General features: G+C 39.5%; 54 protein-coding genes (1 of these 54 running past the window's edge). 52 read left to right on the forward strand and 2 right to left on the reverse strand.

Going from position 1 to position 57,671, the window contains the following annotated elements; all coding sequences use genetic code 11:
* The 3 genes from DL92_RS0112415 to DL92_RS0112425 form a co-directional block, all read left to right on the forward strand.
* The coding region (locus DL92_RS0112415) for an RHS repeat-associated core domain-containing protein (RefSeq protein WP_026667894.1) at positions 1-2,674 on the forward strand (2,674 nt) is incomplete at its 5' end.
* Positions 2,675-2,676: 2 nt separating this feature from the next.
* Complete coding sequence (locus DL92_RS0112420) at positions 2,677-3,408, forward strand: hypothetical protein (RefSeq protein ID WP_026667895.1); 732 nt, start codon at positions 2,677-2,679, stop codon at positions 3,406-3,408.
* Positions 3,409-3,415: 7 nt separating this feature from the next.
* Positions 3,416-3,598: a hypothetical protein gene (locus DL92_RS0112425; protein ID WP_026667896.1), complete on the forward strand. Its 183-nt coding sequence runs from the start codon at positions 3,416-3,418 to the stop codon at positions 3,596-3,598.
* A gap of 789 nt (positions 3,599-4,387) precedes the next feature.
* Here the strand turns inward: DL92_RS0112425 and DL92_RS0112430 are convergent.
* Positions 4,388-4,864, reverse strand: a complete 477-nt coding sequence (locus DL92_RS0112430; RefSeq protein ID WP_026655443.1) for a methylglyoxal synthase — start codon at positions 4,862-4,864, stop codon at positions 4,388-4,390.
* 132 nt (positions 4,865-4,996) lie between these two features.
* On the opposite strand from DL92_RS0112430, the gene DL92_RS0112435 reads away from it, so the two are divergent.
* The 33 genes from DL92_RS0112435 to DL92_RS19275 all read left to right on the forward strand — a co-directional run bounded on the left by DL92_RS0112435 (position 4,997) and on the right by DL92_RS19275 (position 36,500).
* Complete coding sequence (locus DL92_RS0112435) at positions 4,997-5,731, forward strand: hypothetical protein (protein ID WP_026655442.1); 735 nt, start codon at positions 4,997-4,999, stop codon at positions 5,729-5,731.
* A 5-nt stretch (positions 5,732-5,736) separates the two neighbouring features.
* Positions 5,737-8,184 carry an amidohydrolase family protein gene (locus DL92_RS19205; RefSeq protein ID WP_051625333.1) on the forward strand — a complete coding sequence of 816 codons (2,448 nt, stop codon included), beginning with the start codon at positions 5,737-5,739 and terminating at the stop codon, positions 8,182-8,184.
* Positions 8,185-8,347: 163 nt separating this feature from the next.
* A complete protein-coding gene (locus DL92_RS20350; protein ID WP_051625334.1) occupies positions 8,348-9,367 on the forward strand; it encodes a helix-turn-helix domain-containing protein in 1,020 nt (339 codons plus the stop codon).
* Between the two features lie 75 nt (positions 9,368-9,442).
* Positions 9,443-10,477, forward strand: coding sequence for a helix-turn-helix domain-containing protein (locus DL92_RS20355; protein ID WP_051625335.1), 1,035 nt, complete (start codon positions 9,443-9,445; stop codon positions 10,475-10,477).
* Positions 10,478-10,832: 355 nt separating this feature from the next.
* On the forward strand, positions 10,833-10,985 hold the full coding sequence (locus DL92_RS21085) for a hypothetical protein (protein ID WP_155841147.1): 153 nt from the start codon (positions 10,833-10,835) through the stop codon (positions 10,983-10,985).
* A gap of 149 nt (positions 10,986-11,134) precedes the next feature.
* Positions 11,135-12,154: a helix-turn-helix domain-containing protein gene (locus tag DL92_RS20360; RefSeq protein WP_155841149.1), complete on the forward strand. Its 1,020-nt coding sequence runs from the start codon at positions 11,135-11,137 to the stop codon at positions 12,152-12,154.
* Positions 12,155-12,376: 222 nt separating this feature from the next.
* Positions 12,377-14,617 (forward strand): type 2 periplasmic-binding domain-containing protein, encoded by a 2,241-nt coding sequence (locus tag DL92_RS0112470; RefSeq protein ID WP_026667897.1) that lies wholly within the window; start codon positions 12,377-12,379, stop codon positions 14,615-14,617.
* A 29-nt stretch (positions 14,618-14,646) separates the two neighbouring features.
* Complete coding sequence (locus tag DL92_RS20365; protein ID WP_051625337.1) at positions 14,647-15,606, forward strand: helix-turn-helix domain-containing protein; 960 nt, start codon at positions 14,647-14,649, stop codon at positions 15,604-15,606.
* A gap of 130 nt (positions 15,607-15,736) precedes the next feature.
* Entirely contained in the window at positions 15,737-17,119 is a 1,383-nt protein-coding gene (locus tag DL92_RS19230) for an MATE family efflux transporter (RefSeq protein ID WP_034469122.1), read from the forward strand.
* Between the two features lie 27 nt (positions 17,120-17,146).
* Positions 17,147-18,073, forward strand: coding sequence for a DUF2156 domain-containing protein (locus DL92_RS0112485; RefSeq protein WP_034469125.1), 927 nt, complete (start codon positions 17,147-17,149; stop codon positions 18,071-18,073).
* A gap of 23 nt (positions 18,074-18,096) precedes the next feature.
* The gene (locus DL92_RS20795; protein ID WP_026667899.1) at positions 18,097-18,744 is read left to right on the forward strand and encodes a GNAT family N-acetyltransferase; all 648 of its coding nucleotides are present in this window, start codon (positions 18,097-18,099) and stop codon (positions 18,742-18,744) included.
* A gap of 73 nt (positions 18,745-18,817) precedes the next feature.
* The gene (locus tag DL92_RS0112495) at positions 18,818-19,363 is read left to right on the forward strand and encodes a helix-turn-helix domain-containing protein (protein ID WP_034462029.1); all 546 of its coding nucleotides are present in this window, start codon (positions 18,818-18,820) and stop codon (positions 19,361-19,363) included.
* Between the two features lie 4 nt (positions 19,364-19,367).
* Positions 19,368-20,183, forward strand: a complete 816-nt coding sequence (locus tag DL92_RS0112500) for a HipA domain-containing protein (protein WP_026655434.1) — start codon at positions 19,368-19,370, stop codon at positions 20,181-20,183.
* A 28-nt stretch (positions 20,184-20,211) separates the two neighbouring features.
* Positions 20,212-20,565: an arsenate reductase family protein gene (locus DL92_RS0112505; RefSeq protein ID WP_026667900.1), complete on the forward strand. Its 354-nt coding sequence runs from the start codon at positions 20,212-20,214 to the stop codon at positions 20,563-20,565.
* The gene (locus DL92_RS0112510; RefSeq protein ID WP_034469127.1) at positions 20,544-20,783 is read left to right on the forward strand and encodes a hypothetical protein; all 240 of its coding nucleotides are present in this window, start codon (positions 20,544-20,546) and stop codon (positions 20,781-20,783) included. The genes DL92_RS0112505 and DL92_RS0112510 overlap by 22 nt, the downstream gene beginning before the upstream one ends.
* A gap of 676 nt (positions 20,784-21,459) precedes the next feature.
* Positions 21,460-22,104: an AAA family ATPase gene (locus DL92_RS0112520; protein WP_026655433.1), complete on the forward strand. Its 645-nt coding sequence runs from the start codon at positions 21,460-21,462 to the stop codon at positions 22,102-22,104.
* Between the two features lie 543 nt (positions 22,105-22,647).
* Positions 22,648-23,130 (forward strand): GNAT family N-acetyltransferase, encoded by a 483-nt coding sequence (locus DL92_RS0112525; RefSeq protein ID WP_026655432.1) that lies wholly within the window; start codon positions 22,648-22,650, stop codon positions 23,128-23,130.
* Positions 23,131-23,144: 14 nt separating this feature from the next.
* Positions 23,145-23,276 carry a hypothetical protein gene (locus DL92_RS21660; RefSeq protein ID WP_034462412.1) on the forward strand — a complete coding sequence of 44 codons (132 nt, stop codon included), beginning with the start codon at positions 23,145-23,147 and terminating at the stop codon, positions 23,274-23,276.
* Positions 23,277-23,327: 51 nt separating this feature from the next.
* Entirely contained in the window at positions 23,328-24,098 is a 771-nt protein-coding gene (locus tag DL92_RS0112535; RefSeq protein WP_026655430.1) for a class I SAM-dependent methyltransferase, read from the forward strand.
* A 74-nt stretch (positions 24,099-24,172) separates the two neighbouring features.
* Positions 24,173-24,358 carry a winged helix-turn-helix transcriptional regulator gene (locus tag DL92_RS21875; RefSeq protein ID WP_034462027.1) on the forward strand — a complete coding sequence of 62 codons (186 nt, stop codon included), beginning with the start codon at positions 24,173-24,175 and terminating at the stop codon, positions 24,356-24,358.
* A gap of 345 nt (positions 24,359-24,703) precedes the next feature.
* The gene (locus DL92_RS19250) at positions 24,704-24,949 is read left to right on the forward strand and encodes an NUDIX hydrolase (protein ID WP_185750413.1); all 246 of its coding nucleotides are present in this window, start codon (positions 24,704-24,706) and stop codon (positions 24,947-24,949) included.
* A 6-nt stretch (positions 24,950-24,955) separates the two neighbouring features.
* Complete coding sequence (locus DL92_RS21545) at positions 24,956-25,105, forward strand: hypothetical protein (protein ID WP_242827171.1); 150 nt, start codon at positions 24,956-24,958, stop codon at positions 25,103-25,105.
* Between the two features lie 6 nt (positions 25,106-25,111).
* Positions 25,112-25,498: a GNAT family N-acetyltransferase gene (locus tag DL92_RS21550; RefSeq protein ID WP_330371108.1), complete on the forward strand. Its 387-nt coding sequence runs from the start codon at positions 25,112-25,114 to the stop codon at positions 25,496-25,498.
* A complete protein-coding gene (locus DL92_RS0112560) occupies positions 25,495-25,947 on the forward strand; it encodes a GNAT family N-acetyltransferase (RefSeq protein ID WP_196803706.1) in 453 nt (150 codons plus the stop codon). The genes DL92_RS21550 and DL92_RS0112560 overlap by 4 nt, the downstream gene beginning before the upstream one ends.
* Positions 25,948-26,089: 142 nt before the next feature.
* A complete protein-coding gene (locus DL92_RS19260; protein ID WP_051625338.1) occupies positions 26,090-26,668 on the forward strand; it encodes a class I SAM-dependent methyltransferase in 579 nt (192 codons plus the stop codon).
* A gap of 34 nt (positions 26,669-26,702) precedes the next feature.
* On the forward strand, positions 26,703-26,900 hold the full coding sequence (locus DL92_RS21755; protein WP_026667903.1) for a class I SAM-dependent methyltransferase: 198 nt from the start codon (positions 26,703-26,705) through the stop codon (positions 26,898-26,900).
* Positions 26,893-27,519, forward strand: a complete 627-nt coding sequence (locus tag DL92_RS0112575; RefSeq protein WP_026667904.1) for a GNAT family N-acetyltransferase — start codon at positions 26,893-26,895, stop codon at positions 27,517-27,519. The genes DL92_RS21755 and DL92_RS0112575 overlap by 8 nt, the downstream gene beginning before the upstream one ends.
* Before the next feature lie 25 nt (positions 27,520-27,544).
* Positions 27,545-28,492, forward strand: a complete 948-nt coding sequence (locus DL92_RS0112580) for an L-lactate dehydrogenase (RefSeq protein WP_026667905.1) — start codon at positions 27,545-27,547, stop codon at positions 28,490-28,492.
* Between the two features lie 372 nt (positions 28,493-28,864).
* Entirely contained in the window at positions 28,865-30,166 is a 1,302-nt protein-coding gene (gene eno / locus DL92_RS0112585) for a phosphopyruvate hydratase (protein ID WP_026514103.1), read from the forward strand.
* Between the two features lie 107 nt (positions 30,167-30,273).
* On the forward strand, positions 30,274-30,849 hold the full coding sequence (locus DL92_RS0112590) for an MptD family putative ECF transporter S component (RefSeq protein WP_034469129.1): 576 nt from the start codon (positions 30,274-30,276) through the stop codon (positions 30,847-30,849).
* Between the two features lie 11 nt (positions 30,850-30,860).
* Positions 30,861-31,580, forward strand: coding sequence for an energy-coupling factor transporter transmembrane component T family protein (locus DL92_RS0112595; protein ID WP_026514101.1), 720 nt, complete (start codon positions 30,861-30,863; stop codon positions 31,578-31,580).
* Between the two features lie 13 nt (positions 31,581-31,593).
* Positions 31,594-34,848 carry an energy-coupling factor transporter ATPase gene (locus tag DL92_RS19270; RefSeq protein WP_051625339.1) on the forward strand — a complete coding sequence of 1,085 codons (3,255 nt, stop codon included), beginning with the start codon at positions 31,594-31,596 and terminating at the stop codon, positions 34,846-34,848.
* Complete coding sequence (locus DL92_RS19275) at positions 34,845-36,500, forward strand: ABC transporter ATP-binding protein (RefSeq protein ID WP_034469159.1); 1,656 nt, start codon at positions 34,845-34,847, stop codon at positions 36,498-36,500. Before DL92_RS19270 ends, DL92_RS19275 begins: the two co-directional genes overlap by 4 nt.
* A gap of 330 nt (positions 36,501-36,830) precedes the next feature.
* On the opposite strand, the gene DL92_RS0112610 is transcribed toward DL92_RS19275, so the two are convergent.
* Positions 36,831-37,262, reverse strand: a complete 432-nt coding sequence (locus tag DL92_RS0112610) for a flavodoxin (RefSeq protein WP_026667907.1) — start codon at positions 37,260-37,262, stop codon at positions 36,831-36,833.
* 232 nt (positions 37,263-37,494) lie between these two features.
* On the opposite strand from DL92_RS0112610, the gene DL92_RS0112615 reads away from it, so the two are divergent.
* From DL92_RS0112615 to DL92_RS19285, 16 genes are all read left to right on the forward strand, one after another.
* Positions 37,495-38,046, forward strand: coding sequence for a DUF3793 family protein (locus tag DL92_RS0112615; protein WP_026667908.1), 552 nt, complete (start codon positions 37,495-37,497; stop codon positions 38,044-38,046).
* 168 nt (positions 38,047-38,214) lie between these two features.
* Positions 38,215-39,981 (forward strand): ABC transporter ATP-binding protein, encoded by a 1,767-nt coding sequence (locus tag DL92_RS0112620; protein ID WP_026667909.1) that lies wholly within the window; start codon positions 38,215-38,217, stop codon positions 39,979-39,981.
* The gene (locus DL92_RS0112625; RefSeq protein WP_026667910.1) at positions 39,978-41,732 is read left to right on the forward strand and encodes an ABC transporter ATP-binding protein; all 1,755 of its coding nucleotides are present in this window, start codon (positions 39,978-39,980) and stop codon (positions 41,730-41,732) included. Before DL92_RS0112620 ends, DL92_RS0112625 begins: the two co-directional genes overlap by 4 nt.
* Positions 41,733-41,734: 2 nt before the next feature.
* A complete protein-coding gene (locus DL92_RS0112630) occupies positions 41,735-42,352 on the forward strand; it encodes a TetR/AcrR family transcriptional regulator (RefSeq protein ID WP_026667911.1) in 618 nt (205 codons plus the stop codon).
* A gap of 78 nt (positions 42,353-42,430) precedes the next feature.
* Positions 42,431-43,198, forward strand: a complete 768-nt coding sequence (locus DL92_RS0112635; protein WP_026667912.1) for a ZIP family metal transporter — start codon at positions 42,431-42,433, stop codon at positions 43,196-43,198.
* A 19-nt stretch (positions 43,199-43,217) separates the two neighbouring features.
* Positions 43,218-44,186 carry a helix-turn-helix domain-containing protein gene (locus DL92_RS0112640; RefSeq protein ID WP_026667913.1) on the forward strand — a complete coding sequence of 323 codons (969 nt, stop codon included), beginning with the start codon at positions 43,218-43,220 and terminating at the stop codon, positions 44,184-44,186.
* 101 nt (positions 44,187-44,287) lie between these two features.
* Complete coding sequence (locus tag DL92_RS0112645; RefSeq protein WP_026667914.1) at positions 44,288-44,893, forward strand: MptD family putative ECF transporter S component; 606 nt, start codon at positions 44,288-44,290, stop codon at positions 44,891-44,893.
* A 117-nt stretch (positions 44,894-45,010) separates the two neighbouring features.
* Positions 45,011-45,784: an energy-coupling factor transporter transmembrane component T family protein gene (locus DL92_RS0112650; RefSeq protein WP_026667915.1), complete on the forward strand. Its 774-nt coding sequence runs from the start codon at positions 45,011-45,013 to the stop codon at positions 45,782-45,784.
* The gene (locus DL92_RS0112655) at positions 45,781-47,247 is read left to right on the forward strand and encodes an ABC transporter ATP-binding protein (RefSeq protein ID WP_026667916.1); all 1,467 of its coding nucleotides are present in this window, start codon (positions 45,781-45,783) and stop codon (positions 47,245-47,247) included. Before DL92_RS0112650 ends, DL92_RS0112655 begins: the two co-directional genes overlap by 4 nt.
* A 25-nt stretch (positions 47,248-47,272) precedes the next feature.
* Positions 47,273-47,896 (forward strand): DUF6796 family protein, encoded by a 624-nt coding sequence (locus DL92_RS0112660; protein ID WP_026667917.1) that lies wholly within the window; start codon positions 47,273-47,275, stop codon positions 47,894-47,896.
* Positions 47,897-48,042: 146 nt separating this feature from the next.
* A complete protein-coding gene (locus DL92_RS0112665) occupies positions 48,043-48,627 on the forward strand; it encodes an MptD family putative ECF transporter S component (protein ID WP_026667918.1) in 585 nt (194 codons plus the stop codon).
* On the forward strand, positions 48,627-49,346 hold the full coding sequence (locus DL92_RS0112670; RefSeq protein WP_026667919.1) for an energy-coupling factor transporter transmembrane component T: 720 nt from the start codon (positions 48,627-48,629) through the stop codon (positions 49,344-49,346). Before DL92_RS0112665 ends, DL92_RS0112670 begins: the two co-directional genes overlap by 1 nt.
* Before the next feature lie 8 nt (positions 49,347-49,354).
* Complete coding sequence (locus DL92_RS0112675; RefSeq protein WP_026667920.1) at positions 49,355-50,860, forward strand: ABC transporter ATP-binding protein; 1,506 nt, start codon at positions 49,355-49,357, stop codon at positions 50,858-50,860.
* Positions 50,861-50,975: 115 nt separating this feature from the next.
* Positions 50,976-52,070, forward strand: coding sequence for a saccharopine dehydrogenase NADP-binding domain-containing protein (locus DL92_RS0112680; RefSeq protein WP_026667921.1), 1,095 nt, complete (start codon positions 50,976-50,978; stop codon positions 52,068-52,070).
* Between the two features lie 2 nt (positions 52,071-52,072).
* Positions 52,073-53,179, forward strand: a complete 1,107-nt coding sequence (locus DL92_RS19280) for a Gfo/Idh/MocA family oxidoreductase (RefSeq protein WP_074462764.1) — start codon at positions 52,073-52,075, stop codon at positions 53,177-53,179.
* 1 nt (position 53,180) lies between these two features.
* Positions 53,181-57,671: the 5' portion of a non-ribosomal peptide synthetase gene (locus tag DL92_RS19285; RefSeq protein ID WP_051625340.1), read on the forward strand. 960 nt of this gene lie beyond the right edge of the window; the window shows 4,491 of its 5,451 coding nt (coding positions 1-4,491); it begins with the start codon at positions 53,181-53,183; its stop codon lies beyond the right edge, outside the window.

The raw sequence follows: 57,671 nt of genomic DNA on the forward strand, positions 1-57,671 counted from the left end.
AGCAGGAAGAGTTAAGACAAGAAAATTTGCTGACGGTTATGAGATTGATTACGGCTATGATGTTCTTAGCCGAGTAAATAAAGTAACAGGCTCGGATGGAAGATGTGTTGAATATGAATATGACGCACTTGGAAGAGTAAAGAAAGTAATTGACGGAAGCAACACAACTCTTTATACATACACACCTACAGGCCGCCTTAAGAGTGTAGTAGATGCTCTTGGAAATGAGACAGCCTATACTTATGATGCGCTTGATAATCTTAAGAGTGTTCACAGAGCAGAAGGGCTTGTAAGTGAAGAAGAAAAATCAGGTGACATCTTCCCTACAGTAGGAAAAGACGGTCATGTGACTATCTATGGCTATGACCTTTCAGGCCGGCTTACGGAAGTTACAGATGCTCTTGGTCAGAAGGAAACTTATGAATATGACCAGTATGGAAGACTTAAGAAAAAGACTGACAGGGATAACTATGCAACAACATATGAGTATAACAATGCCGGCGGAGTAACAAAGGTAGGATATGCTGACGGAAGAAGTGTTGCATTCTCATATAACGAGCTTAATCAGTTAAATCAGATAAATGACTGGTATGGAAAGACAATCCTTGAAAATGATATCTTAGGACGCCTGACAAAAGTAACAGACTTTAAGAACAGGACTGTAGCTTATGAGTACGGTGCTACAGGTGAAAGAACAAAGCTCACATATCCTGATGGCAGAGAAGTCATCTACAATTATGATGATAGACTTCAGTTGAGCAGCGTAATCGGAAACGGAGAAGAAACAACCTATGCTTATGACGAGATTGGCCGACTTGTAAGCAAGAACTTTGCTAACGGCGTAAGCCAGGCTTATAAATACATGCCCGGTGGAAATCTTGAGAGTATGACAAGTACCGATAAGCAAGGGGTGCTTGATAAATACTTCTATTCATACAATAACTCTGGACTCATCAGTGGTATCGATAGAAACAGACGCGGTCTTGATAAGGTATCCGGAAGATATGAATACAGCTATGATGCTATAGGACGTCTTACAAAGACAACGCATGATGGAATAACGAAAGCTTCCTACGAATACGATGCATTCGGCAACAGAACAAGTATGTCGGAAACAGAGACAAAGACATCTTACACATATGATGTCCTTGATAGACTCGTAGAAGCTAAGGAACTTAATAACTCTCAGGCAATTCTTAAGACTTATGATTATGATAAGCGTGGTAACCAGACAAGGGAGTTCATAGACGGCCTCTTACAGAAGACCTTTACTTTTGATGCTACAAACATGCTTTCAAAGGTAGTTGATAAAGACAAGGGAGAACTTGAGAACCATTATAACGGACTTGGATTTAGAGTAGCATCTACAAGACCAGAAGAGAGGATTGAGTACCTTTGCGATCTGTCAAAGGATTACTATAACCTTCTTGAAAGAACAGTAAATGGAGAGACAGAGAGTTTTGTTTATGATAATAACGTGATCTCAATGTCAAAGAGCGGAAACAATTTCTATTACCTTCAGGATGAGCTTGGTTCGCCTATGTACATGACAGGTACAGATGGAGCGGCCGTAAGCGCATATGCTTTTGATGACTACGGTAGAAATATCGATCCGTTTACAGGAAAAGTGCGTAACAACAGAAATCAGAATGCATCAAAGCATGCGTATACAACAAACGGTAATATCATCCAGCCGTTTGCTTTTACAGGCTATCAGGAAGATGAGGTATCAGGACTTAAGTTTGCACAGGCAAGATTTTATAGTGCGGATATTGGCAGATTTATAGGAGAGGACCAATTTGCGGGATTGCAAAATTCTTCCAGTACACTAAATAAATATCTGTATTGTGAGAATAGTCCCATAGATTTTGTTGATAATAATGGAAAGTGGCTTAAATTTAAAGATTTTAACATAAATGATGGGTTAGGAGTTGCTGCTGTAACGGTAGGTGCAGTAGCTGCTACTGTAGGAACAATCGGTGTGGCGGCAGCTTTAACAGCAACAGCTCCGATATCGTTGCCATTATTAGTAGGATGTGGTGCTGCATTAGGTGCGGGAGTAGCATGTGATGCTTCTATCATTTCGGATTGGAAAAAGGGTGAACATGCTAATTTACGAAAAGCGGCTGTTAATACAGGTAGTGGTGCAGCAATAGGTGCTACGATTGCTACAGGTATTGGAACAGTGATGATGGAAGGCGCGTCTATTGGAACGGCAGTTGCTACCATTTTTAAGCACAGACACGTTATTAATGCGACTATTGGAGGAACAGTCAGTGCAGTAAAAGGAGATTCTTTTGGAGCGGGATTTGTTTCTACATATGTTAATAGTCGTGTTTCTGGAAAATATGGTAATTTTGCTGGAGGTTCTATCGGGACTTTTGCATATGATTCAGTTAGTGGATATGTAAAACATGAGGAAATTACCACAGAAAAATTGGTAATTACTGGGGCAAAGTCAATACTTGTTGGAATGACTCAAGCAACGGTAGGATATTTTAGAAAAGATTTCAGTGATGTATTTACAGGTCCGAATGTTAGTGATTTTGAGAAATTACTTTGGTATGGAATTAATGATATGAATAATGAATCTTTATTGGGAGAAGCGTTATCAATGGTCACTGATTATATTGTTGATAAAAAGTGTGTTTTAAAAAATGGATGCGAGGGATAAAAATGACAATTTTTTTTAGAACTATTTTGAGTTTTTGCCTTGTTTTTACGGGGCCGTTCATGGCGCTTTTCTATCTTGTACAAAATTGCTCAAAAAATGTAAGTTCATCGAAAGATAGTAGTGATAAGAAATTTTTTTATAAAGTTTTTGCGTGTGCAATACTGTTTTACATATTTGCTTTAATTCCGCAGGGATATGTTGAGGCATGGAATTATCTTGTGGCAATACCCAATATGATTGTTGAACAAAAATGTTTAGGGATAGTTATTCTTGTGTTTATGATAATCATAGTATATCCGTACTTATTAATGGTTTATGAAAAATCTGGAGTTAGCACTTATTATAGGTACAAGGCTATTAGGGAAATTTTTATTGGTATCCAGTTTTTTTGCGATTTCGGCGTAATCCTTTATTTAAGCCTGATTAATGCGCAAATAATAAAGAACTATGATTTGTGGAAGTATTTGTTGTTTGTTGATTTGGTTTTTATTATTTGTGTTATGTTTGTTAGCTCAATAAGAATTGCTTATGAAGCTACAGGACTATTTTTTGAATATAATACAATTTTTTCGCAAAAAAAGATTTATAGATATGGTGAAAACAAATTCAAGGTAACTGAGAATAACGAAAATTTTGTGGTGAGTAACGGTGAGGAAGAAATCAATATAAATAAACTTACGCAACATCAAAAGGAAGGTGTGTTAAAATTTTGGAATCTGATTGAGGAGGCGTAATATAACTATGGGTAAAAATAATATGAAGGCAATTGTAGGTTTAGTAATCAAATTGCTAGCTACAGTAATTTTAGCCATTGTCTTTTTTACTATTGGGTATGGTAGTATTGGAGTGATTTTTGGTGGAATATCACTGCTTCAACTTATTTTCATTATGTGGACAATTAAGAAAATGCAAAATCATTTTTGAATGGTATTTTGAAATGATTGAAGGTTGAAGTGACAAGTATATATGCGGTATTATCCGGATCTATTACAGGAGGGAGTTTGTGGCCTGTAGTAATAGTTCTACCTGATTCAGGATATCATTTATGAGATTAAGTAAAAGGTATGAGTATATAAGGTGCATTTTCACAGTGTTTTTGTGAGTTGCAACATTCAAGAGCATAGAAAGACGGAGTAATTTATTCTGTTTTTCAATCCACTGTCTGAGCCCATTTGGATAATCAAACTTTTTGAGGGTTTGCCAAGCGTTTTGAGGGTCTGAGTGTTACGGGGCTGTTGTTATGGTTATAGTGGGTGGCCAATAGGATAGCATATCATTATCTGTCGCCCTGGTGCGACGGCCCGACGCCCCATGGGACCCGCCGCTCGCACCGGACAGGGCTCGGTATTAAAGCAAACAAGGAAACGAAGGGAGTGCAAGGATCATCACTACATTAAAAGAACCAGAATTAGTCAGTTTCAATAACTGATTAACTCTGGTTTTGTTTATTATCACGGTAGACCCTCAAACCAAATCCTCAAACCAGACCCTCAAAGTAGCCCCTCACGATAGACCCTCAAACTGGACCCTCAAAATGATTGACCCTCAAAAACTTTGAATACCCGCCCATTTATGGGCGAGTTTGGATTGAAAGAATAAATTACTCCGTCTTTATATGCCTTGAATATCAACGAACAAAACTTAATGCGAAAATGCACCTTATATACCGGTACCTTGACCTTCTCGCATAACCTATCGGTTTAAGAATAGATCTTATTCATTCGGAAGTGTCTCAGCACGCTGTGCGATATTCTGCTTGAAATTTATAACATCATGGTCGTATTCCTCATCCATGAAACTTGAGTGAAGGAGGAAGTCTGCGGTTGCCTTGTTGTTTGCAAAAGGAATGTCGTAAACCTGTGCGATTCGCATGAGCGCTTTGACGTCAGGATCGTGAGGTGCTGCTGTGAGAGGATCTGAGAAGAATACTACGAAATTGATCTTTCCTTCTACGATCTTTGCACCGATCTGCTGATCGCCGCCAAGAGGGCCTGAATTATATCCGCGTACAGGAAGATTTGTGGCATCTGTGATCATTCTTGCCGTTGTACCTGTGCCGCAGAGAAAATGCTTTTTTAATGTCTCGGCATTATCTTTGCACCATTTGATAAGCTCAGGCTTTTTGCCGTCATGAGCGATAAGTGCAATTGATTTCTGCTTCGGAATTGTAAGTGTAATTGTATCTGACATGAAAACTCCTCCTTAATTTGAGCGTTATTTCTTTATCTCTTTTTTCCAAAATACACCATAAACATAATAGTGTCAAAGATGTAGTTTGTTAACTTTTTTGACCTTTTTGACCTGAACCCTTATAATTACGGTATGGGTAGAAAAAATTATAATTACAAAATAATAATCCTGGCACTTGTGCTTGTTATGGTGATGTGCTTTGTAGGATGCGGAGATTTTCTTTCGCAGTTTGAGGAGACGGAAGATATCTCTTCGGGACTAGCAACCGTTTCTGACGTTATGACCGGATTTGTTTCCGATGCAAGCTCTTATCTTGAGTCTGAATTTGGTATCGGAATAGAGATAGAAGGCTTTAACGATGCTGACTCTGAGGCAAAAAAGAAGATTAAAAAAGGCGTAGAGAAGGCTAAGGAAGTAAAAGAAAATCTGGAAGAAGACGGAATCTTAAGCGACCCTTCCGATATCGAGCTTCACGATGTTGACGGAAAAGGCAAAAATTACGCTTTTACCTATGGAAATGAGGAATTTTCCGCGGTATATACCAAGGACAACTGGAAGATAATTGACTCCTACAAGATTTCTAATAATGAGGATATGAAGATCATCTGCTCGGCTCTGATAGAAGAGCATCAGGTGCACGGAAGAGACATGGAGTCATACAGAACTCCCGATGACATGGCTTACGAGTGGGAACAGCATAATATTGCTTATGCATTTCTTCCTGATGACAACAGATGGAAAGCCAAAACCAAAGACGTTGACCTTAACCCTGCGGACCAGGGACTTTCTTTCACCGAAATCTATGAGCAGCAGACGGGAAAAGAGCTTACGATTGATGAGCTTATGAAGCACATGAAGGAAGGATAACGTTTATGACTTATTTTACATGTTTTTTTCTTGATGATGAAAAAGATATTATAGTAAGTCTTTACAAAGACCTTGATAGGATGTGGTATGTGCTTTCAACGCCAAACCATCACACCGGAAACCTTATAAGGAACCTCGCCGCAATATGCAAACTGACTCTTTCTGAGGATGAGAATGGGATGCTTGTTGCAAAGGGCGAGGTTCCCTGTTTTATTGACGGAAACAATGAAGAGAGCTATATATTCAGCTTGCGTGATGTAGAGATAGCCAAGATCTTTCCGGATAAAAGAGTTGAAGTCATGGCTTCGGTTCCGGCGATCGCCAAGACACTGATGAGCCAGACCAAGAACTATCAGCTTGACCTTAACAAGACTGTTTTCAAGACTTATATAAACAAGAATCTTAAGTTCAGGACCGATCTTCATACGCATATGAACGGCAACCTTCCTGCGGATATTCTTATCGCGCTCGGAATCTATCATCAGATTAGATATCCTTTGTATTATGTAAAAAAACTGAATCTCGAGCTCACTGAGAAGCAGTGGATCAAGGTTCTCAAGAACAGGGAGAAAGTCGCAAGACAGTTCTCTTCATCAGAACTTCAGGGTAAATATCTTGACAGAAAAATAGATGACAACACCTTTATCAACTTTGCGGATCTTATCCTTAATAACTTAAATGACGCGGAGCTGAACATTGTTAAGATCAGAGGCTCTCTTGCCGTTATCAAGGACGGACAGGCCGTTTTTACCAATCTTGAGAAGGTTTACATTTACAGATATATCTTTACCAAGGGAAAAGAATGTGATGAAAAGATAGATATTCACAGCGTTTCCCAGATTCCCGACGAAGATGTAAAAAGAGCTTTGGAAAAGATGTTGATGGACAAAGAAACGGAAGAATACTGTCACAATACTCTTTTTCAGGATAAGCTCCTGTGGATTGCAAGAAACTACAAAAGGCAGGGCATCTACTACGCAGAAATAAGCGATACGACACTTGTAAAAAAATATGAGTCGATCGATATGCTAAGGCAGGTGCACGAGGTTATGCCGAGCATACACAGAGAGACGGGAGTCATGATCAGATTTCTTGCCGCTATGAGAAGAATACCGCTTACGATCATCAAAGATGCGGTAACTCCGGCAAATTATCTTGAGCAGAATCTCGAAGTTCTGAAAGCAACGGCACTTGATCCGTATGTGGCGGGATGCGACTTTGTTGGAGAAGAGATAAATGACATTATAACTTTGAAGCCCGCTTTTAAAGAGATAGTGAAGATCGCGGCCAAAGATCCTTCGTTTGTTATAAGAGTTCATGCGGGAGAGAACGACAGCCAGAAAGATAACATCTCGCACAGCATACAGTGTGTAAGAGAATCACTTGCTCCCGGACAGCAGATGCCGCGTATGAGACTTGGACACGGTCTATATACCTACAGCCCGAGGTCTCAGAAGGGAAAAGAAGTCCTTAAACAGCTTAAGGAAAACGGCGTGGTTCTTGAGTTTCAGCTTACGAGTAATGTACGACTTAATAACCTTAATTCACTTGATAAGCACCCTTTGAAGCAATATCTGAAACAGGGGCTTAAGTGTGTTCAGGGAACCGACGGAGCGGCTCTTTACGGAACAAATTCGGTGGACGAGCAGCTTTCGCTTGTTAAGATGCTGGGACTTTCTGATAACGACATTAGCCTAATGAAACAGGCGGAGACAGAGATAATAGAGATAAGCAGAGCATCTTACGCGGCCAAGAAAGAAGCGTTCAATGCTCTTATAAAAGACAGGGATATGGAAGAAGTGCTTCTTGAGAAGATGAAAGCCGTTAAGATATCGAAAAAGAGACCTTCTTCAAAAAATCTTTTACTCGATGCCAATAAAGAACTCAAGGATCGCATAAGAGAAATTTCCTGGTCACATTTCCCGGTCGTGCTTCTTGGAGGCAGCTTTAATACAGAGAACAGAGCTACAAGAGTTACCAAGGAAGGTGCTGCGCAGCTTGATGCCCTTATGGATAAGCTTAGTCCTGAGGAAGTCTGCTTTGTCATAGGACATAAGCTGTCCGGATATGAAAAGTACCTTCTTGATAACAACAAGAAGAATTTCATTGTATATGCGGTTGTTCCCGCCATGATCACCGAGAAGGAAAAAGATATGCTTCTTTCTTATAATGTCAGGATTCGGGTTTCTACGGAGACTCAGGGAATGGGCATTTACAAGAGCTTTAACTATGAGATATTTGAGAGAAGACCATCAATGGTCGTTGCCTTTGACGGAAACAGCGCCGCAGCCAATCTCATTCAGGAAGCCAAGAACGGAAAAGGAAAATCCCACATTTTGGTCTGGGGACATTCCAAGACACTTCGTCAAAAAGCGCTTTCGCTGAAAGGTTATGTAGACATTTTTGATGAAGAAATGACCCTGGGGGACGGGGTTATAGGACCAAAAATCTGATAGTAAACGAAGAACTGTATCTTCTTCAGATGCAGTATTTATGCGGGGTACCATTATGGAGCCCCGCTTTTTGATGTCTTTTTGTTGAAAAAAAATATGAGACACGAGATACTAAAGCAAACACATCTGCAGGTGAAAAAATTTTGAAAGGAACGGTTTTGTTATGGTCGAATTTGGGGGGCAACTTAGAAGTGCGAGAGAGATAAAAGGATTGACGCAAAAAGCTCTTGCCGATCAATTATATGTAACTAGGCAGACAGTTTCCAGGTGGGAGTGCGGTGATCGTTATCCGGATATTATTACATTAAAGAAATTATCTCAGATTCTGAGTGTCAGCCTTGACGACCTTTTATCCGGAAAGGAGATGTCGAAAGTGGCGGAAAAGAATCCTGTGGTGGAAAATAAGGCAATTAATAATTTTACAAGTGTACTATATTCTTTTGTGGTGCTTCCTGTTTTTATACAACTGGCGATATTCGTAGCATTAATATATTTTAAGGCATATGACAGATTTGGAGGTTCCCCTCTTACTTTAAGTAGTATTGTATATAATCTGGAGCAGATAGTTTTAATAATAATCTTTTCCTATGGCATATATAATGCGGTAAAAGATACATTGACACCTAAGAAGATAGGAATAATACTTTTTATATTTTTTATAGCACATTTATTGTTTACCGGCGGATTGAAAATTTTTTATCAGGTTCCAAATTATGTGGAAATGATCAAACATGCAATGGATCCGGATGGTGAGAAGTATGGTGTGGCTGTTAATAATGTAGGATCATATTATAAGACTATAATCATTAGTATATTCAGAATATTGTGGAGATATGTCATACCTTGCATTTTGGGAGCAATAGCTTCATTTTTCTTCTTTATCAGGGAAGGAAAAAGAAAATTATGGGTGAATATGCTGACAATTGCTTCCGGACTACGAATACTTGACACAATAAGCTCATTTATTAAATGTTTTAAGCTGGAAAAATTTTATACCATAAATAATTCTTTAGCTACCCTTGAGGGAGTAGTTGCTGATGCAAATCAGTTAATAGTAGACTTTGTACTTGGAATAGCTCTATCCGTTCTGATCATTTATCAAACGTATACTTTGTATAGAAAAAGAAAAACAGCTATGGATTTAGATGGCGAAGAACAACTTAAAGAAGCACCGGCACAATGAGTCGTGAATCGCAGATATTTACTGGGATGCACCATATAGGTGCATCCTTTTTTCAGGTGGTGCTTGTATAAAATAATGGGAAATGAGATACTGACTTCAACATCTTGCGCAGATGAGAATATAGATTTTTTGGAAGGAATTTTTTTATATATGGTAGAATTTGGCGAGCAACTAAGAATAGCGAGAGAAAGGAAAGGGATGACGCAGCAATCTCTTGCGGATCAATTGTTTGTGAGTAGGCAATCAGTTTCACGTTGGGAACGCGGTGAACGTTATCCTGATCTTATTACGACAAAAAATTTATCTCAGATTCTGGAAGTGAGCCTTGATACTCTGTTATCAGGAAAGGAGATGACAAAAGTGGCGGAAAGAAATCCGGTAGTTGAAAATAAAGTGGTAAATAATATGACAGTAGCTCTTTATGCTATTGTGGCTATATCTTTTTTTATAAAAATTGCAGAGAGAGCAATGATTTTTTGTATCCAGTCATTTAAGTCTTTGACTGAATTAAGACCGATGAATTACATGCATGGTTCAACAGATGAAAGAATCGTGATTTTAAGAAATGCAGTTTACATCATTGTTTTTTCGTTTGCGTTATACCATGCAATAAAAGAGACATTGACACCTAAGAAAATGGGATTGGTTATGGTGGGCTTCTTCACAACACTGTTTTTACTTGATGGAACTACGGTAGCCTATTATTTTACGAGCTTTTATAGTTGCGCGGTTAGTGATGGATTTATAGGTAATGCCAATACTATGGCGTGGTTTCGAAAAACATTGGTTGAATTTATGCAAGCTACCGTCCCGGGAGGGATAGGAGCAGTCGCCTCATATTTCTTTTTTATACGTGGAAAAAATCATAAAATGTGTGTAAATATGATTACAGCTGTATCGATCATAGGGATAATTGGGAATTTATTATTTATACAACATGATATCAGCAAAGCGAGAATGTTTTTTACCGGAGCATCTATGATCACAACAACTGCCAGAGAGACGGCGGCAGACTTTGTGCTTGGAATTGCGGTATTTGTTCTGATTATTTATCAGACGCATACCTTGTATAGAAAGAGAATAACAGCTATGAATCTGAAAGAAAAATAGCCTCGAAAGGAATTGGTTTAAATATGGTCGAATTTGGTGAACAGCTCAGAAAAGCCATAAGAGAGAAAATATGTAGAAAAAGAACCTATTGAAGCATCAGCTCATTGATTTGTGTAACACCACAGAAGATCCGTAGTGATATTCTGTGGTGTTTTCTTTTGAAAAAAAATAACATATAATGTGACGCTAAAACCTTGATTTTACCGAATGTCACCATATTGGAGCGCTTATTCTCCGATGCGTTGCTTGTAATATTCCCGGCTGAAAAAGATACTGAAGATAACTTCTTTGAAAGCGAAAAAGCAGATTTTATGTTGAATATATTTTTTTGAAGAATCATGGGAGGAATATAGGTATGTCAGCATTGATTTCATTGTTTGGAAATATTATAGGTGTTTATCATTTGTTCTTGGGAGTATTTTTGTTTGTCTGGTTATTTGTGTTTTTCGTAATTGGGGATAGTTACGATATGAGCGATGATATTCTTGCAAGCATGAAAGAAAAATAGCATGTGTTATTCATACTTTTTAATAAGTGGGAATAAAATACTCAAACCCAGTATCTATGCGGGTGCAACGGCGTGGAGCTTGTAATTTTTATAGGGGTAAGTGATACTTACGATAACATCATGCGCAGATGAAAAAATAGATTTAAGTTTTGAAAGGAATTGGTTTAAATATGGTCGAATTTGGTGAACAGCTCAGAAAAGCCAGAGAGGAAAAAGGAATGACTCAGCAATCGCTGGCTGAACAATTATATGTTAGTAGACAATCGGTTTCCCATTGGGAATGCGGCGATCGTTATCCCGATCTTGTTACGGCAAAGAAAATATCTCAGGTTCTGGAAGTGAGCCTTGACGACCTTTTATCGGGAAAGGAGATGATAAAAGTGGTGGAAAGAAATCCGGTAGTTGAGAATAAAACAATAAATAATCTTACAATTGCGCTGTTAGCGCTTATTGCACTTTCGTATTTTTGGGAAATAGCATGGAGAGCTATGTTCTGGTATGTTGATAAAGATTCAAGTTTCTTTTCGGAGTGGTCGGCAGCACTGGGGCCGATGATTCTTGTGATTGTTTTTTCATATGGTTTGTATCATGCAGTAAGAGATACATTAACACCAAAGCATATAGGAGTTATCCTGATCACATATTTTGCTATTGAGTTAATTAATCATGGTGGTCTTTATTTGTCCAATATTGGAAGTAGCATTACGAATATAAAAGAATATTCAAGGGGAGCTGACAAACAATCCCTTATAAAAAGCTTTTTAGGGTTCCAATTGAGAGGTGTGTTGACTGTCTTTTTGCCATATATTCTTGGAATAGTTGCTTCGTTTTTCCATTTTATCCGCAAAGGAATGCGTAAATTGTGGGTGAATATGATTATAATCGCAGCCTCAATAAAAATAATTGATTCAATATACTTATTTGTTATAAGGATAACGTATCAGAAATTTGAAGTTGCAAACAGCAGTAATGTCGAGTATTTTATTGTGGACCAAGTAATTAAAGAATCAGTGGCACAGGCTATTCTTGAAATTGCATTATGCATTTTGATTATTTATCAGGCAGTTACTTTGTACAGAAAAAGGCGAAATGCATTTGATCTGAGTGGTGAAAAAGAGATTGCTGAAGCAATGACCCTGGGGGACGGGGTTATTGGACCAAAAATTTGATAGTGAACTAAACTTATGAATGTGCTGCAAATATTTATTTAGATGAATTTTTTGTTTTATCAAGTATATATAACTGAAACGCAGATATTTACTGGGGTGCACCATATTGGTGCACCTTATTTTTATGCGAATTCTTGTAATGTTTTTGGTGTTAAGAGATACTTAAGAAACATCGTACGCGTAATCAGATGGTACAAAAAGAGATTATTAAGGGGAAAGTAGATGAGGAAAACAGAAATATTGAAAAGAGTACTAAGCAGTATGCTGGCGTTTACATTTTGTATAACAACGTCAGGCTGCGGCCAAAAAGACGATATGGTTAAGGCCGGAGGAAAAGAGGCTTTGGCTCAAGCAGAAAAGATTGATAAGGAGCATATTTTTAAACAGGAAGATATAAAAGGTATCCTTGAAGATGGCGAAGAAGTCGCTGTTATCGATAGGAAAGATGATAGAATACAGGTTATTGCTCAGACAGATAATGGAAAGTGTAGATTCGTTTCATTTAATCCGGATGGATCGGATGCCAAGTCTTTTGACATTAAATCAGAGAATAAATGCTTTACATCTTCAGCTGCGTTTGATAATGACGGAAACGTTTATATAAGGTGCTTGGAAAGGATAGAATCTGAAGACTCAGAGGAAGATAAAGATTATCTTATCAAGTATGATGCATCAGGAAAAGAACTGTATAGGTTGGACCTTACCAAAGAAGCTACGAAAGATTCTTCCGAAGAAGGTTCCGATGTTATGGCGATTACATGGCATGAAAAATATGGTCTTATCTGTCATATGACAAAGGGGATTTATACCTATGATGAGAAAAACGGTTTCGAAAAGCTTGTAGATTTAAAAGCAAGTGGAACCATCTCCGATCTTGTTAAGGTGTCAGATAATCAATTGCTGATATATTACATAAATGAATCTGAAGCGGATATGGTTAATCTTGATACAAAGGAAGTCGTGAAAAATCCTGAAGGTTTAGGAAGCGAATCACAATATACTTTCTTTACAGATGGTGGAAGTAATCTATATGTTTCACCACTTGATGGTAGCGGAGTATATAAATATGACATGAAGACATCTAAACTGGATAAGCTGCTTAACTATAGCGATTCCAATGTTGGATTGGGTGGGCAGACGGATATTAGGGCTACAGCATTAAGCGATAATGAGTTTATTGCCGGTTTGTGTTCAGATTCAGGATACTATGATGAGCTTGTGAGACTTACCAAAGTGGATCCAAAAGATGTAGTGGATAAGACAATCATTACTTTGGGAACGGTTTGGGGGATTGATTCCAACTCTAATGGTCAGATTGTGCAATTCAACAGATCAAGCGATAAGTATATGATAAAAATAGTCGACTATTGCGAATTATATCCTGAGGATCCGCAAAAGCAGTTTGAGCTTGATATATTATCAGGAAAAGCTCCTGATATTTTCAGTGTTTCGGAAGATATGCTTAAGAACTATGCCGATAAGGGAATACTGATGGATCTGACGCCTGCTTTTGAAAAAGACGGAGCATTGGGGGATGTAGAGATCCTTCCCAATATAGCTGAGATGGTGAAGATTGACGGCAATACTTATTCATTTATGCCCTCGTTCTATTTTGAAACGAGTATAGTAAGGGCTAAGTTTGCAGGTGGAAAAAAATCTCTTACATATCAGGACTGTGACAATCTTATAAAAAGTATGGGCACTGATTACAGTATTGCTTTCGGAGGATTAAAAAAATCATCTTTTGAATATATTTGGCCATTTTATGGAGATAAGTTTATTGATCGGAAAAACAAAAAGTGCAATTTTAAAGGACCTGAATTTATCGATCTTTTGAATTTTATGAATAAGTTTCCGGATGAACTAAAAGGATCCGATGCAGATTATCTGTTTATTGACGATAAGTATATGGCGGATGAAGCGTTATTTGATATTCATACATTTTATGGAATTGATGATTATGTAAGGCTTAAGCAGATGGTATTTCATGATGATATTGAGTTTGTCGGTTTGCCAAATAACAGCGGCGATAATATAGCGGTGATACGTGGGGATGCTTTTGCTGTAAACAGCAGTACGAGCCACCGGGATGAGATATATGATTTAATTAGAAATATGCTTCTTTCGCAGCGCGGAGATTTTGATAAATTTTCTACTGTAAAACCTATATTTGAAGAGCAATTACAGGAAGCTTTAAAGGAAAGAAGTGATGATGACAGAATGGCTTATGCTTATGACCAATCCAAACAGGATCTCGTAAAAATGAAGCCACTTACTCAGGATGAGATAAAGAAGTTTTATGATTATGTTCTTTCTATCAAGACGCAAGGATGTAATGACAGCAGTATCTGTGATATTGTAAGTGAAGAGACTTCAGCATTTTTTGGCGGACAAAAGACAGCAGAGGAAGTTGCAGACCTTATTCAGAACAGGGTCACAACATATCTTAATGAAAACAGTTGATTAAAAGATGAGGAATAAAAAAGTTTAAAATGGTTGAGTTTGGGGAACAACTGAAAAAAGCCAGAGAGGAAAAGGGGCTGTCACAACAGGCTCTTGCAGAACAATTATATGTAACGAGACAGTCAATCTCGCGTTGGGAGCGTGGCGACCGTTATCCGGATCTTGTGACGACAAAGAGAATAGCCCGGATACTGGGGCTTAGTATCGATAGTTTGTTATCCGACGAGGATATGCCGGAAGTTGTGGAAAAGAGTCCCGTTATTGAAAGTAAGGTAGCTAACAACGTTACGATTGCTCTATATATGAGTATAGTTTTGCTACGGTTTATAGAGCATATGCAGTATCTAATGGAATGGTATGGAATACAGGGACCTAAAAGGTTTGATTATGGAGCTTTCGGTTTTGAAAATGTTTTTGGTTATACGATAGAGGCGTTATATATAGCAATTTTTTCTTATGGCTTATATTGTGCGATAAAAGATATTCAGACTCCAAAGAGAATCGGGATTGTTTTGATTTCGTATTTTTTGGTTTTTTTGATCGATGGCTTCTTTTGGTTTTGCTACAACTTTAGGAATCAGCTTGAGGTTTTTAACAGATCATTTAGAAATCGTATATGGGAATATATTTCGATATGTCTTGAAGGTGATATACCCTTATATTGTCCTGCAATAATGCTGTTAATTGCTGTGTATTTCTTTTTTATACGAGGCTCAAAACGTAAATTATGGGTAAATATCATTATGGTTGCTTCGATATGGGGAATAATAAATGCTGTGAATAATGATATTGACTGGATGCTTAATGAAAGGCGTGGCGTGATGGAAAATTATAAATATACGATTGATGATGTCACAATGTGTTCAATTTATATAGTAAGAGATTTTTTTACAAGGATATCACTGTATTGTCTGATTATTTGCCAGACGCTTACATTGTACAGAAAGCGCAAAACAGCGTCCGACTTGCAAGAAAAAGACAAAAATTGAGATGTTTCATAACAGAAAATAAGAAGCATTGAAAAAAATACGGGCATATAATTTCTATTTGGTTATGTAGGATAAGGCGCGCGAAGAGTTGTATGGCAACTCTTTATTCTGATTACAAGGAAGTTTTGAAATGAAAGCACAAAGATCATCAGTAATTAATATGACCGAAGGAAGCCCCGTTTCTTTGATCATCCGATTTTCGATACCGATGCTTATAGGAAATCTTTTCCAGCAGCTGTACAATCTGGTGGATTCGGTTATCGTGGGACAATTTGTCGGCGCTGATGCACTTGCTGCGATCGGAGCAACCGGCTCTGTAACATTCCTGTTTTTTGCCATGTGCAACGGAATCGGAAGTGGCGGAGGAATAATAACATCCCAGTTTTTTGGAAAAGGCGATACTGATGAGATAAAAAGCTGCATTGTCAACACAGGTTATATTATGCTGGTATTTCCGATTATCGTCGGTATAGTTGCATTTCTTTTATCTGAACCGATTTTAAAGATGCTTGCTACACCTGATGAGATAATGTCAGATGCTGTTGCATATCTTAGGATTATGTGCCTGGGGCTTGTTTTTGTGTCTCTTTATAACTATGCATCTTCGATGCTCAGGGCACTCGGCGATTCAAAGACACCGCTTTATTTCCTTATCTTTTCATGCCTTCTTAATACCGCGCTTGATGTGCTGTTCGTGTGCGGGCTTCATATGAGCGTGGTCGGCGCGGGAGTTGCTACGGTAATTGCGCAACTTGTCTCAGGAATCAGTTGTCTTATCTATGCCATGAAATTTAATGAGTATTTCAAAATCAGGCGTGATGAACTTAAGGTTGATATGAATATTTCTATGAAAGTGTTGAAGCTGGGAATTCCGTTGTCACTGCAGTTTTCGCTTATTGCAATCTCATGCATGGCACTTCAGCGAGTAGTTAATTCATTTGGAAAAGTAGCTGTTGCCGCATTTACCGCAACCAGTAGGATTGAACAGCTGATTCATCAGCCGTATCAGACACTCGGCGCCGCACTTTCAACATTTACGGGACAGAATTATGGCGCAAGTAAGAATGACCGCATTACTGCAGGTTATAAAAAGAGCATGATGCTGATGGCAATTTTTTCAGCGGCTATGCTTCCGATAATGCAGTTTTTTGGCGAGGCTATCATAAGAATCTTTGTTGAAGATGAAGCCGTTATCGCAATGGGAGCGATGGCGCTTAGGATAACAAGCTATTTCTATGTTATGCTTGGAATGATATATGTTGTAAGAGGTGTACTCAACGGATTCGGAGATTCGTTTTTTGCCCTGCTCAACGGAATTGTCGAGGTTATCGGCAGATTTATAGTTCCGGTTCTTCTGACACAGATTTCGTTTATCGGACTCTGGGGAATCTGGTGGTCTGTCGGAATCGTCTGGTCAATGAGTGGATTTACCGCATGGCTTAGATATGTGTGGTACAAAAAGAATCGAATCAAGGAAAGCAATATCGGAGCGGAGCTTGCGGCACATTTATAATACGCATGCGTGGAACGGAAAGGTCATATGGAAAAAAATCTTGATTTTCATAAACCGACATTTGAAGAAGCGGCAAAACTTTCGGAGGTATACGCGTTAAGAGACAACAAGACCTGCGACAGTACGGTTCTTGATACGTATCTCTGGAAAGACTTGTATAATACCCAAATATATCTTGAGGATGAGGCTGCGATCATATTGATGCAGGATGACAAGGGATATTTCGCGGCAATGCCCTATTGCAGGGAAGAGGATATTCACAAGTATTTTGAGCTTCTAAGGGAGTATTTTAATGAGGAACTTAAGCGTCCGCTAAGGATCGATCTTGCTGATGAAGATGCGATGCGGGCTTTGGGACTTCTTTGCAATCCCGACTTCACGATAGAAGAGGAGAGTGATCTTAAGGATTATCTGTATGACGCCGATGAGCTCAGAAATCTATCGGGAAAAAAGTTCCAAAAGAAGAGAAATCTGATAAATAAATTTATGAAGGAATATGAAGGCAGATGGGAATACAGGACCATGTGCTGTGTTGATGAATATTTCCTTGAAGAATTTATGAAAGAATGGGTTGATACAAGGCTTTCCGAGGGTGCGGAGAGTAGAGAAACCCTTATTTCAGAAAAAGACGGACTTATAGATATACTCAGAAACTGTGATAAAGTTACTTTCAGGATTGGTGGTATTTTTATCGATGAAGTTCTTGAGGCGTTTTCCATCGGTTCATATAACAGTCGGGAAAAGATGGCGGTTATCAGTGTAGAAAAAGGAAATCCTGAAATCCCCGGAATATATCAGATGATCAATCAGCAATTTCTTTTAAACGCTTTCGAAGATGCGGAACTTGTAAACAGAGAAGACGACATGGGACTCGAAGGATTGCGGCAGGCCAAGGAGAGTTACAATCCTGTAGGCTTTGCCAGAAAATACAGAGTTTGCGAGAAGATCATCTGACGGAAAAAGTGAGAGAAGAATTTATGATAATAGAATATGCGGAAAAAGAGAGGACAAGAAAACTTTACGAGGAGGCATTTGACGATCCCAAGGAATTTGTTGACTATTATTATTCGGATAAGTGCCTGGATAACAGGATGATAGTGAGCTTTGAAGGCGGGGAAGTCGTGTCCATGCTTCACTTGAATCCTTTTTCTGTGAATCTGTGCGGAACGGTTGTTCCAAGTTATTACGTCGTTGCGGTTGCAACCAAGGAGAGTATGCGCCACAGAGGGCATATGACCCGCGTGTTTGAAAAGACATTTGAACTTCTTAAGGGTGAGAAAATCCCTTTTATATTTCTTTTACCTGTCGATGAGTCCATATATTCTTGGATGGGCTTTGAAAAGATATGCGATTTTTCTAAAGACAGGATTCCAAGTTATTATGAAATTCAGAAAAAATATGATATCTACTGTGTCAGAGACGATGACTACGTCAGAAGAATGAACAAGGAAGACGAACTTCGAAAACTCGATATGGGAGAAGTGCTTCCCGACAATCCCGTGATAATGGCAAAGATCACTAACCTTGAGGCGTTCAACTCTGCGACCGGAAAAGAATTTGCCAATGAAAAAGAAGCCCTTGATTGGACGAAAAAGAAACGGATATATATTTGCGAAGAAGTGTAAGCCATCAAAATGATGGTAAAAGCGTCTTGAAAAACCATCAAAATGATGGTTTAATATAATCAGAGGTGATTATATGGTAAAAGAATATATAACTCCCAAATACACAGATTCTGCTGAGGTAAAGAATATCCGCAGTATTCTAAAGCTTACGCAGAAACAATTTGCGGATTTTGTTGGTGTTTCCAAACCTACTGTAGAGAGATGGGAATCGGCTAATGAACCGATAAGAGGCCCGATAGTCCTGATTATCGAGATATTAAGGCGTATGCCTCAAATTGAACAGGAATATACTTTGCCGGAGAGAAAAACACCGATTAGACTAAAGTATTATTATCGCGATATGCTTTGCACAGTTATCGATGTTAATGAGATTGAACAACGTGTATATATCAGGAATTATACAGATAATTTACTGTATCGGGCTTTTGGAAAAAATGAGCATCCTTCTTTTTCTGATTATGAAGAATTCTTGGAATCCAGATGTTTTCCTAAATCACGAGATAAAATGAAACTTGTGCTTAAAGAGTATGACATTCCTTTTTACGATCCGTTTTTGATAGTTGAGAAGACGGGAGGTCGCATGGAAGAGGATGAGTTTCATATTGTAATTGAAAGGTAATTCAATGGTTGAATTATTTGAAAAAGAAATAATTGAAACAGATAATAAATCTTCAAAAGGCAATCAGTTGAAATGGAGAAATGGTGATGAATGGTATAAGGCTGATTACACCGGGTATGAAGGATTAGCGGAGTATGTTATATCCCATCTGATCATGAAATCGTCATTAAGTGAGGAGGAGTTTTTGCTGTATGATCTTGAAAACATAAAATATAAGAGCAATGTTTTTCACGGTGTCAAAAGCAAAAACTTCCTTAAGGACAGGTGGCAACTTATTACATTAGAGCGACTTTTCAAAAATGTCTATGGCAGAAGTTTGAACTCGATGATATATACCATAAGCGATAAGGAAAAAAGACTAAAAGCTTTGGTAGAAGAAACAGAGAGAGTAACAGGATTAAAGAAATTTGGCGCTTACATGTCAAAAATGATAACTATAGATTCTCTTTTCCTGAATGAGGATAGGCATACGCATAATATAGCAGTACTGGTAAACGACAGAGGTGAATACAGATTATGCCCGATATTTGATCAAGGCGCAGGGCTCCTTTCCGACACTACGTTGGATTATCCGATTGGCGGAGATATATATGAGATGATAAATTCTGTTAGGCCAAAAACTTTTTGCGATGATTTTTTTGAACAACTTGAAATTGCTGAAAAATTATATGGTCAAAACATTGAATTTAATTTTATAAAGCGAGATGTTGATGAGGTTCTTGATAATGTGCCGAGTGATAGCTATAGCAACGAAATAATTGATAGAGTCAGAATTATTTGCTATGAAAGAATGCGTCAGATGAATTATTTATTTGTATAGTCTGCTATGAATTTACGGAGGAAGAGTCATGATAAAAGTGTATTGCTATTCAAGATGTTCAACATGTAAGAAGGCTTTAAAGTGGTTGGATGATAATGGAATTAAGTATGAGAGCCTTGATATAAAAGAACAGCATCCTGATAAAAATACGCTAAAAGAGCTTAACGAAAAGAGTGGTCTTCCGCTCAAGAAGTTCTTTAATACAAGCGGAATTCTGTATAGGGAGATGGAATTATCAAAAAAGATTCCGAATATGAGTGATGATGAGATGCTGGATATTTTGTCATCTGACGGAATGCTGGTAAAGAGACCGCTTCTTGTTACAGATACTGAAGTGATTCCGGGATTTAAAGAGGAAACATGGAAAGCAGCATGTTTGTGATCAGCATAATACTTTTACGTATCAGCGAGCAAAGAGTTGCAAAGCAGCTCTTTGTTTTTTGGGAAATGTTAGCAATAGCTAACAAAAGTGATATCATGAAATCTATAGATGATATTTTGTATGGAGCTGGAATAATACCGGGTGGTTTGCAGGTGACGAAATTATTAGACAAATCGCGGGTTTACTATAGCGTTAGTGTAAATCCGGAGTATCAGTAAAATTATCTTATTTAGTATTATTCTTCGATGCCCCCATTCGCGGGGCATCGAAAACTTTCTTTTTTCAAATACCGATGTTTTTTGAAGGAGTTGAAACTTCCAGACATCGAAAATCCCATTTTAAATAATCACGCTGTTGAAAAAGAAGTATGAGGCTGTCTTGTGGCATCGGAAACCTAAAATATAAATATTCCGCTGCAATAAATGAGCCATGAGGGGGGTTCTAAGCAGCGGAAAAGTAACTATTAACAGTATCGCTGTCTAGACGGTGGCAATAGAAAGAATACAAGCGGCGAAAATGATAATATACAGCAATTCGCTGTCTTAATATGTTTATAAGAATTGTTTTGCTGATAAACAGTATTGAATATAAAGAGGCATTGAATGAGGCATTTGATTGTACAAAAGCAGCTCAATACTCAGCTGTAATCAGTGCTAATCATGCAAAGGATTATGCCAAATATATGGTGAATCAGATTGCAAGCTTAAGAGAAATGTGATATCTATATTTAGATAGTGATTATCTACAATAGACATATTATTTAATGATAATGAAGGGAGAATACTACTATGGTGGCATTTTTGAGATTAAGAAATATCTGATAGCATGAGACTTTATTATTAGTTTCATGCTTATAAAGTACATAAAAAGCATACTAATAAATAAAGGAGCATTATGATATTTCAAGATAATGTAATTAAAGAGTATTTAAAAAACGTATATTTTATCACCGGAACACCATGCGGAGGAAAAACTACCGTATCAAGAGCATTAGGAAAAAAATATGGTATTCAAGTTTATGACATTGATGAGATGTTCCCAAGTCATCAGTTGCTGTCAAATGCTGAGCATCAGCCTGCTATGAATATGACTTTTACAGATGCTGACGAATTCTTTGGAAGGTCTGTTGAAGAGTATCGGAATTGGCTGATCGCTAATACTCGCGAACAACTTGATTTTGTGGTGTTGGATTTGATCAGGCTTTCTAAAAATGCAAAGGTCATTTGTGATTGCCATTTGACAGTAGAACAGGCTGATTTATTGTCAGATCCATCGAGAGTAGTTTTTATGATCAAAGAACCGACCGATTTGGTTGACGATTATTGCAATAGACCGGATCATCAGGGGTTCAGTGACTTTATACACAGTGCGACTGATTTTGAAAGTGCGAAAAGAACTTGTAATGAAACTCTATATTCGCTTAATGCAGAAAAATATGCGCAAATAAAGTCAGGAAACTATTTCTGGATTGAGCGAGACACCAAAAGAAGCGTAGAAGAAACAGTTTCTTTGGTTGAGAAGCATCTAGGATTAGTTTAGATTGGTGTTGATAACACTCCCGTGATAACATTAGCTGATACAGTCCACGTGATATGGACAGCTGAAACCAAATGAAGTCAAATCGCAACAGAGAACCCTAACAAAAATGTTTAAGGTACAGGTTAAGTTAGGGAGCTGGAATAATACCAGCGTTTCTGCAAAGCCAGTATTTACAAGGTTTTGAGAGGTGTATGGAAGTGTAGTGACAATAAAATGACAATACACTTTGAAAATATGGTGTTATTTTAGAGTAAATAGCAAACTATAAATCAGTTCATAAAATGAGCCGTAGTGAATGTATTCAATACATTTGCTACGGCTTTTTTGTATGGTTATTGTAACGGGAGCGTGTCACGCTTCCGTTATTTTATATCAGAGGAAAAAGATGGGTTTAGCTCCTGCTTTATATGCGACAGTATTACAGTTTTTGTTGTTTAGGTATGTGCTATTTGTTAGAATGTTTTTCAGGTGCTTTGCATTTCATAACGTGTTCATAATTTAGCTGGAAACGAAGAATAATTAGGGAAATATTGGGAGCAAGAAATGTTAAGGCTAGAAAAAATAAATGGTAAAAATGTATGGAACATTTTAAAACTATCTGTCAATAATTCACAAAGGGAGTTTGTAGCTAGTAACGAGATAAGTATCATTGAAGCATACACAGCTATTACAGCCAGTGGTTATGCTTATCCCTTTGGAATCTATGATGGTGATATTCCGGTAGGATTTTTGATGATTGGATTTGATAAGGATGATTATTGGGAAGATGCACCAGATGTTGCTACAGGTAATTATAACTTGTGGCGATTGATGATAGATAAGAATTATCAGCACAAAGGATATGGTAGGCAAGCAGTAAAACTAGCGTTGGATTTTATTAAGACCTATCCATGTGGACCGGCTGAATATTGCTGGCTATCTTATGAACCGGAGAATCAAATTGCGAAGGAGTTATATGCATCGTTTGGATTTATTGAAACTGGTGATATGGATGGAGAAGAGATTATAGCAGTTTTGAAATTATAAAAGGGGATAATACAATGTCAGATTTTGGGATTAACGAAATGCTTGAAATGCAGAAAGCGCTTCAAGAGAAGTACAAAGATAAATGGGAGCATATTTCTCCAGAAGTTGGTAAAAACAAGCTACTTTGGATGATTGGAGAAGTGTGAGAAGAACATGAACCGCTGGTAGATGGAATAAACCGCAGGAGGAAGGTCGTTTTGAACGAATATAGTCTACAACATAAAAAGGCGTGGGAGTTTGATGCATATGATTTTTGGGTAAGAACCGCTGGGACTCCGGAGAAAAGAGCATCAAAGGATAAAGAAAACCCCAGGAAGATGCTAAAGCAGTATGCGAACTACTTTGATTCTTTTGAAGGCGTCAAGGTAGCTAATATCTGCGGATCCTGCGGCAAGAAAGCAATTCCGCTGGCTCTTTTGGGAGCAGAGGTTACAGTATTTGATATATCCGAAGCCAATAAGAAATATGCCATGGAAACAGCTGAGGCTGCAGGCGTAAACATTGGCTATGAAGTTTGTGATATCATGGAAATCGATATGGACAAGTATGCCGGCTTTTTTGATGTTGTCATTATGGAGGGTGGAATCCTTCATTATTTCCACGATATAGATGTTTTTATGAATGTTATGAACGGATTGCTTAAACCCGGTGGAAAGATGATCTGCAGTGACTTCCATCCATTTACTAAGATTTCCGATATACTTGGGCTGCAGCAGCCAACCATGAGTTATTTCTCAACAGATATCTTTGAAGGTGAGATGGCGCACGCAAGATTTTACGATGAGGAGATCCGTAAGCAGATCCCTAAATGCCATTACAGGAAGTACACAATCAGCGAGATCATCAATTCTATCATCGGGAGCGGATTTACTTTGGAGCGTTTTGATGAGCATCCTTCATGGGAGAACGAGAAACTTCCGGGAGAGTTTACTGCAATTGCAAAAAAAAGATATGAAAGGCGCAGATAAATTAACTAGAGTTTTTCTGCGCTTTCCTTACGTTGTGGAATCTCAACTACGCTTTTGATAAAGCGCAGAAAAGCATGATCTCGGATAGAGAACATCTATTGCTGCTTCTTAAAGAAAATCCTTCATTGACGCAAGCAGAACTGTCAGAGATGATGAACAAATCTAGAAGAGCGGTGCAAATGTTAATGAAGGAATTGCTGGACGAGGGCGTGATTGAAAGAATCGGATCTAAGAAGACAGGCTCATGGCTTGTGAAATAGTGGGGGATTTTGATATTTGAAAGTAATTATAATACGACATGGACCAGTTGCTTATGACTGGGAAAGAACGTATAGTTCCTGTGAGTTTGATAAGGCTTGTACTCAGTATGACAAGGCACCAATTATGCGGATGTCTTATGATATTCCTGTTTTTAATCTAAAACGAGTATACGTTAGTACCTTGCCTAGAAGTCGGGACACTGCAATAGAAATATTTGGGAATAAGGATTTTATATGCATACCTTGGTTAAAGAGATGCAAAAGGCGGGATTTAGAATCAGTAAATCGATGAGAAATTATAAAAATGGTGACTATGTAGTTGCTGAAAAATAGAGGTGGCTTAGATTGGATTTTACAATAAACGAGATGCAGGACATGCAACTTACGGAAATCGGTCGAGTTCTGCATTATGGTCATAAGACATATTATGTAGATTATTTATGCAATACGGACGTCGATAAAGATAGCATTATCCTTCAAGAGGGCGAGACATCTGCTTACAAATGGGTTACTTGCGATGAGTTGCGTAAATTGTCACGGGATGAAATTGCGACTCAGAGAATACAGAATTTTATAGAGGAGCTTAGATAAAGAATTATGAATGAACTCATACTTGTTGAACCAAGTCTGGAATATGCCGAGGATCTATGGGCGTTCAGACAGGAAATAATAGATAAAGATGCTGATAATGAAGATCAATTTGCTGGATGCATGTCATTGGATTCAAGTAGTTCTGCTGACGAATGAATCCGAATATGTTTTCTTAGAAAAGACGAAAAAACATGTGAAGAAGTAGGAACGACAGTTCCTTCACATACTTATCTGGCAATAAGGAAGAAGGATAACAGAATTGTTGGTGTAATAGATCTTCGTCATCATATTGATCATCCCATCCTTGGTACTTGGGGTGGACATTGCGGATATTCGGTTCGTCCTTCCGAGCGTAGAAAAGGCTATGCCAAGGAAATGTTACGCCTGGACAAGTTAAAGGCAAAAGAACTCGGGATCAATAAGATGCTTGTGACCTGCGACGAGGGAAATGATGCCAGCGAGAAAACGATTCTTGCTAATGGCGGGGTATACGAGAAGACCATCGATGTTGATGGCGATAAAATAAAAAGGTTTTGGATAAGCATATGAGCGTGGAAATATCAGTTATGACATATGGTCATCCGCTTTGGGACAAAACAATTTCCTTCGCGGAAAACTGTTCATGGAAGGCCGGACCGTATCTTGCCAAGATGATGCGTAACAAAGAGTTCTCGGAAACAGAGCGCGTGTTCGTTGCTAGTGAGGGCGAAGAAATCATCGGATATTGTACTTTTGCTAAGAAAGATGAATTGCCGGATGATGCCCCATATACACCATTTATTGGATTTGTTTTTGTTGATGAAAAAAGCAGAGGAAAGAGAGTTTCTGAACGAATGATTAATGTCGCTTCGGACTATGCCAGATCCATTGGTTATGAGAGGATTTATATTATGAGCGGTGAACAGGGATTGTATGAGAAATACGGGTTTGAAAAAATCGGTGATTTCAAAACCGTATATGGAACTGAAGACCAGTTGTTTCAAAAAAACCTAGCGTGATAACACCACCATGATAACAATTTGATAACATTAGCTGATACAGTCCATGTAATATGGACAGCTGAAACCAAATGGAATCAAATCGTAACAGATAGCCCTAACAAAAATGTTTAAGATACAGGTTTAGTTAGGGAGGAAGAGTATGAAAGCAAATTATAAAAACTGGATGCCGAAGGGAATGATAAAAGGGGCGCTTATATCAACAGTAGTGTTATGTGCGTTAACTTGCTTAGTGGGAATCGGAACAATAATCGGAAAGATTTTGTTGGTTCTTACGGTGCTGAGTGCATTTATGACTATATGGATGTTTCTTATGTACAGAGCTTTTTCTTACAATGGAACAAGGCAGATGTCAAAGCAGATAATTGAAGGCGTTTCATCATATGTGAAGATTCCTGACGGTGGCGTAGGTCTCGATGTCGGATGCGGAAGCGCGGCGCTTACCATTGCATGTGCCAGGAAAAACCCTAATGCAAGAATGATAGGAATAGACAGATGGGGCAAAGAGTATGCTTCTTTTAGCAAAAATCTATGCGAAAGCAATGCTGTCGCAGAAGGTGTTTCAAATACTACCTTTCAGCAGGGGGATGCTGTAAAACTTGATTTTGACGATGAAACATTTGACGCTGTTACCAGCAATTATGTATATCACAACGTTCCAAGCAAGAACAGACAGAGAATACAAAGATCTTACAGTAAAAGAGTTTACCCAGGCGGCTGAAATATATGAATCAGATAAAGCGGGAATATATGAAATGTGTAAGGAGGATTATCCATATATTGCATCTGAGCTTGATAAAGAGGAGTATCATGATCTTCTTGATTGCGGATGTGGAACAGGACCGATGATTTCATTACTCTATGAAAAGAATCCGAATAAGCATTACACGGGGCTTGAAGCTGCGCCCAAGTTTAGGCTACACCTTGTTGCAAGAAAGGGGAAAAATGATTAAACTTGCAGGATTGTCTGATTCGGAAGTTGAGGCTATCTCAAGGCAGATAGCTGACGCATTTTACGATTATGAATATAACAAAGAAGACCAAGGACTTATAAAGTTCATTACAAACAGAGAAAGTATGTATACATACTTTGGCGGAATTATCAGAGCTGCCTACAGAAGCGGTATTCTTTATACAACTTCTGAGAAAAGAGAAGGCTTTCTTGTTCTTTCGGGAGAAGGAGTAGGAACTGTCGGCTTTGTAGACGGAATGAAGATGATATCTGCAGAGAAAAGAGCCCTCGGCGGATTCAAGAAGATGAAAGAGTTCATTTCTGCATGTTTTTCCAACGGCCATTCTATTGAAACCAGAATGAAGCAGGCAAAAAAGAAATTCATAAAGATTGAAGTGCTGGTAGTCAGAAAAGAGTTCCAGAAGCAGGGCTTTATGAAGAAGATGCTCCGATATGTATATGATATGGCAGATAAAAAAGGAATTTCTGTAATCCTTGATACCGACGATAAAGATAAGAGTGAAAGGTACAGATATCTTGGAATGGAGCTTGACCGAGTAAGAAATTGCGGAGAGAACTTCCATATGTATGATCTTATCAGAAAACCTGAGATTGCTTAGTATATCAGTAAAAAGGAGGTGCGTCATGGCAACATTAAATGAAAGAAAAGTAGCGGTAGTAGGTTGTGGATTTGTCGGATCGGCATCAGCATTTGCACTTATGGAAAGCGGCTTGTTTTCTGAGATGGTGCTGATAGATGTGAACAAAGAAAAGGCAGAGGGTGAAGCTCTTGATATAAGTCACGGACTTCCTTTTGCAAAGCCTGTGCAGATATATGCGGGTGATTATAAAGATGCTGAGGATGCGGCGGTTGTCGTTGTGACTGCAGGTGCGGGTCAGAAGCCGGGCGAAACAAGACTTGATCTGGTAAAAAAGAATGTCGGAATCTTTAAATCCATCATTCCCGAGATTGCAAAATATAACACGGAAGGAATCCTTCTTATTGTTGCTAATCCTGTAGACATACTTACATATGCGGCGGCAAAACTCAGTGGATTTCCTGAGAACAGAGTATTCGGTTCAGGTACCGTGCTTGATACCGCAAGGCTTAAATATCTTCTCGGAGAACATCTTAAGATTGACAGCAGATCTGTTCATGCCTGCATTATAGGCGAACACGGAGACAGCGAGATCGCGGCTTGGAGCAGTGCGAACGTATCGGGAATCCCGCTCAATGATTTCTGTGAGATGAGAGGTCATTTCGAACATGAGAAATCAATGAAAGAGATCGCCGAGAATGTAAAGAACAGTGCATATAAGATCATCGAGAAAAAGGGCGCAACATACTACGGAATTGCAATGAGTGTAAGACGTATATGTGAAGCCATTGTAAGAGATGAAAAGTCAATCCTTCCCGTATCAAGTATTCAACACGGCGAGTTCGGAATAGATGATGTTGCACTCAGTATGCCTGCAATTGTAGGAAGGAGCGGTGTTGAGGGTGCAGTGCCGATCAGGTTAAGTGACGGCGAAAGAGAAGCGCTTAAGGCATCGGCAGATACACTTAAGGTAGTTCTTAAGGGAGTACTATAATCCATAAACAGGATAAAAATGATACTATTTCTCATTAACCCCTAAAACACTTCTGATTCATTGACATGTAAAATGTGCTATAATAAAATATGCGGTGTTAGCATCTGCTAACACTTGAGTAAATCATGTGAATTCCTCTTTTGATTAGCCGGACTTATGAATCGGCTACTAGCGTACTGGCAAGATGACAATTAGATAAATTACTTGCGAAATAATCCATGTACTGCGTTGTCGTCAATCGTCGATGCTCGCATCGACGATGGTCTCCGCCTTGTACATGAATTATTTCACTTCGTAATTGATCAAAAGTCAACGTGCCAGTACGCTGAAGGGGAATTCTGTGTTTAAAATCTGAAAGGAGTAAGCAAAACAATGGGAAAGCTTGCAATTGAAAAAGTAATCGGAAGAGAAATTTTAGATTCAAGAGGAAATCCTACAGTAGAGGCAGAGGTTACTCTTGCAGACGGAACAGTGGCAACCGGAACTGCTCCGAGTGGTGCATCAACAGGTGAATTTGAGGCACTTGAACTCAGAGACGGAGATAAGTCACGTTATCTCGGAAAAGGAGTTACAAAGGCTGTAGATAATATAAATAATGTGATCAACGATGCGGTTAAAGGTATCGATGCTTCTGATACATATGCTGTAGATGCGGCAATGATCAAGGCAGACGGAACAAAGGATAAGTCTAAGCTCGGCGCAAATGCAATCCTTGCGGTATCAATCGCAACTGCAAGAGCAGCAGCTAAGTCACTTGATATTCCACTTTACAGATTCCTTGGCGGTGTTTCAGGAAACAGACTTCCTGTACCTATGATGAACATCCTTAACGGCGGAGCTCACGCTGACAGTGCCGTTGATACACAGGAATTCATGATCATGCCTGTAGGTGCTCCTTCATTCAAAGAAGCTCTTCGCTGGTGTGCAGAGGTATTCCATAGCCTCAAGAAGCTCATCAAGGATATGGGCGATGTAACAGCAGTTGGTGATGAGGGCGGATTTGCTCCCAATCAGCTCAAGAGCGACGAGGATGCTATCGAGAAGATTCTTGAGGCTATCAAGGCAGCAGGCTTTGAGCCCGGAAAAGATTTCATGATCGCTATGGATGCCGCTTCATCAGAGTGGAAGAGCGAAAAAGGAAAAGGTTTCTACAAGCAGCCCAAGTCAGGCAAAGAGTTCACATCAGATGAGCTTATCGCTCACTGGGAGAGTCTTGTTGATAAGTATCCTATCATCTCAATCGAAGACGGACTTGATGAAGAAGACTGGGAAGGCTGGCAGAAGATGACAGCTAAGATTGGTAACAAGGTTCAGCTTGTAGGTGACGATCTCTTTGTTACAAACACAGAGCGACTTTCAAAGGGTATCTCTCTCGGAGCAGGTAACTCAATCCTTATCAAGCTCAATCAGATTGGTTCCGTATCAGAGACACTTGAAGCAATCAAGATGGCTCACAACGCAGGCTACACTGCGATTTCATCACACCGTTCAGGTGAGACTGCAGATACAACAATCGCAGATCTTGCTGTAGCGCTCAATACATGTCAGATCAAGACAGGTGCACCCAGCCGTTCAGAGCGTGTTGCCAAGTACAACCAGCTCCTTCGTATCGAAGAACAGCTCGGTGAAAGCGCCGTATATCCTCAGATGGATGCTTTCCACGTAAAGAAGTAATTTCTAAATAATAAAATATATCAAAAAAAGTCTCATGGTGGCAGATAATTCGGGCTATCATGAGACTATTTATGTAAAAAGTTCTGAGAAGTTGGAGGAGTAAGTTTATGAAATTAAAGACAAAAGATATGATCTACGCAGGAGCATTCGCAGCACTTTATGTTGTTGCGGTTTTGATAGTAATGATGCTGGTTGGAACAATTCCGGTTATTTACATCGCGTGTCCTTTATTGCTCGGTATTTTTTGCGGTACCATTTATCTTTTGAGCGTTCTTAAAGTAAGAAAATTCGGAGCTGCACTTCTGATGGCTGTATTGTTTGCATGCATAGCAACAGGCTTTGATCCAATCGCATTTTCTGTCTGCATTGTAAGCGCACTGATAGCTGAGATATGCATGGCTCTTGGAAAGTATAAGTCAAAGAAAATGTATGTGATCTCATACGTCTTTTTCAACTTTATAACTGCGTCTAACTTTTTCAGAATTCTTGTTGCCAAAGATGCATATATAGCAGGTGTTCGTTCAATGGTCGGAGATGACTTTGCAGATGGAATGAGCAGGCTCGTAACACCCTGGTGGGCGTGGATCATGATTGTTGGATTTGCGGTTGTCGGAGGAATTATAGGCGGACTTTTCGGATCGAAGATTGTAAAAAAACATTTTGAAAAAGCAGGAATTGTCTAAGGGGATAATCAATGTTTACCGGGAACAATACTTCAATAATAAAAGCAGATCCAAGAACAAAACTGTTGATACTTGTTATTTCTATGATCATACCGCTAAAGTGCGTGACGGTATTTCCGTCGCTTGTTTTTGCGGCGCTTCTTTGTGTGATGTTGTTTTTGGAAGGCGAAAAATATTTATCCGTAATATGTTTTTGCATATCAATTATAATAATGTGTCTGTATGCAGGTGCTGTAAAAGGAGGCTTTGGTTCGGTTCTTAATATGATCTGCATGTCCGTCATGGTACTTATCAGATTCTTTTGCCCGATAACAATGGCACTTTTGCTGTTCACAAAGACGACCGACATGTCGCACCTGATTTCATCTTTTCAAAAGATGCATCTTCCGATGGTCTTTGTTATTCCTTTCGTAGTTCTTATCAGATTTATTCCGACCATATTTGATGAGTGGGACGGAATAAAGAAAGCCATGCTCTTTAGAGGAATAGAATTTAAGCTAAAGAGCTTTATTACAAAGCCCGCGCAGATAATCGAGTATACCATGGTTCCGCTTCTTTTTTGTTCGGTCGAACTTATGGATGAACTCGCATCGTCGGCCATGGCAAGAGGACTCGACAGTAACAGGAAAAGAAGCTCATATGTCGAAGCAAGGCTTAGGGTTACCGACTACGCGATAATCCTGATCTTTGCAGGCTTCCTGGCATATATGTTTTTCATTTACCAGCAATGAGTAAGAGGTGAAAATGATTAAGATAGAAGACGTTTCATTTAGATACGCCGGCGAAAGTAAAGGCGGAAATGGAATCAAAAATATAAATCTTACGATTAAAAAAGGCGAATTTGTAGTTCTTTGCGGAAAGAGCGGATGCGGTAAGACAACGCTTACGAGAGTGATAAACGGACTGATACCGCATTTCTATGAGGGCGAGATGGAAGGATGCGCATATATAGATGGTGCAAATGTGACCAGGCAGCCACTTTCCGATATCTCCACGCTTGTCGGTTCAGTTTTTCAAAATCCGAAGAGCCAGTTTTTTCATGTAGATACAACGGGAGAGCTCTTGTTTGGATGTGAGAATCACAATATGTCAAAAGAGCTGATGGAAGAGCGTCTCAATGAAACTGCGGATGTTCTTAAGATAAGACCGCTTCTTAACAGAAATATCTTTGAACTGTCGGGCGGAGAAAAACAGCAGATAGCCTGTGGCTCTGTATATGCTTCGGATCCCGAGGTATTTGTCATGGATGAACCTACATCCAACCTCGACAGAAAAGCGATTAACAGGCTTCATCAGATACTTTCCAAACTAAAGTCCGAAGGAAAGACAATTGTGGTGTCCGAACATCGTTTGTATTTCTTAACGGATCTTGCGGACAGATTTATCTATATAAACGAAGGAAGAGTAGAAGGTGAATTCACGGCAGATGAATTTAAAAAGCTGTCAAATAGAGCGCTGTCCGAAATGGGACTTAGAACAACAGATCTTTCTACCGTTACGGGTAGACCGCTTGAGGTGAAGGCTTCAAAGCCTGTAATAACGATAAGCGATCTTTCGTGTCAGAGAGATAATTCCAACATCCTCGATGTGGATGATCTTAAGCTTCCGTCTAAAAGTGTTGTGGCTTTCATAGGAGACAACGGAACAGGAAAAAGTACACTTGCTGAGGCGCTCTGCGGAGTTCTCGGTTCAATGGGTACTGTGAGTATAGATGGCAGGGTTTTGGATGACAAGCAAAGAGCGAAGTCCTGTTTCATGGTCATGCAGGATGTAAACAGACAGCTCTTTTGCGAATCTGTAATGGAAGAACTTAAGCTTAACAGTGATGTCAGCGATGAGCGTGCACTTTCCGTTCTTAAAAAACTTGGAATAGACGCCCTTAAGGACAGGCATCCTTCTTCACTGTCGGGAGGACAAAAGCAAAGAGTTGCAATAGCTTCTGCACTCTGTTCCGGCAAGAAGATTATATTTTATGATGAACCCACAAGTGGTCTTGATTATGTAGGAATGGAGAGCTTTTCGAAGCTTGTAAGAGATACGGAGTCCGATGTTGAAACATCGATAATAATCACTCATGATCTTGAGCTTATTTTAAACTGTTGTACTCATGTGGTTCACATGGAACAAGGAAGACTCGTGTCGGTTTATCCTTTGGACGAAGCAGGTATCAATAAAGTCAGATACTACTTCACGACAGAAAGTGAAGAGGCTCATACAAGCAAAAGAGAATCAGGCTCTGCGATGAGCAGGATCATAAACAGAATGGGAGCATATAAAAAACATTTTTACGGCGCCATAGTCTGCATGATACTTGGTGTTGCGGCAGGTATAGTTCCTTATGCGATGCTTTATAAGATAACGGATAAATTTCTGTCAAAAGACATTTTTACCTTTAAGGACGTCTGCATTCCTATAATCGTTATCTTTTTGGGGAATGTCCTTAATATGCTCCTCTATACCCAAGGCCTGTCATTGTCACATATAGCGGCATTTAATACGCTCAAGGCAATAAGGATAAAGCTAAAGGATAAACTAAATAAACAGTCTCTCGGAACAATAAGACAGATCGGCACAGGCGCTCTTAAAAAGGTATTTACCGATGACATTGAAGAAATAGAGGTAATTCTTGCACATGCAATTCCTGAAGGAATATCCAATCTTTTGGTTTCTCTTGGAATCATTGTTTTCATGTTCAGAGTAAACTTCCAGCTTGCTCTTGTGGCATTTATCGTAGTGCCGTTGGGACTTCTTTGCATGAAGCGGATGTATGATGACGGCGTTGAGAGAATGGGCGGATATTTTGCCGCTGCAAAGCGAATGAACAATTCCATTGTCGAGTACATCAACGGAATGGAAGTTATCAAGGTATTTAATTACCAGAGTGAATCTTACAAGAGCTATGAATCGAGCGTACTTAATTATCGGAACTTAAGCCTTACCTGGTATAAAGTATGTTGGCCATGGATTGCGCTATACATGAGCCTTCTTCCCAATATGCTCTTGTTCGCGCTTCCCGCAGGAACAATCATGGTAATGTCAGGCGGCGCGACGCTTAACGATTTTATTCTTATCATTTGTCTGTCACTTGCAATCGGACCGAATCTCTTAAGAGCTCTTTCTTTTGCATCATATGTGACTCAGATTAATTACAAGATCCAGGCGCTTGAAAGAGTGCTTGACAGAACGGAATTGTGTGAAGGCTGCGAGAGTTTTTCGGGAGATGAAAAGCTTGATATTGAGCTTAAGAATGTACATTTTTCATACAAGGACAACGAGGTTCTTAAGGATATTAGTTTTGTTGCAAAAGCGGGAGAAATGACAGCGGTTGTCGGAGAGTCAGGAAGCGGAAAGTCGACTATAGCAAGACTTCTTGCGCATCAGTATGATACCGACGGCGGAAGTATAACCTTTGGCGGGAAAAAGATTACCAATCTAAGCTTATCGGAACTTAATTCCAAGATATCTTTTGTGTCGCAGGATGTATTTCTTTTTAACAGAAGTATTATGGAAAACATAAGAATCGGAAATCCCGAAGCCACGGATGAGATGGTCTTTGAAGCTGCGGGGAAAGCTGCGTGCGATGAGTTCATAAAAAAGCTTCCCGAAGGATATAATTCCAAAGCAGGTGATGCAGGAAAAAGGCTCTCAGGAGGTGAGAGGCAGAGAATAGCGCTTGCCAGAGCAATCCTTAAAGATGCACCGATCGTAATACTTGATGAGGCAACTTCTTCTGTTGATATTGAAAACGAAGATAAGATCAACAAGGCGATAGATGAGATCATAAAAGGAAAAACAGTCATCGTCATAGCACATAAACTTAGTGCGATGAGAAATGTCGATAAATTCGTGCTTATCAAAAACGGAAAAGTTGTAGCCGAGGGCAATAAAGCCGAGATCATGAAGAATGAGTACTTCAAACAACTCTATAAACTTTCCAAGGACGCGGAAGATTGGATGGTCAATAACTCGGGAGAAGTTAAGGAGGAAGAAGCAATATGATAAAGCAGATAAGAAGAATCATACGCCTTGCGGGAAAATATAAGACAAGGATAAGGCTTGCATATCTTTTTTCCTTACTTCGCGCAATATGTACATACGGCCCATATTCACTCTCGGTATACATAATAAAGCTTTTGTATGAAAACAAGATGACTATGGAAAAAGTCGGAATGTTGATCGCTGTTATGGCAGCGTTGTTTGTCGGACAAGTTTTCTTTTCGTACATGTCGGACAGACTTCAGTCTACTGCCGGATATTTGCTTTTTTCCGACCTTAGGATAAGCTTGGGAGAAAAGCTCCGTCACATGCCAATGGGATTTTTTACCGACGGAAATATCGGAAAGATCAGTACCGTTCTTGCGGTGGACATGGGCTTTATCGAGACAAATTGCATGAACACGATTTCCTCGTTTGTTGGTGATATCTGTTCTGAAATTTTGGTCATATCGTTTATGACTTTTCTTCATCCTTTACTTGGGGCGTTTACTCTTTTAATGAGTCTTGTGATCGTGCTTATAGGTAATATTTCCATGAGACATGAGCAAGCGGAGGCAGACGGAAAACAGGAACTTAACGAGGAGCTATCAAGTCACGTTCTTGAATACATTGAAGGAATGGGCGTAATAAAGTCCTACAACATGGTTGATCGTGAATCTACCGATATCGAGAATGCATTTGAGAAGATGAAGGATGAATGCATAGCATTTGAAAAAAAGGTCACTCCGAGCCTTAGGATCATGGAGTTTGCAAACGCTGTCGGAGTTCTTTTGCTTATTTCTTTGTGTATAAGACTGTTTGGTATCGGCGAGATAGAAAGATTCAGAGCGCTTGCCGTTTGCATGTTTTCTTTCGGTGTTTTCAGACCGATCAAGGAAGTGTATCTTCAGGTTACAAGGTTTGCTGTTATGAACAGCAGCCTTAACCGAATGGAAGAGATTTTTGATCTTGAAGTTTTGGATGAAAAAGATATTGCGACAATCCCCAAAAAAGCTCCCGTTGGTGTTCCGGAGATTGAATTTAGAGAAGTATCTTTTGCCTATGAAAAAGAGAGCGTGCTGGAAAACGTTTCCTTCAAGGTAGAAAAGAATACCATGGCTGCACTTGTCGGACCTTCGGGTGGCGGAAAAAGTACCGTTGCGAGCCTTCTTACAAGATTTTGGGATGTAAACGGCGGAAAGATAATGATACGAGGTGTCGATATAAGGGATGTGCCTCTGGAAAATCTTATGGATAACATAAGCGTGGTGTTCCAAAAGGTTTATCTTTTCAAGGATTCCATCTATAACAACATAAGAATGGGAAGACCCGACGCCACCCGCGAGGAAATCATCGAGTGCGCAAGGAAAGCAAGATGCATGGATTTCATAGATAAGCTTCCCTACGGGATTGATACGGTAATCGGTGAAGGCGGCGCGAGTCTATCCGGCGGCGAGGCACAGAGAATTTCTATCGCCCGTTGTATCCTAAAGGATTCACCTATAGTAATCCTCGATGAGGCGACAGCCAGCGTCGATGCCGACAACGAAGCGTATATCCAAGAGGCAATCGATGAGCTCTGCCTTGGAAAGACACTCCTTGTAATCGCACACAGACTCAACACAATAAAAAATGCCGATGCCGTATTCAAAGTGGAGAATAAGACAGTGGCATAAAGATTTAGAAGACGTGAAGCATATCTATCGCTCACGTCTTTCTCTATATAGAGAGAAACGCCGAGCTTTGAAAAGCTCGTTTTTTGTATTTGCTGCCCTTTTCATAGACAGCCCGGCCGCAAAGGTATATATTCGGAAATGCGTTGTATTCGTACGAGGCGATGTTTTTCAAGATTCATAAATGAAGCGAGCTCGACTGCTTCGAACAACGCTGAGAGGAGAGCTCGCTTCATTTATGAATCTTAGAAAAACACAACGAAGACGTACACAACGCATTTCCGAATATATACCTTGCGGCCGGGCGTAAGGAAAGGCAGCTACACAAATTGCTTATGCCTGCGCAAGCTGTCTTCCGAGGTCTTCAAGGGCTGAAATGGTATCTGCATCGGGTGCTCCGTTAGCCATTACTCCTTCGCCGCCAACGATAGTTGCGCCTGCAGATGTAAGTCTGTCCTGCCAGTCACGCATCCATTGGCCGTCTCCCCAGCCGTATGAACCAAAGAGCGCAATCTTCTTGCCGCTTGCAAAACCTTCATAATCAGCCATGAAAGGCTCAACTGTTGTCTCTTCGAGAACTTCTGCTCCCATAGCGGGGCAACCGAATGCGATAACAGTATCTTTTGCTGCATCAGCTGCGCTGATAGCGTCAAATGTTGTTACCTCAGCTTCGCCGCCTGCACTTGTGATTCCGTTTGCCACTGCATCGGCCATTGCCTGAGTATTTCCTGTTCCACTCCAAAAAACTACTTTAACTTTACTCATAAAAATGATCATCCTTTCTGAGCAATTTCGCGAGTCATGCTCTTGAAAAATACGTTAGCAAATGCTAACATAAATATCAATAAAAAAACATGATAATATTTTTCAATATTTTACTGATTGAGAAAGTGCCATAAACATGCAGGAAAAGAGAGTATTCTGCATATGCGTTAGGTGCAGCTAACACAACGTATGATGCCAATTATCAAATTAGAAAAAATGATTTGGAGGAGTAATGGGAGATCAATTACTTATAAGTCTTTGTTCACCGACTTTGGCGGGGCTCAAAACAGGAAATCTTTTTACTGTCGATATCGATGACAGGGAGAGTTTTAACAAAGAAGTGAGAGACTTTAATTACAGGTTTGCGAAGAAAGGACTGCGAATGATACCCGTAAAGTATTACGAAAAGCGAGTCCTCGTCTATGTTTACAGACCTGATTTTTTAAAAAGAGATTTTGCGAATAAAGAAGTATGCAAAGTCCTCAAAGAAAAGGGCTACTCATACAGTAACGCAGATCTGTGCGTTGCGGAACTTGCAAAGCATTTAAGACAGGATTCAAAGTTTCCGCATGAGATAGGTCTTTTCCTTGGATATCCCGTGACAGATGTTTTGGGATTCATGAAAAGCCCTGATGAGGGCGTGAAATACACAGGTTTCTGGAAAGTTTACGGCGACACCAAGTCAGCGCTTGAGACATTTGATAAATACAAGAAGGTTACAGAAATCTACAGCACAGCGCACAGAAACGGAGTACCTTTGGAGCAACTTACTGTTGTCTGCTGAGAAAACTTATCAATACCAAAATCTGAACTGTATTGACTTTACAGTTATATGAGGTAGTATTAAAAATCGTAGATGATAATAATTGAATTATTAATAATTTGATTATTATCATCTACGATTTTTTATTATTCTGTTAGCAATGCCTAACGATAAAAACAGGAGGGAGCAATGTTTAAAAAGGTTTTGGAGTACACGGGGAAGTATAAGAAATATACTTTTCTGGCAATGTTCTTGTTGTTCGTAGGACTGGCATTTAATGTCTTACAGTTCGTAGCTATTTATAAAATGATAGATGGCGCGACAGGAGGAGAGACGAGTATTTCATTTTATGCGAAATGGTCAACTGTCATGCTGATATGCGGTCTTGTATACGTGGGATTTTATATTTACGGATTGGAAAGATCCCATTTCAGTGCCTATAACACACTTAAGAATCTGAGAATATCTCTTCAGAAAAAGATGGAAAATCTTCCGCTCGGAGAAATTCAGGAACTTGGTGTAGGTTCGCTTAAGAAAGTATTTATTGATGATATTGATAACATGGAGCTTCTCATTGCACATGCACTTCCGGAAGGATTTTCAAATCTGATTGTACCGCTTCTTGTAATTATCATCATGTTTTTTGTTGATTGGAAACTTGCGCTTCTTTCGCTTGCGTCTCTTCCAATCGGTATGGTTGCTATGTTTGCAATGTATGGTGCGGGAACAAGCAAGATGGGAGATTATTATGCATCTGCTCAGAAAATGAATGATACCATTGTTGAGTATGTAAACGGTATGGAAGTCGTAAAGATCTTTGGACGTGACGGCGACAGCTACAAGAGATTTTCCGGTGATGTCATGAGTTACAGAGATTTTACTCTTGCATGGTACAAGATCTGCTGGCCATGGATGGCTTTGTACGGAAGTTTTCTTCCCTGCGTGGCTCTTTTGACACTTCCTATCGGAGGATATTTTGTATATACGGGAAGTTCAACGCTTTCAAACTTCCTGCTTGTTATGTGCATGACTTTCTCTATAGGACCTACTATTTTAAGAGCGCTTACATTTATGAGTGTTCTGCCACAGCTTAACTATAAGATCACATCCTTGGAGAATATCCTTTCGGCTGAGCCTCTTAAGCAGGGAACAAAGTCCTTTGAGGGAAAAGACCATTCGATTGAATTTAAGAATGTAAAATTCTCTTATGACAAAAAAGTGGATGTAATAGAAGATGTAAGCCTTACAATTCCGGAAAATACCGTAACGGCGCTTGTAGGTGAGTCGGGAAGCGGAAAGTCAACCCTGGCAAAGATTCTTGTTCATTTCTATGATGTTACCGGAGGAAGCGTAAAGATAGGCGGACAGGATATTACAGATATGACATTGGAAGCTTTGAACCGTGAGATCTCTTTTGTTTCACAGGAACAGTTCCTTTTCAACATGAGTATTATTGAGAACATCAGGCTCGGCAAACCGGGAGCTTCCGATGAAGAAGTAATAGAAGCTGCAAATAAAGCACAGTGTGCTGAGTTCCTTAAAAGACTTGATAACGGAATATATTCTATGGCAGGTGCCGCAGGAAAAATGCTGTCGGGCGGAGAGAGGCAGAGAATCGCACTTGCGAGAGCTATCTTAAAGAATGCGCCTATTATTGTTCTTGACGAAGCTACTGCATTTATGGATCCGGAAAATGAGGAAAAGATGAATAATGCAATAGCAGAGCTTATTTCTGACAAGACGGTAATCGTAATTGCTCACAGATTATATTCAATCAAGAATTCAGACAAGATTGTGGTTATGAAAAGCGGCAAGATACAGGCAGAAGGAACACATGATGAACTTCTTAAGAATTCTGAGATGTATGCAAATCTTTGGGAGTTGTCTGAAGGAGCAAAAGAATGGTCGGCTGCAGATAAAGGCAGCAAGGTCACAGTGAAGGAGGCATTTGCATGATCGGGGCAATAAAAAGAATTATAGATTGTTCGGGAAAATATAAGGGAAGGATACAGATTGCATTTATATTTTCATTTTTGAAATCAATTCTTCAGAATGCGGTAATTGTATTGACGGTTCTGATGGTTGATGAATTCTTTAAGGGTACGCTTGTGCCCGGAAGTTTTGTAAAATATGGATTTATGCTACTTGGATGTGTTATTGCGCAGGCTCTTTTTATCCATCTTTCAGACAGACTTCAGTCGGCTGCGGGATTCATGCTCATGGCTGATATGAGAATAAAGCTTGGTGAGCATTTAAGAAAGCTTCCGATGGGATATTTTACAGCAGGAAACATCGGTAAGATCAGCTCGGTTCTTTCAACAGATATGGTATTTATTGAGGAAAACTCAATGATGACACTTGCGGATACTATGAGCTATCTTTTCTCAGCTGCAATCTTTACAGTATTCATGCTTGTTTTTAATCCGGCGCTCGGCGCAGTTGCACTTATAGGATCATTGGTTTTGGTTCTGGTCGGTGAAGTGAAATACAGAAGAGGAATAACTCTTTCAGGTGAAAGACAGGAGCAGAGCGAAAGACTTACAAAAGCAGTTCTTGATTACATCGAAGGAATCGGAATCACCAAGACTTACAATCTTCTCGGAGATAAGTCAAAAGAAATGAGTGACAATTTCGAGAAGTCTTGTAAGGAGAGTTTAAGATTTGAAGGCAAGATGATTCCTTTGGGAATTGCCATAAATATCATTTTTGAGATCTGTTCTGTAGCGCTTGGTTTTGTGGCTTCAATCCTATTTTTAAACGGAACAATAGATATAACAGCATTTCTTGGAGTAACTCTTTTCATGCTTAATGTATTTATTCCCTTGAGAGTTGCGTATATGGAGTCTGAGAAGCTTACGATCATGGATAAGTGCCTTGACAGGATTGAAGAAGTTATGAATGAGCAGGAACTCTCTGATTCGGGAAATAAGAAGATCGGCGGTGCAAAAGAAGGCGTGCCTGCAGTTGAGTTTAAGAATGTAAAGTTCTCGTATGATGCAAAAGAAACTATAAGCAATGTTTCATTCAAAGTTAATGAGGGTGAGACAATCGCACTTGTAGGACCTTCCGGAAGCGGAAAGAGTACACTTGCCAATCTGATGGCAAGATTCTGGGATATAAATGCGGGCGATATCCTGATCAACGGAACAAGCATAAAAGAAGTACCGCTTAAGAACCTTCTTGAACAGATCAGTATGGTGTTTCAGAATGTATATCTTTTCAAAGATACCATTTACAACAATATCATCATGGGAAGACCTGATGCGACAAGAGAAGAGGTTGTTGAGGCAGCCAAGAAGGCAAGATGTTATGACTTTATCATGAGCCTCCCCGATGGATTTGAAACTATGGTTGGTGAAGGTGGAGCATCGCTTTCGGGAGGTGAGAAGCAGAGGATATCAATTGCAAGATGTATCCTTAAGGATTCTCCTATCGTTATCCTTGATGAAGCAACAGCCAGCATAGATGCGGATAATGAAGCTGCTATCCAGCAGGCAATCTCAGAGCTTTGCAAAGGAAAGACACTTATCATAATCGCACACAGACTTAAGACCATTAAAGACTCTGATTGCATCCTTGTTGTCAACAATGGTAAAATTGTTGAAAAAGGAAAACACGACGCGCTTATGGAAAAAGACGGAATTTATAAGAACTTTGTACAGATCAAGAATTCCGATTCCGGATGGTGCAAAAGAAAGATTGGCTGATTATGGCAGTTAGAGATACCAGCATAGATCCGAGATTATTGGAAAGTGCAAGGAAACATTTTAGGGAAAAAGGGTTTCTCGGTGCACAGCTTTCCGATATATGTAAGGATGCAGGAGTTACCACAGGAGCAATTTACAATAGATATAAAGGAAAAGAAGGCTTGTTTGAAGCAGTTGTAAAAGACACGGTCGACAGTATGAACAGCATCTTGGAGGAAGCAAAGACTGTTGATCCAAATAAGCTTTCAGATAAGGAACTTATAGGAGTTTGGGATAATACCGAGGAGAACACAAGACTTTGGAATAAGCGGCTCATGGATATGAAAGACGGACTGGAACTGGTTCTTAAGTGTTCAGAGGGGACTAAGTACAGTCATTTTCACGAACAGTGGCTTGAGAAAATGTCTGATATAGACTATGACTACTTAAAAGCATTGCAGGACAGGGAACTTGCAGATAAGAAAATTTCTCGCAAGGAGCTTCACGTGCTTGTCTCGGCATTGTGGAAGTTGTACACGGAACCGATTGTTCATGGTATGTCTGATAAAGAGATTGAACATCACTGCAAAGTGGTCGGAGATCTGTTCAACTGGTCCAAGGCGGTTGGAATCAAAAAATAATGTGATAAAATGAGGGAGAAAGCGTTTGCTTTCTTCCTCATTTATTGAGCAGAACACTTAACTTAACGAGGTATTTTTATGTTTCAGATTATTTTGATTCCGTTTTTGGGAACTGCGCTCGGAGCTGCGACAGTATTCTTTTTTAAAAAAGCAATAGGAGAAAAGATGCAGCGTGCTCTTACCGGATTTGCATCAGGTGTGATGGTTGCGGCTTCTTTTTTTAGTTTGTTATTGCCGGCGCTTGATCAAACGGCAGATATGGGAAAAATGGGATTTGTTCCCGTATCCATAGGATTCGGCATAGGAATGTTATTTCTTCTTGTGCTTGATGTTGTGACTCCCCATATGCATCTGGATAAACTTGAAGAAGGCCCAAGGAGCGGACTAAAGAGAACAACTAAACTTGTCCTTGCCGTAACTCTGCACAATATTCCCGAAGGAATGGCAGTTGGAATAGTTTGTGCGGGATGGATGTATGGAAACAGTGCCATTACTTATGCGGGAGCACTTGCTTTGGCACTGGGTATTGCAATACAGAACTTTCCTGAGGGAGCGATAGTTTCAATGCCGCTTCTTGGTGAGGGAGTGCCAAAAGGGAAAACTTTCCTGTATGGCGTACTGTCGGGAATAGTTGAGCCAATCGGAGCAATTCTGGTAATAGTCGCATCCGGAGTACTTATTCCAATGATGCCGTATCTTCTCAGTTTTGCGGCGGGAGCGATGATCTATGTTGTAGTTGAGGAATTGATTCCTGAGATGTCTGAAGGTGAACACTCCAATATAGGAACGGTATGTTTTGCGGCAGGGTTCATTCTTATGATGGCACTTGATGTAGGGCTTGGTTGATACAGGTTTTGGTGGAACGATGAATAACAGCAGATACATGAATTCAGTATATTCTGATATGAACGATAGCTTACCCAAGGCATTTTTTATGGATATTCCCAAAGAAATCGGCAACGGGAAAATTAAAAGTACGTATACCGGGCAAGGAATAGTTCTTACTGATTGGAAGATGAATTATCTCTCTGATGCGAATGTTGAAGGCGTCAATAGCGATAAGTATATTCAGCTTATGTTTTGCCTTAGTGGAGAAGCATTTTGGGAAGTCGAGGGTGACAGCAGGACGTATGAGATAAAAAAAGGCGAGATGCGTCTTTGGCCCGGTAGCGGGAAAAATGAATATATGTGTTATAAGAAAAATACGGACTTCGTATTTAGAACAATAAAACTTCCGCTTGAATATTATAATCGCATTATTGAGGGATATCTTGATGAAGATAAGGAGAATATATTAAGTAGAGGCATATTGGAAAATAAATCCAATATGCCTCTGACGCCATATGTTGATTTTATTTTGGAACAGCTGGACGGATTTAAGGAGTATCAAGGATTTCTGAGTGATATGTATCTTGATGGTAAGATTTTAGAACTTCTTACGGTTTATCTTAAGGTTGTTTTTGATGAGGGGCATATGGATAAAAGATATTCCGATATTTCAAAGACCGATCGGGGCGCTCTTATCGAAGCAAAGAAAATAATAGATTCGTGCGAAGACAGGATTCCTACGTGCAAAGAACTTGCATCGGCAGTTAACTTAAGTGTTTCAAAATTTTCCAAGATTTTTTCAAAAGTATATGATAAACCGGTTCATTCTTACATAGTTGAAAAGAGACTTGAAAATGCTGCATATATGCTGATTAAAACGGATATGAGCATTGGAGAGATCGCATTTAAAAGCGGATATTCGAAACCGAGCAATTTCTCCGCGGCATTTAAGAAAAGATACGGTGTTCTTCCAAAGGAATACAGAACCGATTTTGGGTATAATTAAACCGTTTTTGGGTTTTTATTTGATCATGGCGAATTGTATAATTCTTCTCGTGGTTAGCTATTGCTAACGTAATAAGAGTCTTACATGGGAGGAATTAGGGTATGAAAAATACTAAGCTTATCGGAAAGGATCTTATCCTTACGGGAGCACTTACAGCACTTATGTTTATTATCTACATGATCATCAGTATTGTTATGAGTCTTGCGGGACCTGTTACCAACGTTTTCTATCCGCCCGCTGTTTCAGTTGTAAATGGTATTGTTATGATGCTTCTTTTGGCAAAGGTGCCAAAGTATGGAGCACTTTCAATTGCAGGAGTTATACAGGGACTTCTTTCATTCCTTGTAGGCGCATTCTGGACTGTAGGAACAGGCCTTATTGTCGGAGCTTTATTAGCTGATTTCCTTATTATCGGAAAAAGAGAGATCACAACAGGAAAGATGATCGCTGCATATTCGGTATTTAGCGGAATTTTCACATTCGGGGCCATTGCACCCATGAATATTCTGAGAGATGCATTCATGCAGACAACACTCAGAAATGGTCTTTCACAGGAGTATGTTGACGGCCTTATCAATATGACACAGTGGCCTATGCTCACAGTTATTATTATTGCAGGCTTCATCGGAGGACTTGTCGGAGGCTTCATCGGACTTAAGGTGCTTAAAAAGCACTTTGTAAAGGCAGGACTTGTGCAGGCAGCATAAGTATTAAAATTCCAAAAAAGAATGTAATTTTCCAAGATATATTGAAAAAGGCTGATGCTTTAAGGGCTCAGCCTTTTTGCTCATAAATAAAGAATATCTTTTTACGGAGTATTTATTATGAATCAATCTATAAGAGAAAAAATACTTGCGGTATCTTTTCATGGAACTGCGAGACTTGATCCCAGACTAAAGCTTTTATTGCTGATAATACTCGGATGTGTCAGCTTTTTTATAAATGGAGATATACCTGTATTACTGCTGATGTTGTCGGTTACGTTATTTGTAATGGCAGGCAGTGATCCCGGTTGGGGAATAAAGATGTTAATAACTTATCTGGTCATCTCATATCTGAATACGTGTCTCAGATATCTGACGATTCCGGTGCTCAGCCTTATGATAAGTATCTTCGGAGTTACGGTGCTTAAGATGATTCCCATCATTACTTTGGGAAGATGGGTGATAAAAAGTACGTATATGGATGAACTTACGGTGTCGTTCGAAAGAGCAGGTATGCCGCTTACGGTGATCATTCCTTTTGTTGTTATGTTTAGGTATATACCTACTCTTGCAATAGAGTATAGGATGATCAGGAATACCATGAGGATACGGGGGGTGAGCGATACGGTGTTAAAAGTATTAACTCACCCGTTTGCGACCGTCGAATACATACTGATACCGCTACTTATGAGATGCCTTAAGGTTTCAGATGAACTTGCGGCTTCAGGTACCACAAGGGGAATGGAAAGAGAGAATAAGCGCCATGCACTTCTTAAGATAAAATTTGGTGCTAAAGAATATGTTATTCTTGCATGTACGCTTTGCCTGGTCATTGCTCTTTTTGTGGCAGACAGGTCTGAGATAGGCCAATACATATTATGGAGACAGGGATGATTAGATTTGCAGATTTTTCCTTCTGCTATGAAGGAATGAATGAAGATACATTGAAGAATATAAATATGGAGATAAAAGACGGTGAGTTTCTCTTGCTCACGGGAAGAAGCGGCTGCGGAAAGTCAACCTTACTTCGTTCGTTAAACGGACTGATTCCACATTTTTATCCCGGGGAAACAAAAGGAGATCTTTTATACGGAGAAAAATCTTTGCTCAAGATGCTTCCTTCTGAGATTGCGGGAAAGGTAGGTACGGTGTTTCAGGATCCGCGCTCTCAGTTCTTTATGACCGATACGACAAGGGAGCTTGCTTTTGGCTGTGAGAATATGGGTTATGAGCGCGAAGAGATAATAAGCAGAGTTGAGAAAGCGGTGACCGATCTTGAGCTTGAACAGTATCTTAATCGAAGTATTTTTGCGCTATCAAGTGGTGAGAAGCAGCAGATAGCAATTGGCTCTGTATATGCACTTGCGCCAAAAGTATACATATTTGACGAACCTTCTGCAAATCTCGATCATGAGGCTACAAAGCGCCTTGCGGGAATAATGAAGAAGCTGAAAAGTGCAGGATATACGATAATTGTCGCAGATCACAGATTTTATTATTTAAGAGATCTTATTGATAGCGTCATATATATAGAAAATGGCAGTATAGTTGCAAGATACACGGGAAAAGAGTTTTGTGAGCTTGATAAAACGCTGAGGATTCATAAGGGACTAAGAACAGTTTATCCCGAAAAAGAAATCGATAATAAGCAGGATGATAAATTGGCTGTGAAATCGAGGCTTGGAGGACATAAGCTTAAGGTTGAAAATCTTTCTTTTGAATATGAAAAGAAGCAAAGGATACTTGATAATATTTCATTTGAAGCGTCTCCCGGAGATGTTATAGGTGTTATCGGACATAACGGAGCGGGGAAGACAACATTGATTTCCGTACTAACTGGAATATTAAAAGAGAAAGGCGGAAAGGTGTATTATGGTGGAAAGAAGCTTTCACCTGCAAACAGGCGCAGGTTATCTTATCTTGTAATGCAGGATGCCGATTATCAGCTCTTTACAACAAGTGTGGAAGAGGAACTTACGCTTGGAATATCAGATGTTGACAGTGACCTTGTTTCAGGTACGCTTGATAAGCTTGCACTTTCAGAATATAAAGATAAACATCCGGCAGCTCTTTCGGGAGGGCAAAAACAGCGTGTTACTATCGGCGCATCTCTTATAAAAAACAGTGAAGTGCTTTATTTTGATGAACCGACAAGCGGACTTGATTATGATTCTATGATAAGGGTAAGTGAACTTATAAAAGAGCTTTCAGGCGGCGGAGCCATTATTTTTCTTGTATCACATGACTTTGAGTTTATCACTCACACATGCACAAGGATGTTTGATCTGGATGCAGAGAAGATGCTTGATGTGAATAAGGGAAATTTGCAGATGCTTGCGAAGAAGTATTTTGCATAAAATATAAATATAAAAAGGAGCAGGTATGACAACAGTAATTACAGTAGGCCTTATAGGAGCGCTTCTTATGTTCTGCGGAGACATGACCTTATACTTTGATAAGGATGATTATGTGCAAGACGGAACAATAAATCCTATTATTGATATTATGAAAGAGCTTCCTCCAAAGCGTGTTATGCTTGGCGGCTTGATAGGGCCTGTAGCGGCGTTTCTTTATTGTATAGGCTTTTATCACATTGTACTGATTACGGATGAGGCATTTCATAATGCTGCGTTTGCGGCATTTTTGCTAAGTTGTTTCGGTATTATTGCAGGAGGTGCATATCACAGTCACTGTGCTTATCTTGGACTTCTTGGAGCAGATGAGCATCGAGACGGTTTAGATATAGCCATGAAGTATTTTCAGAAGCTTGCACTTATATTGTATGCAGGTGAAGGCTTGGGACTTCTGATTTTGATAGTTCTGATAGCTTTAGGAAAGACAGTGTTCCCGCAGTGGATGGCACTGATATCTCCCGGAGTTCTTTTTCTTTTAAAGCCATTATCAAGGAAACTCCCCAAGGGACTTCATATGGTCATATGCGGAGGGTATACTAATTTCATTTTTATTGTGTATTACGCTGTGGCTATCATGCAGACTTTGTTATAATCAAAGAGGAAAGTCATTTAGTTTAAACGCTAAATGGCTTTTTTTATCAAGTAGGGAAATAATCCTCATAGTTTTATTGACAGGGAGTTTGGTAAGTGATATAAAACGATAGTTAGTTCTTGCTAACTGAAAGGGGAGTAAAATGTATGGAAAAAAAATTTGAAATCAAAGATCTTATTACAGTAGGAGTATTTTCGGCTCTTTACTTTGTAGTCATGTTTGCGGTAGCTTGTTTTGGCTTTATTCCCATTTTTATGGTTTTCACGCCGTTTCTTTGCCCGCTTGTGGCAGGAATTCCGCTTATGCTTTATTTTTCAAAAATTAAGCATTTTGGAATGATAACTATCACCGGTACATTAATTGGAATTATCATGTTCGTTATCGGACATCCTTATCCGATCCTTCTTTTCTGTATAGGTGCAGGTCTTTTAACAGAAGTTATTTTAAAGATGGGGAACTATCAGAGCATTAAGCATTGTGTGGCAGGTTCGGCGGTTTTCAGCTTGTGGTTCCTTGGCATGGTTATAGCATTTTTCTTTAGTTTCCGTGAAGCTTATTTTGCCAGCATTGTTGACGGATATGGACAGGAATATGTTGAAGCTATGAAGAGTTACACTCCTACATGGGTATTCTTTGCAATGATTATTATGTGCCTTGTTGGTGGTGCAATCGGTGGACTCTTGGGAGCTAAGGTACTTAAAAAGCATTTTCGTAAGGCGGGTATGGCGTAATGGAATTTGGAGTATGTAGCGATAAGTCCAAAGCTTTTATAAGGTTGGATCCGCGAAGCAAACTGCTCCTTCTTATGGCGATATCTATTATTATGATAGGCGGAACCACAGTAGGGATAGAGGGGGTGCTGCGTATTATTTGTGCGGCAATCCCTTTCTTGTTGCTGCTGAGTATAAGGCAATACAAGGCGGCAACCATATATTTACTGCTTTTAGGAACGGCACTATTTTGTGAAAAGCAAGTGGCACCCTATACTCATGGGATGTGCAATATTATCCTCATGATGATTTGCGGTTTGATTACCAGATTTGTTGCCGGTTATATGATGGGGTGGTACACAGTTAAATCCACATCTGTAAGTGAATTTATAACGGCTATGGAGCACATGCATTGTCCTTCATTCATAAGCATTCCTATATCAGTTATGTTTCGCTATTTTCCAACTTTATCAGAAGAATACAAATCAATAAATGACGCGAAAAGGATGCGAGAGTTGGGGCACCCATTAAAGCAGCCTTTGACTTATGTTGAATACATATTAGTGCCACTTATGATGTCTACGGTCAGAATAGCAGACGAATTATCAGCGGCTTCATTGTCTAAAGGTCTTAGTGCAGGAGAAAAACGCACGCATATCTGCGAAATAGGTATAGGATCGATTGACATAGTGGCTATCATTGGCTCTATAACGATGTTTGTTTTATTTTTAGTTTATTAGGTGAGAAGATGATAGAATTCAAAAATGTTTCGTACTCGTACAATGTAGTTGATGCAGATGGCAATGCAGTTGATAAAGGTGGAGTTTCCAATATAAACCTTACCATAGCAGATGGAGAGTTTGTTGTTTTAACCGGTGGTTCGGGATGCGGCAAGACAACAATAACAAGAATGATAAACGGACTTATTCCCCAATACTACAAAGGTACTATGGACGGAACGGTAGAACTAGATGGCAAGGATATCTCTGAAACGCCGATATATGAAATAGCAAAACATGTCGGCAGTGTATTTCAGAATCCACGATCTCAGTTCTTTAATGTAAATACCACTGATGAGATTGCTTTTGCATCAGAAAATCAGAGGAGAGTTCCGTTGGAGATAAAAAGCTCAATAAGAGAAACTGCATCTTCAATGTCTATAGAAAGATTGTTAAACAGAAATATATTTGAGCTTTCCGGAGGCGAAAAGCAAATAATTGCTTGTGCAGGGATTAACGTGCTATCACCGGATATAGTTGTTCTTGATGAGCCCTCTTCTAATTTGGATTTTTATGCCATAGAAAGGCTAAAGGAAATTCTGCAGGACTGGAAGGCTCAGGGCAAAACGATTATTGTTGCCGAGCATAGACTTTTCTTCTTGAGAGAGTTGGCTGACAGATTGCTGATAATGCAAAATGGAGAAATTATCCATGAACTGAATAAAGAAAGGATTTCTACCATTAGCAGTGCTGAGACTGAAAAGCTTGGAATCAGACCATTGAGGCTGGACGATCTGCAGACAGATTTCCAGCATAGAGAGCAATCAGATATAACAATAACTCTTGAGAATTTTTGCTTTTCATATAGTGATGGTGAACACGGTATAGACATACCTGAATTAGAGGTGCCTTCCAATAGCGTTATTGCAGTCATTGGGCATAATGGCGCGGGAAAGAGCACCCTCGTAAGAAATATTTGTGGCCTTGAAAAGAAGTTCAAAGGCGTAATGCGATATGGCAAGAAGACCTTGAAAAATAAAGAGAGGTTGCATAACTGCTATATGATTATGCAGGATGTAAATCATCAGTTATTTACAGAAAGCGTAAAAGATGAAGCGGTGCTTAGCATAACAGACGCCTCTCTTAGTGAGGAAGAAAAAGAAAAAAAAGCACTTGATATTTTGTCTCAGCTTGATTTGTATGAATATGCTGACATTCATCCTATGGCTCTTTCCGGAGGGCAGAAGCAAAGAGTGGCTATCGCTTCCGGTTTAGCCTCCGAAAAAGGGGTCATGATATTCGATGAGCCAACAAGCGGACTTGATCTTTCTCACATGAAACAGGTATCAGACGAATTGATCAAGCTGCGAAAATTGGGCAAAACAGTTTTTGTTGTAACTCACGATTTGGAGCTGATACTGTCTTGTTGCGACAGAGTGGTTCATCTGGAAAAAGGGGCAGTTATGGAAAACTATGATATATGTGAGAGTAACATTTTAAAGCTTAAAGCTTTTTTTGGAAAAGAAGCTATGTAAAGCATGTGCCTGATCCAGCGTGACTGGTCGGGCATATCTTTTTACTGAAAAGTGGAGGAATTACTGCAACATAAAGTTAGTTTAAGCTAACTAAAGGTGAGAGGGAAATAATTTTATGAAAAATGTTGGAGTTCTGGGAGCAGCCGGAAGTGTTGGAAGGTACGCCCTAAAGTATCTTACAGATACAGAAAAATATAATGTTTTTGCTTTTGGGCATAAAGAAGAAAAGATTAAGGGCGACAGCTTCTTCAATAATCTTTCAAAGGTGAAATGGACCTTTGGAGATATGCAAAAAAAAGAAAATCTGATGGAGTTTATAAACGGCAAGGATGTTATTTTAAATGCCATGTTTTGTCCGGAAGATATAAGGATATTTATTTCCGAAATCTGTGAGACAAAAGGAATTCCTTGCGTGGATACAGGAATTCCATCCTGTGAATTAACTAAACTTCCGAAGAAAACTCTTTATATATATGGGGCAGGTGCTCTTCCCGGATTATCAGCGGTGATAGGAGTATATGCAGCCGGAAACTTCAAAGAAATAAATGAATATGCTCACATCACATCAATGGACGGCCTTTTTTCAAGGGGCGCAGCGTACGATTATCTGGAAGGTGTGAGCAAAGATGTTCTGGAAAAGAAAGCACCTACAGAAATACGTAAAGACGTTACAATCCCCTTTATCGGCAATAATGATCTGCGACAGTATCAGGATTCGGAAACGGAGGTAGTGGCTCGTGTCACAGGATGTAAAGGTTGCCGTCATTACATTGCTTTTGGGAATACAAATATGCAAAAGGCTGTGGAGCATTCTGTTTTGACTTTTCCTGATAAGCCAAAAGAAGCAGTGGAACAGCTGATGTTACAAAGTCAGCTTAACTATAGCCGTTCAAAAGAGCATATGGCATTCCTGATTGAGGTAAACGGTTGCGACATAAATGACGAGAATAAAGTCCGATCAACAGTTGTGAAATTTACTTCCTCACCGGCTTTAACGGGAATTTCAGCCGGGATAGTGACAGAACTTGTTGCTAAAGAAAAGATTATTAAAGGGGCTTTTTGTTTTTCACAGTTTCCGGCAACAAATCTATATGAAAAATATATTGATGATATTGTGGATAGACTGCGTAGTTCGCCGGAAATGTTAATGTTCGAAGAATTTGACCTTAGACTTGATGACTTAAATACAGAAATGACTGGAGAGATATGATTGTGAAAAATAAGATTAAAGCAATTGTTTGCGGAACGACCTTTGGGCAATTCTATTGCGAGGCATTAACCTTGTTATCAGATGAAATAGAATTTGTTGGAATTTTATCTACAGGCAGTGAACGTTCAAAAAGATGCGCAGCTAATTATGGGGTTAATTCCTACACTTCTATAGACGAGCTGGAAGATGATATTCAGTTGGCCTGCGTTGCAGTTAGATCAGGTGTTCTGGGAGGAAATGGCACCGAACTGGCAGAAGCTTTGCTGGAGCGGGGGATAAATGTAATCCAGGAACAACCGGTGCATTACAAAGATGCGGAACGATGCATACGTGCAGCAAAGAAAAACAAAGTCTTATATCGTATAGGAGACCTGTACGAGTTCTTACCAAATATAAAGTGCTTCATAGAAAGTGCGAAGGCAATATGCAGTATATCAAAGCCAATCTATCTAGATATAGGCGGAGCATCCCAAGTGACTTATCCGCTTGTTAGAATTCTTTCTGAGGCTCTACCGTCGATGAGACCATTTGAAATTAAGCAGGTGGGTAGAGATTCTCATCCTTTCGATGCAGTATCGGCGTCAATCGGAGGAGTGACTGCTTTAATGCAGATTCAAAACGAAGTAGCTCCGGATGATCCCGACAATTTCATGCATTATCTTCATCGTATAACAATTATCACTGAACAAGGCAGGCTTTGTCTTGAAGATACCACCGGTGGGGTTATGTGGTATGGGAAGATGTTTGTTCCTGTTCACGACGCAAATACAACAATTCATGCTGATTCATCCACAGATACAAGCATGTCCTTGCCTCAACATATCCGCTTATATGAATCAAAAGAGAATAGTTTTTTTGAAGTGTTTAAAGCGCAGTGGATACCTGCTATAGCTGAGGATATTAGCTGTATGTTGAAGCTTTGCAGAGAAGAAAACAAGGCTGAAGCAGGAAGCTACTATACCAAAACGGTGTATTCGGCAAAGGTGTGGCAACAGTTGACAGCGGAGCTGGGATTTCCTGAGCTTATACAGGCAAGTAATAACGAGGAATCTGATGTTACCAAAACAATAAAAGATTTGCAGAAAAAATACATAGGAGAGAGTTTGTGATATGACAGAAAATTACAGTAAAGCATTGAGTTTGATTGAAAAACTGGAAAATAAAGGCGTATCTCTCTGGAAAGAGGATGAAAAAATAAAATTCAAAGCAAATACAGGAGCTATACAGCCGGAAGATATTGCGCAGTTGAAGGAGTTAAAGAGTGAGCTGTTGGAATTATTAGATCCTGACAATAGAAAGATTACTCTTTCAGAAAATAAAGCAGACAGGTACAAACCATTCGTGCTTACAGATGTACAGCAATCCTACCTTATGGGAAGAAGTAATCTGTTTGATTACGGCGGACTTTCATGTCATATTTACCTTCAACTGAATTATGAAAAATTGGATGTGAATGAAGTAGAGAGAGTATGGAACTATCTCATAGACCGTCATGAGATGCTTAGAGCTGTGATGCATGAAGAGGGGTATCAGCAGATACTTGAAAAGGCTCCGCATTTTGCTGTTAAGGATTATAAGAACACCCCTGCCGAACAGGTGATGGAAGAAATGGGACATCAGCAGTTTGAAGTGGGCAGCTGGCCATATTTTGCAGTGGGAGTATCAAACTATGATGACAGTGCGATAATGCATTTTTCAATTGAATTCATTATTGCTGACTGGACCAGTATTTGGATGCTACTCCATCAATTTGAAGAATTATATTTCGGTAAAGTGGATGAAATACCTGAAGTTAAGGTGAGCTTCAGAGACTATGTTTTAGCTGAAAGAGAAATGAAAGAAAGTGCAGCCTGTGAAAGGGATAAGCACTATTGGTTAAATAAATTAGAAGATTTCCCAACCTGTCCGCAGATAGATACAGAGCCATATTCTGCAAACAAAGAAGCACGATTCGATAGAAAGTTTTTGCAGCTTACACCGGAACTTTGGGAAAATGTTAAAAATTTTGCTTATAAATTCAATGTCACTCCCACAGCTCTTGTATTAATGGCTTATGCCCATACATTAAGCTGCTTCAGCGAAAACAAGAGATTTGCAATTAATCTTACTATGCTAAACAGACAACCTCTTCATGAGGATATTGGTAAGGTTATTGGAGATTTCACGTCACTTACACTTTTGGATATTGATTTAGATAATAATGAAACATTTATTGAAAATGTAAAGCGTGCCAACATGCAGCTGTTCGAGGATATGGATCACAATTTGTATTCCGGAGTTGCATTTATGCGTGAGCTTGCAAACAGAAAAGGAAGCGCAGCTGCGACAATGCCTTATGTGTTTACAAGTGCTGTGGGACTATTGTCCTCTATGGACGATGCAACTGTAAAGGGAATGGTTTCAGGAATTGGTATCAGTCAAACTCCACAGGTATTTATTGATTGTCAGGTTATGGATGGAAATTTCGGCATGCAGGTCAACTGGGATGTGCGAAGAGGTGTGTTCAAGGATGGTGTTATTGATGACATGTTTACATTATTCAGTGAATTTCTTCAGGCCATGGCAAATGGTGTAGAACCGGAGATTGCAGCAAAGCAGACATATCCAAAGTATCAGAAATCTATATTTTTAAATGCTAACGATACAGCTTTGAAACTACCTAAGCATCTTCTCCATGACAAAGTTCTGGAAGCGGCCGAGAAATACCCAGATAAAATTGCAGTTGTGGCCGGAGAAAATAAATATACCTATTCTGAGCTTATTGAAATAGCAGGAAAAATTTTTGGTGGCTTAATGGAAAACGGTGTAAAGGCAGGAGACACTGTGGGAATAGCTGCCAAGAAATCTGTTTACCAGCCTGCAGCTGCTATAGCAATACTTGCTGCAGGGGCTGTTTATGTGCCTATATCAACGGAACAGGGCGCTAATCGAATTGGCCGAATTATAGAACGTGCGGGCATTAGTACGGTTATCACTTTAACTGATGATGAGACAGAATATCCTGATGGAATTAAAAAAATATTTGTGGATGCAGAGGGAAATAGTGTAGAGCTTCCTAAAACAAATTCAATTGATGCAAGTAGTTTGGCTTATATTATTTTTACATCCGGTTCCACAGGTGAGCCTAAGGGGGTTGCGATATCTCACGGCGCAGCGGTAAATACCATCGAGGACATAATTCGTAAATACGATATTAATGAAAATGATAGCACTATAGGCGTATCGCAATTGAGTTTTGATTTGTCTGTGTTTGACATATTCGGATTGCTTTCAGTTGGCGGCACAGTGGTATATCCGGAGGATAGTAGGAAAAAAGAACCTGAGTATCTTGCTAAGATTATTGAACGAGAGGGGGTTACAGTTTGGAATAGTGTGCCATCACTTTTAAACATGGTGATGGTATATCTGGATTATGAGAACAATGTTCCGGATATTTCTTCTCTAAGATTAGTGATGCTATCAGGCGACTGGATACCGCTCTTCCTTCCGGATAAGCTGCATGGCTATTCAAAGGATGCCAGAGTTGTAAGCCTTGGCGGTGCAACTGAGGCAGCTATCTGGTCTATTTATCACGACTACGAAGGACCATCAGAAGGATTTGCAAGCATACCATACGGCCTTCCACTGGCTAATCAGCAGTTTAGAATTCTTGACAGTAGACTTAAGGATAGGCCTGTAGGTGTAAAGGGTGATATTTACATTTTAGGTGATGGGCTTGCTGACGGATATTACAACGATAAAGAAAAGACTGACCTTCAGTTTATAAAAGATCCTGAGACCGGAAGGATGATGTATAAGACCGGTGACATAGGAAAATATCACAAGAATGGTGAAATAGAATTCCTTGGACGTTCAGACTCCCAAATTAAGTTCAATGGACACAGAATTGAACTTGGAGAAATCGAGAGCGCAGTAAAGCGTTCAGGAACTGTTGAAAACTGCTCGGTAGTATATACAAGCAACGAAGGTGAACATGCCATGATTTGCTTTTATGAGCCGGCTTTCTCAGATGATAATCAGAAAGAAGAGTATATCAATGAGCAGAAAGAGCTTTCCAAAGATATCGAGGAATATGCGCGCCCTGATATAGAGGGAGTTGATACAGCAGGCATAGAGTCTTTGATGAATAAGGAGAACCGGCTTCTTTATATTGCTATGTCTAATGCTATTAATGAAGTGCTGGGTGATGGGTTTACTGAGGGAAGTTTAAAAGAATCTGACAGGATACTGGATAAGCATAAATGGCTGGTTTCTTACTGGATAGATTTGCTTCAAAAGGAAGGATATTTAAAGCCTGATGGCAATAAATATTCCTTCACTGAAAAATGCTGCATAGAAATCTCAAAAGAGAAAATGCAGGCGGAGTGGCAGGAGCTTGGCAGGAACTGGTTGGCAGAGATGGGTACGTCTGAATTCTTGGAATATATTTCTAATTCGGCCCTTTCGTTAACTGGCTTGTTGTCAGGAGAGATTGATCCTATAAAACTTCTTTATCCGGATGGAAAAACAGATGTTGTTGAAGATATGTATATCAACAACAAGATATCAGTTTATTTAAATAGCTGCATCTGCGGCTTTGTGAATAACTATTCTAATCTGGGACGACCACTGAGAATTCTTGAGATTGGCGCCGGTACATGTGCAACTGCACTTCGTGTCACAAAGACTCTTGAGGGTAAAGATTTTACATATTATGTGACGGACATTAACAGCCACTTCATTCCATTGGCTCAGGGTAAGTTTAATGGTGTTCCAAATATGAGATTCTCTGTTTTAAATATTGATAAAGACATTGCAGAGCAGGGATTTGAAGAAAACTATTTCGATATTGTTATTGCAGTTGGAGTTTTGGAAAATGCAAAGGATATATGCTACAGCTTAAAACAGATTAGAAGATTGGTACGTCCGGGTGGATATTTCCTCTTCACGGAGCCGGTGCGAGAGGAAGCTTGGATATTGGCATCTCAGGGATTTTTAATGACAGAGCCTCAGGATGACTTGCGTAAAGATAAAGCGTTTATCGATTCCAAGCAATGGCAGGAATTGCTGGATGAGGCAGATTCTGAAACTTCTTCTTTAGTACTGCCTAAAGAAAATGACAGTTTAGGCGTGTTTGGGCTTGAACTTTATATAAAGCAGTTTAAGACAGAGAGGCAGAACATAAGTGGAGGAGATATCACTTCACTTATAAGGGATAATCTGGCTTCATACATGATACCGACCAGCTACATTATGTTGGATAGTATGCCGGTTACGGCTAATGGCAAGATTGATGGTAAAGCTTTGAAGGCAATTGCAGAAAAAAGAGCTACTGTTTCTGCAGTAGCCGGTGATGATAATACAGATGCATTGTCTGCAGAAATGAATGATCTACAGAAGGAACTTGTTGAAATCTTAGGCGGATTGGGAATGAAAGGATTAGGGCTTAGAGATAGTTTCTATGACCATGGCGCGGATTCTCTTATTCTTGCACAGGCAACAGGTGCAATTCGAGAAAAAATTTTAAAAGACATCCCATTTGATACGGTGCTCAGATTTATGTTAAATCATCCTAATATTCAGGAGCTTTCTGAGTTTGTGGCAGAAAAACGTGGAGACATT

This window comes from Butyrivibrio sp. AE2005 (genome assembly GCF_000686965.1).
Classification (GTDB): domain Bacteria; phylum Bacillota; class Clostridia; order Lachnospirales; family Lachnospiraceae; genus Butyrivibrio; species Butyrivibrio hungatei_A.

Coding starts and splice junctions, on each gene's coding strand:
- DL92_RS0112420 (WP_026667895.1), top strand. CDS start 2,677: ATGACAATTTTTTTTAGAACTATTTTGAGTTTTTGCCTTGTTTTTACG.
- DL92_RS0112425 (WP_026667896.1), top strand. CDS start 3,416: ATGGGTAAAAATAATATGAAGGCAATTGTAGGTTTAGTAATCAAATTG.
- DL92_RS0112430 (WP_026655443.1), bottom strand. CDS start 4,864: ATGTCAGATACAATTACACTTACAATTCCGAAGCAGAAATCAATTGCA.
- DL92_RS0112435 (WP_026655442.1), top strand. CDS start 4,997: ATGGGTAGAAAAAATTATAATTACAAAATAATAATCCTGGCACTTGTG.
- DL92_RS19205 (WP_051625333.1), top strand. CDS start 5,737: ATGACTTATTTTACATGTTTTTTTCTTGATGATGAAAAAGATATTATA.
- DL92_RS20350 (WP_051625334.1), top strand. CDS start 8,348: ATGGTCGAATTTGGGGGGCAACTTAGAAGTGCGAGAGAGATAAAAGGA.
- DL92_RS20355 (WP_051625335.1), top strand. CDS start 9,443: ATGGGAAATGAGATACTGACTTCAACATCTTGCGCAGATGAGAATATA.
- DL92_RS21085 (WP_155841147.1), top strand. CDS start 10,833: ATGTCAGCATTGATTTCATTGTTTGGAAATATTATAGGTGTTTATCAT.
- DL92_RS0112470 (WP_026667897.1), top strand. CDS start 12,377: ATGAGGAAAACAGAAATATTGAAAAGAGTACTAAGCAGTATGCTGGCG.
- DL92_RS20365 (WP_051625337.1), top strand. CDS start 14,647: ATGGTTGAGTTTGGGGAACAACTGAAAAAAGCCAGAGAGGAAAAGGGG.
- DL92_RS19230 (WP_034469122.1), top strand. CDS start 15,737: ATGAAAGCACAAAGATCATCAGTAATTAATATGACCGAAGGAAGCCCC.
- DL92_RS0112485 (WP_034469125.1), top strand. CDS start 17,147: ATGGAAAAAAATCTTGATTTTCATAAACCGACATTTGAAGAAGCGGCA.
- DL92_RS20795 (WP_026667899.1), top strand. CDS start 18,097: ATGATAATAGAATATGCGGAAAAAGAGAGGACAAGAAAACTTTACGAG.
- DL92_RS0112495 (WP_034462029.1), top strand. CDS start 18,818: ATGGTAAAAGAATATATAACTCCCAAATACACAGATTCTGCTGAGGTA.
- DL92_RS0112500 (WP_026655434.1), top strand. CDS start 19,368: ATGGTTGAATTATTTGAAAAAGAAATAATTGAAACAGATAATAAATCT.
- DL92_RS0112505 (WP_026667900.1), top strand. CDS start 20,212: ATGATAAAAGTGTATTGCTATTCAAGATGTTCAACATGTAAGAAGGCT.
- DL92_RS0112510 (WP_034469127.1), top strand. CDS start 20,544: ATGGAAAGCAGCATGTTTGTGATCAGCATAATACTTTTACGTATCAGC.
- DL92_RS0112520 (WP_026655433.1), top strand. CDS start 21,460: ATGATATTTCAAGATAATGTAATTAAAGAGTATTTAAAAAACGTATAT.
- DL92_RS0112525 (WP_026655432.1), top strand. CDS start 22,648: ATGTTAAGGCTAGAAAAAATAAATGGTAAAAATGTATGGAACATTTTA.
- DL92_RS21660 (WP_034462412.1), top strand. CDS start 23,145: ATGTCAGATTTTGGGATTAACGAAATGCTTGAAATGCAGAAAGCGCTT.
- DL92_RS21875 (WP_034462027.1), top strand. CDS start 24,173: ATGATCTCGGATAGAGAACATCTATTGCTGCTTCTTAAAGAAAATCCT.
- DL92_RS21545 (WP_242827171.1), top strand. CDS start 24,956: ATGAATGAACTCATACTTGTTGAACCAAGTCTGGAATATGCCGAGGAT.
- DL92_RS0112560 (WP_196803706.1), top strand. CDS start 25,495: ATGAGCGTGGAAATATCAGTTATGACATATGGTCATCCGCTTTGGGAC.
- DL92_RS19260 (WP_051625338.1), top strand. CDS start 26,090: ATGAAAGCAAATTATAAAAACTGGATGCCGAAGGGAATGATAAAAGGG.
- DL92_RS21755 (WP_026667903.1), top strand. CDS start 26,703: ATGTGTAAGGAGGATTATCCATATATTGCATCTGAGCTTGATAAAGAG.
- DL92_RS0112575 (WP_026667904.1), top strand. CDS start 26,893: ATGATTAAACTTGCAGGATTGTCTGATTCGGAAGTTGAGGCTATCTCA.
- DL92_RS0112580 (WP_026667905.1), top strand. CDS start 27,545: ATGGCAACATTAAATGAAAGAAAAGTAGCGGTAGTAGGTTGTGGATTT.
- eno (WP_026514103.1), top strand. CDS start 28,865: ATGGGAAAGCTTGCAATTGAAAAAGTAATCGGAAGAGAAATTTTAGAT.
- DL92_RS0112590 (WP_034469129.1), top strand. CDS start 30,274: ATGAAATTAAAGACAAAAGATATGATCTACGCAGGAGCATTCGCAGCA.
- DL92_RS0112595 (WP_026514101.1), top strand. CDS start 30,861: ATGTTTACCGGGAACAATACTTCAATAATAAAAGCAGATCCAAGAACA.
- DL92_RS19270 (WP_051625339.1), top strand. CDS start 31,594: ATGATTAAGATAGAAGACGTTTCATTTAGATACGCCGGCGAAAGTAAA.
- DL92_RS19275 (WP_034469159.1), top strand. CDS start 34,845: ATGATAAAGCAGATAAGAAGAATCATACGCCTTGCGGGAAAATATAAG.
- DL92_RS0112610 (WP_026667907.1), bottom strand. CDS start 37,262: ATGAGTAAAGTTAAAGTAGTTTTTTGGAGTGGAACAGGAAATACTCAG.
- DL92_RS0112615 (WP_026667908.1), top strand. CDS start 37,495: ATGGGAGATCAATTACTTATAAGTCTTTGTTCACCGACTTTGGCGGGG.
- DL92_RS0112620 (WP_026667909.1), top strand. CDS start 38,215: ATGTTTAAAAAGGTTTTGGAGTACACGGGGAAGTATAAGAAATATACT.
- DL92_RS0112625 (WP_026667910.1), top strand. CDS start 39,978: ATGATCGGGGCAATAAAAAGAATTATAGATTGTTCGGGAAAATATAAG.
- DL92_RS0112630 (WP_026667911.1), top strand. CDS start 41,735: ATGGCAGTTAGAGATACCAGCATAGATCCGAGATTATTGGAAAGTGCA.
- DL92_RS0112635 (WP_026667912.1), top strand. CDS start 42,431: ATGTTTCAGATTATTTTGATTCCGTTTTTGGGAACTGCGCTCGGAGCT.
- DL92_RS0112640 (WP_026667913.1), top strand. CDS start 43,218: ATGAATAACAGCAGATACATGAATTCAGTATATTCTGATATGAACGAT.
- DL92_RS0112645 (WP_026667914.1), top strand. CDS start 44,288: ATGAAAAATACTAAGCTTATCGGAAAGGATCTTATCCTTACGGGAGCA.
- DL92_RS0112650 (WP_026667915.1), top strand. CDS start 45,011: ATGAATCAATCTATAAGAGAAAAAATACTTGCGGTATCTTTTCATGGA.
- DL92_RS0112655 (WP_026667916.1), top strand. CDS start 45,781: ATGATTAGATTTGCAGATTTTTCCTTCTGCTATGAAGGAATGAATGAA.
- DL92_RS0112660 (WP_026667917.1), top strand. CDS start 47,273: ATGACAACAGTAATTACAGTAGGCCTTATAGGAGCGCTTCTTATGTTC.
- DL92_RS0112665 (WP_026667918.1), top strand. CDS start 48,043: ATGGAAAAAAAATTTGAAATCAAAGATCTTATTACAGTAGGAGTATTT.
- DL92_RS0112670 (WP_026667919.1), top strand. CDS start 48,627: ATGGAATTTGGAGTATGTAGCGATAAGTCCAAAGCTTTTATAAGGTTG.
- DL92_RS0112675 (WP_026667920.1), top strand. CDS start 49,355: ATGATAGAATTCAAAAATGTTTCGTACTCGTACAATGTAGTTGATGCA.
- DL92_RS0112680 (WP_026667921.1), top strand. CDS start 50,976: ATGAAAAATGTTGGAGTTCTGGGAGCAGCCGGAAGTGTTGGAAGGTAC.